Source organism: Pseudarthrobacter defluvii, assembly GCF_030816725.1.
Classification (GTDB): domain Bacteria; phylum Actinomycetota; class Actinomycetes; order Actinomycetales; family Micrococcaceae; genus Arthrobacter; species Arthrobacter defluvii_A.
In genome coordinates this window covers 2685958-2741253 of sequence record NZ_JAUSYG010000001.1, presented here as the reverse complement: position 1 = coordinate 2741253, position 55296 = coordinate 2685958, and the positions used below count along the sequence as shown (strand labels likewise).

The following is a 55296-nucleotide window of genomic DNA, read 5'->3' as shown; positions in this document are numbered from 1 at the left end:
GGGACGTCATCCTGGAAGAAATCGCCATGGACAGCGACGACCCCACCGACGTTGCCCACGAGCACTTTGTCGCCGCGGTCCTTGGCAGCCACCCGCTCGGCCGTCCCATCGGCGGCACGCCGTCGGCGATCAGGGCCGTCGCCAGGGATTCGGTGTGGGAGCACTACCGCAGGTACTACAAGCCGGAGGAACTCGTCATCACTGCCGCGGGCGGCCTTGACCACGACGTCGTGTGCGGACTTGTGGTGGGTGCCCTCGAGGCTGCCGGCTGGTCGTTGCAGTCCAACGCCGCGCCTGTGCAGCGGCGTTCCACCGAACGTGCTCTCATCACTGGTACGGCGGGCCTGCACGTGGTCAAGCGCGCCGTGGAGCAGGCAAACATCATCATGGGATGCCCCACGATCGTCGCCACCGATGAACGCCGGTACGTCATGAGCGTCCTGAATGCAGTCCTGGGCGGCGGCATGTCCTCCAGGCTGTTCCAGGAAATCCGCGAGAAGCGTGGCCTGGTGTACTCCACCTATTCCTTTGCATCGTCCTACGCCGACGCCGGCTACTTCGGGATGTACGCCGGCTGCACGCCGTCCAAGGTGCGGCAGGTGGTGGACCTGCTGGGTGTGGAACTGGACAAGCTCGCTGAGCACGGAATTTCCGAGGATGAACTGCGGAAGGCCGTGGGGCAGCTTGGCGGCGGGATCGTCCTGGCGCTGGAGGACACCGGCTCCCGGATGTCACGGCTGGGCCGGGCCGAGCTGGTCTCCGGTGAATACCAGGACATCGACGAAACGCTGCGCCTGATCAAGGCCGTCACCGCCGAACAGGTCCAGGAACTGGCCGCCGAACTCGCTGCCGCGCCGCGGACCATCACCGTGGTGGGCCCCTTCGATGAGACGGAAAGCTTCGGGCTGTAAGTAACTGGCGGAGCCGCTCTGCAGAGTCCATCCTGAGTGGTAGGTGATCTTCAGCAGGGGGTGGCGTGACGTGGACGGGCAGGCGTTGGAGCACGTCCATCCAGCCTTGTCCGGTCTGCTGGGTCACTGGCGGGGCCGCACGCATGTCGCTGCAGGCCCCTGGGGGCCCGAACGCAGCGTCGATGCCGAGGTGACCTACAGCCAAGTGGCTGGGGGCCTTGGCGTGGTGCAGAGCTACCGCCACATCGAGCCCGACGGCAGCCATTTTGAGGGCCACGGCATCTTCACCGTCGATCCGGCGCGTAACGACGTGCTTTGGTACTATGTGGACAGTACCGGTGTGCCGCCGGGCACCGCTGCGCGCTGCACCTGGCGCAACGGCATCCTTCGCGTGGAACGCCACAGCGATGCCGGGTGGACACGTCACTCCCTTTTGCATGAAGACGGGGTGCTGACCCACATCACCGAGTTGCGTTCCATCGTGAAGGACGACGGCGGCGGGTCGGCAAATACGGAGTACGTCGCGGATGGTGGAAGTCCGGCCTACAGGCCGTTCATGCGCTCGGTCTTCCACCGGGTCTGAGTTGCTTCAACCGGCGCTGCGGCTCAGTAGGCAGCCTCGATGATGCGCGTCTTGGGCGCTTCGGCGAGGGCAGGGGCGTTGGGTTCTTGCCGCGTCCGGCCTGGACCACCAGACCCTCCGGAGGTCTGCGCTCGCAGAGCTCGGCAGGATGTTGCCCTTCGATGCCTTCGTGTGGCCGCTCTGCGACCCCCGCACCACGGTGGGAATGGCACCCCGGGCCAGGATCCCTTGCCCGGAGGAGTTGCCGACTCTCATCCGGCTCAGTATCTCTCCGGGCCCGCGCGCTGGACACAGTTGATGGATTCTTCGCTGCCGGCGCTTAGCCTTCAGCACGCCACCCAGGGCGAGCCCGTACGCAGCCCGGTGTGGCGGGAAGTATTAAGGCGGTACGACGTTCGGGACGTGCTGTCAGTCGTCTTTGCAGACAAGTACGGGTGCTGAGCCTGGCTTGATCTCTGGCGGATGGGGGATGGGGCGGTCGACTTCACCCAGGATGAGTCCAATTGCCTTGGCGAGGTGGCAGCGGAATTGACCCCCGGGTTGCGGCGCTCCGTTGCCGCGCAGTTCCGGACTGGACCAGGTCCGGGCGCCGGCTACCCGGCGGGCGCCGGACAATACGACCTGCCGGAACAGGCCGTCCTGACACTGGACGGGAATCTGTCAGTAGTGGGCAAAACCGCGTCCGTCGCCGGGTGGCTGCGGTTGCTGCAGCCCGGGCCGTATCCGCACGAACACGTGCCTGCTGAGGTGCTGAATGTGGCCGCCCAGTTGCTCGCCCGGGAGGCCGGAGTAGATGAGCATGAAGCGGAATCCGGGTACATATCGGCAGAGGACGCTGGGCCTTCCTCCGAGCCACCCGATTGGACCCCGGGCAGCAGGATGGTGCCCCACCGCTGGCCGTGACCATACAGGCCTGTCCTCCTTCGGACCGGTGGATCAGTTTGCCAGGTCGTATGGTCTGACGCTCCGGCAGCGGGAGTTGCTGCAATTCGCCGCCGCCGGAGCGGACACGGGAACGATGGCGGCCGCACAAGGGGTGACCATCTACACCGTGCAGGACCAGTTCAAGCAGGTCTTCCAGGTCTGCGAAGTCCACAGCCGCCCGTCCCTGCTCGCCCTTGCCTTGGGAACAAGCACGGGCGCCGGATGAAAAGACACGGCTGTAACTCCCAGGCCGTGGGCTACGTCCGAAGCGGGGTGACGGACATGCCCTGCAACTGATCCGGTGGTGGGGCGAATGGCAAAGCGTAGAAGTCTTCCCACAGTGGATCTGACGCGCATGGTCCCGTCGGGTCGATCAAGTACTCGCTGGGGGGTTCTTCGGGTGGTGGGTCGGGCCAGGTGGGCATGTCTGCGAGCAGTTGCTGCCACTGCCCGTCCTCATCGTCAGATTCCGTGGCCTTCAGTTGAGCCGCGGTACCGGAGGAGGCGGCTGTGTTTGGTGGCACGCCGGCGTCAGGGCCGGTAGTACCCGGTGAAGCCGTCGCCTCATTGGCGCCCGCAACAGCTTCCACTGGAAGGATGCGTGGTGGCCAGTGTGTTGGTTCCGGGTCGGGTTGTTCGGGTTTGTAGTGGCGGCCGGTTGGTGAGGTCCAGCCGGGCGGGTCTTTCTGGGTGGCTGGGTCTGGTGTCCATTGGCTGGGTGTTTGAGTCTGTGGTGCTTGGGGCACAGTTGGGCCAGGTTGCTGATCCCTGTGGTTCCTCCGTGTTTCCAGGCGGTGAGGTGGTCGGTTTCGTTGTCGGGGGTCTTGTTGGTGCAGCCGGGGAAGGTGCATTTGCCGTCACGCATCCTGATCCAGCGTTTGATGGTTTCGGTGAGCCGGTAGTTCTTCCGCCCGATTTCCAGTGGCGCCCCGTCCCGGGGATCAACAAGCACCCGGTAGAACGAGTCCGCCCCGTCCGCGACGAGCTTCCGGGCCATGGCCGCCGGGATCGGTCCGAAACCATCCAGGATCGCGGGCTCGTCGGTGACGCCGAAGAGGGCGAACACGGGAACCATCACCAGGACGTCGGCCCGCGGGGTGGGGACTTCGCCGAGTTCAGTGGCATTTCCGGCGCCGAGGAGCAGGGATGCTGCGATGTCGGGGCGGAGTTGGGTGAGGGTGCGGGGCTCGTGGGGGCCTTGGAGTCCGCGGGCGGTTGCGGTGGCGCGGTTCCAGATGGCGCACGCGGTGTCTCCGGGGAGGTAGAGCGAGACCCAGGCCATGCCGTCCTTGTCGGGGGTGTATTCCATCCGCCGGTCCGCCACGCCCTTGGCGTGCCGCTTCTCGAGGGTTTCGGGGTGGTGGCGTTCGCGCCAGGCACGGACCTTGGCCCGGAACCGGGAGGGGATGAGTTCGCCGGCTGATGCGCCGCGGGCGGGGTTGGGGGCGTCGGGGTCGAAGAAGTGCGCCACCAGCCCGGCGGCACCGGCAGCGTCAAGGCCTTCGGTCTCGTCCGCAACAATCCGGGCGTGCTGCCACGACATCGCCCCGGTGGACAGGGCCTCGAACACCGGTGGCAGGGAGCAGATCCGCCGGGACTGGTCCACGAAAGCCCCGGCCGCGGCGGAGCTGATGGTCAGGACCCCGGCGACCTCCTCAACGACGGACATTTCGGTGTAGGTGCGGTCCTGCACGGAGGCGTCCGGCGGGGTCATGGCCTGCTGGAACTGCAAGGCTTCGGTGACGTCCCGTGCCTTCACCGCCGCGAGCTGTGCCTCTAATCGGGAGATAACCTCCAGCCGTTCCAGCCGGATCTCGTACCGCCGCTCCAGCACATCAACACCGGAACCAACACCTGCCCCTGCAACGAGGAAGGAGTCCTCACGGTCCAGCGAGTCAAGGACAGCAAGGGCATCAAGGACAGCAACGCAGGCGTGAACACCCTCCGAAGCCACCACCCCAACACCGCTGCCGATTTCCATAAGAGAATCATCCAACGGGGGTCTGACAATCAAAGCCTGACTGGCGCCAGGGATACCAGGAACCCCGGCGCCAGGCGTAGCAGACCGGGTTCGCAGCCCTAGCCGCCCGCGAACGGAGGCAGCACGTCCACCACGTCGTCGGGACCAAGAACTGATGCCTGGTCCCGCACAGCCACCTCGTTGAGGAGGAAGCTGCTGCGGGAAAGAAGACGGGGCAGGGGCGGCGTCCCGGGCGGAGGCGCGGGCCGGTCAACAGCGGCCACGGCTGCCAGCAGCTCCGCTACCGTGGCGCCTTCCGGCAGGTCGAACTTCTCTTCCTCAGAACCGGCGGCAGCGCGTGCGGCAGCAAAGTAACGTACAAGCATCCCGGTCAGCCCCCGATGGCACTCATGCTGCGGTCCGGCTGGACAAAGTCCGGGGCGTCCAGTCCCACGTGGTCCATGCCGTGGGCCTTTGGCTTAATCCACATGGCGTCCTGCCATCGCTGCGCCAATTCCCCGTCGCTGGCACCTGCACGCAGCAGGCCCAGCAGGTCGAACTCCTCGCGCGAGAACAGGCAGCTCATGATCTTGCCTTCGGCGGTGATCCTGGTGCGCCGGCAGTCGGAACAGAACGGCTCGGTGACAGAAGCGATAATCCCTACGGTTCCCAGCACCGGACCCTCAGCATCCGCGGAAGCCTCCGCCCGCCGTCGTACTTCGAAGCGTTCCGCCGGGGCGCCGTCACGCTCGCGGGGATCGGGGCTGAGGACGAAGTCGCGGGACAGCAGCCCGCGGATCTCGGCGGCGGTGATCATGTTGCGGCGGGTCCAGCCGTGGTCGGCGTCGAGGGGCATCTGCTCGATGAACCGCAGCTCGTAGCCGCGCCCCAGGGCCCAGGCCAACAGTTGGGGGGACTCGGCGTCGTTGATTCCACGCATCAGGACCGCGTTCAGTTTGACCGGGCCCAGACCCGCGGCCCAGGCGGCGTCAACACCGGCCAGGACCTGGTCCAGGAAGGGGCGGCGCGTCAGCTTGGCGAACGTTTCCTCGTGCAGGGAGTCCAGCGAAACATTGATGCGCGTCAGCCCGGCATCCTTGAGCGCCGACGCCTTCTTCGCCAGGCCAACACCGTTGGTGGTCATCGAAATCGGCAAGTCCGGATGGTTGGCACGCAGCGCCGCGATGATGTCCACGAGATCGTGCCGGACCAGCGGCTCGCCGCCGGTCAGCCGCAGTTCCCGGACCCCGAGCAGCTCCACGCCGACCTTGACGATCCGCACGATCTCTTCGGCGGACATCACAGCCTGCTTGGCGAGCCATTCCAGGCCCTCCGCAGGCATGCAATAGGTGCAGCGGAGGTTGCATTTGTCTGTGAGGGACAGCCTCATGTCCGTGGCGCGGCGTCCATACCGGTCCGCCAGCCCGGCCGGTGCATCCGAGGGCCGGCGCCCGGGCACAGCCGGCAGTGCCGATGCTGCTTCCTCCGGCGGCTGGGGCATGCCTAGCTGGACACTCATAAATTCAGGCTACGCCACCTTGAGCCGCGCATCACACCGTGACCGGGGCAGAACGGCCCGGGGTGGCGGTAAACCGGGCCGCACCAGCGCCGGGAACCGCCAACGAACCTATGCTGAAGTTGTGAAGATTTCCCGGCACAGGCAAGGGACGGACGACGACGACGCCGGCCTTGGACAAGGCCCGGAAAGCCCCAGCGGGCAACAGGCAGTCCGGCACGGCCGGAGCAGTTGGGCTGCGGCCGCTGGAATAGTGGCGGCAGCAGGTGGTGTGGCAATGGGGGAGTTGCTGGCGGGGTTTGCCAGTCCCTCCCTTTCACCATTGGCCGCTGTTGGCGGAGCGGTCATCGATGCCGTTCCTCCAGGTGTCAAGGACTGGGCAGTCTCCGCTTTCGGCACGGCTGATAAGGACGCGCTCCTGGCCGGCATGGTACTGGTCATTGCGGGGCTGGCCGCACTGGCTGGAGTCCTCGAGCGCCGCCGGCGGTTCGCCGGGGCCCTGGTGATCGGCATCTTCGGACTCGCCGGAGCGGCAGCCGTCCTGACGCGTTCCCAGGTGACCCCGCTGGCCGTTGTGCTTCCGCTTCTGGCCGCGGTTGTCGCCGTCGTGCTGTTGCGGCTCCTGGTGGGGAGGCTGAAGGCGTGGGACGCCGCTGCGTCAACCCACGGCGCCGAAACGGCGGCTGCCTCCTCCCGCCGCAGTTTCCTCCAAACCCTTGGCGGCACCGGAGCGGCAGTTGCGGCAGGCGGGGTGCTGGCGGGGATCTGGCGCGGGGCCGCCACCGCAGTCAGCGAAGCCAGGGCACGCATCACCCTGCCGGCCGCCGTTTCTCCGGCGCCGCAGGTCCCTGCCGCTGCGGAGGCCGGTGTTGCGGGGGTTTCCCCGCTGGTTACGCCAAACCGGGACTTCTACCGGATCGACACGGCCCTGTCCGTCCCGGCGGTCAACCCGGATACCTGGCAACTCAAAGTTGCGGGGATGGTGGCCCGGGAGGTCCAACTCTCCTTCGCAGACCTGATGGCGAAGCCCCTGACCGAACGGCACATCACCATCGCCTGCGTCTCCAACAGCGTGGGCGGGGACCTGATCGGAAATGCCCGCTGGCTCGGCTGGCCCGTCCGCGACCTGCTGGCCATGGCTGAACCCCAGCCGGGGGCCGACATGGTCCTCTCGCGCAGCGCCGACGGCTGGACCGCCGGGACGCCGCTGGAGGCCCTCACCGACGCCAGGGACGCGCTGCTTGCCGTGGGCATGAACGGTGAACCGCTGCCGCTGGAACACGGCTTCCCGGTCCGGCTGGTTGTCCCCGGACTTTACGGCTATGTCTCGGCGACCAAGTGGCTGACGGAATTGAAGGTCACCACGTTCGCCGCCGACACCGGGTACTGGACTCCGCGGGGCTGGTCAGAGCGCGGCCCCATCAAGACGTCGTCGCGCATCGACGTACCGCGCAGCGGACGTCCGGTGGGTGCAGGAACCGTGATTTTCGCCGGCGTCGCCTGGGCCCAGCACACAGGTATCCGGAAGGTGGAACTGCGGCTCAACCGGGGGCCGTGGCGGGAAGCAGAACTGGCCCAGGGCATCTCCGTGGACACCTGGTACCAGTGGAAACTGGCCATGGACCTCTCCCCGGGACAGTATGAAGTCCAGGTCCGCGCCACCGACCTGGGCGGCCGGCCCCAGGATGAAACATCACGGCCGCCTGCGCCTGACGGAGCCACAGGATTCCACACGGTTAGAGTTGACGTGAAATCCTGACGGCCGAGACCAAAGGCGTATCCATGACCAGCACGCACGGCACCCCTGCCGGCACGGCCCACCACGCCGGCTCCGTTGCCGGGCACCTGGCCGCCGTCACGCATCTTCTCGCCCCGCTCGCAGCAGAATCGCGTGTCGAAATTGTTCCACTTTCTGAAGCCCTTGGCCGCGCATTGGTGCACGGATTCCTGGCGCCGCTCAGCCTTCCCCCTTTCGCCAATTCCCAGATGGACGGCTATGCCGTCCGTTCCGCGGACATTCCCGACGGCGGCGCGGATCTTCGCATCATGCCCCCCGTTCCCGCGGGGTCAAGCCCGCAGCCGCTCCAGCCGGGAACCGCGGCGCCCATCATGACCGGTGCCATGATCCCGGCGGGGGCTGACGCCGTCGTACCCATTGAAAAGGCCGTGCCCAGCCACTTCCTGGAGCCGGGCCAGGATGCCCGGGTGACGCTGCCCGCCACCGCGCCGGGAACCTACGTGCGGGCGGCCGGCAGCGACATCGCAATGGGGGAGCGGGCCCTGGCCGCCGGGACCTGCCTGGGGCCGGCGCAGCTGGGGCTGCTGGCTGCCCTTGGCCTGGCGGAGGTGGAGGTGTACCGGGCTGTGACCGTCCTGCTTGTCACCACGGGGGACGAAGTCGTCGCACCGGGCCGGCCGCTTCCGGAGGGCAAGATCTTCGACTCCAACGGAACCCTCCTGGAGGCGGCCATGAAGCAGGCGGGACTCAGCGTCCGGCGCGCCGGTATCTCCACCGACAACCCGGCAGAACTCCAGGCGCTGCTGCGGACTGAAAGCCCGCATGTCGACCTGATCGTCACCACGGGCGGGGTCAGCAAAGGCGCCTACGAGGTGGTGCGGCAGGCCATGGCGGACCAGCCGGTCGAGTTCCTGCACGTCGCCATGCAGCCGGGCGGCCCGCAGGGGATCGGAACATTCGACGGCGTCCCCTTCCTTGGATTTCCCGGCAATCCGGTCAGCTGCCTGGTGTCCTTCGAGATGTTCCTTCGTCCGGCCCTGTCGGCTTTGCTGGGGGCGCCGGCGCCCAGGCTGCCGCTGCGCGCCCGGCTCGCCAAGCCGCTCACGTCCCCCGGGCAGAAGCACCAGGTCCGGCGGGGGAGCCTGCAGCCGGACGGGACGGTTCGGCTTGAAGGCGGCGAAAGCTCGCACCTCATGCACGCGCTCGCGGGCTCCAACGTCCTGGTCCACGTCCCGGTGGGCGTAACGGAGCTCGCGGCCGGGGACGAGGTGGAAGTATGGATGCTGTGAATGCAGAACAGACCCCCGCGCTGACGCACCTGCGCCAGGACGGCAGCGCCCAGATGGTGGACGTTTCCGCCAAAGCCGAAACCACCCGGGAAGCCACCGCCACCGCCACGGTCCGGACCACCAGTGAAGTCATGCAGTTGCTGGGCACCGGTGGGCTCCCCAAAGGGGATGCGGTGGCCGTTGCCCGCGTCGCCGGGATCATGGCCGCCAAGAAGACCCCGGACCTGATTCCGCTCTGCCATCCGTTGCCCCTTTCCAAGGTCACGGTCGACTTCGACCTTGGTGCGGACGCCGTCACCATCCATTCCACCGTCAAGACCCGGGGTGTCACCGGGGTGGAGATGGAGGCCCTGACGGCGGCTTCCGTGGCCGCCCTGAGCGTCTACGACATGATCAAGGCAGTCGACAAGCACGCGGTGCTGACGGACATCAAGGTGCTGGCCAAGAGCGGCGGCAAGAGCGGAGACTGGGCGCTGTGACCACAACCTCCAGAGAGCCCGAACCCCACCGACACGGCGATGTGCAGGGACGGAAGGCCGGCGTCGTGATTGCCTCCACCCGCGCCGCCGCCGGCATCTACGATGACGAAACCGGTCCCGTGATCACCGACTGGCTCACCGAGCACGGCTTCGACGTGTTTCCCGCCATGGTGGTTCCCGACGGCGAGCCCGTGGGCGGTGCCGTCCGGGCGCTCCTCACCCAGCACCCCGCCGTCGTGATCACCAGCGGCGGCACCGGACTCAGCCCGGACGACCGGACGCCGGATGTCACGTTGCCGCTCCTGGACCGGGAAATCCCGGGGATCATGGAGGCCATCAGGCGGGCCGGGGCAGCCAAGACCCCGCTCGCGGCACTGAGCCGGGGCTACGCCGGCGCCGCGGGAAAGACCTTTATTGTGAACCTGCCCGGGTCACCGAAGGGTGTCATGGACGGGCTCACCGTGCTGGATCCGTTGATCGGGCATCTTTGTGACCAGCTGGAAGGCGGACATGGGCACTGAAGCATTCGAGGTAGTCAGCGCGGTCCTGAGCGCGGACCCCATCTCCGTGGACCGGGCCATCGCCGCGGTGGAAAGCGACACTGCCGGGGCGGTGGTCAGCTTCAGCGGGGTGGTCCGGAACCACGACGGCGGCAAGGCCGTCGAGCGCCTCAGCTACAGTGCGCACCCCACGGCACACCAGGTGATGGCCGACGTCGTCGCGCGCCTGGTTGCCGAACAGGACGCTGCGGGGGTGGCCGGGCCTGGCCAGCCCGTGCGCATCTGGGCAGCGCACCGGATCGGGATGCTGGAGATCGGCGACCCCGCGCTGGTGTGCGCGGTGTCCGCCGCGCACCGGGGGCAGGCGTTCGCCGTTTGCTCCGAACTCGTGGACCGCATCAAGGACCAGGTGCCCATCTGGAAGGAGCAGTTCTTTTCCGACGGCACGGTGGAGTGGGTCGGCGCCGGCGCCTGATGCCCCAAATGAGGTAACGCATCGCGGCCGGTTCCTGCACCCACCACTGGCGCCGGTAGGGTTAATGCCATGACCGAACAACACTCCGTTCCCAAGCTGGTGGCCGTCCTCGGCGCCAACGGACGCATGGGTGCCGAAGCCGTCAAGGCCCTCGACGCCGCGCCCGACCTGAAGCTCGTCGCAGCCCTGGGACGGGGTGACTCGCTGGAGCAGCTGACCACCTCAGGCGCGCAGTACCTGGTGGACCTGACGGTCCCCGAAAGCACTGAAGCGAACGTCCGGTTCGCCGTCGAGCACGGAATCCACGCCGTCGTGGGGACCACCGGCTGGGACGCTGAGCGTCTTTCCGCGCTGGAATCCCTCCTGGCGGAGCACCCTGAAACGGGCGTCCTGATCGCGCCCAACTTTGCCCTCGGCTCGGTGCTGGCCTCCGCGTTCGCCGCAAAGGCGTCCAAGTACTTCGAATCGGTGGAAATCATCGAGCTGCACCATCCGGACAAGGTGGACGCCCCGTCCGGCACCGCCGTCCGCACCGCAGAGCTGATCGCCGCGGAACGCCGCGCCGCGCAGGTGCAGCCAAGCCCGGATGCCACCACCAGTGAGCGTGCCGGCGCCCGCGGCTGCGAGGTGGACGGGGTCCGTGTGCACAGCGTGCGGCTCCGCGGGCTCGTGGCCCACCAGGAAGTGCTCCTGGGCGGTCCCGGTGAGCAGCTGACCCTTCGCCATGACTCCTTTGACCGTGCGTCCTTCATGCCGGGGGTGCTCCTGGGTGTGCGCAGCGTTGCGGACCACCCCGGCCTGACCGTCGGGCTGGACGGTTACCTGGACCTGGGGCTCTAGGCGGTGGACGGGTTCGCGGCGGGCTTCCGGAAGAACCGCACCAAGATCTGGGTGGCGGCGGTGACGCTGCTGCTGGTGTTCTACCTGGTGGTGTCCTTCCAGCGATCCCTCCTCCTCCTCGCGGACAGCAACCTGACCGCCAAGGCCATTGGTGCCGCCTACCTGGTGCTGCCCATTGTTGGCGCCTGGGCCCTGATCCGCGAGCTGATGTTCGGTGCCCGCACGGAGCAGATGGCCAAGGTCCTTGAGGCCGAAGGCGGGCTGCCGGTGGACGAGCTCCCGCGCACGCCAGGCGGCCGGATCGTCCGGGCGGCAGCAGATGCGGAATTCGAAAAGTACCGGGCCGAGGCCGAGGCCGCGCCCGGGGACTGGCGTTCCTGGTTCCGGTTGAGCTGCGCCTACGACGCTGCCGGGGACCGCAAGCGTGCCCGGGCGTCGATGCGCGACGCCGTGAAGCTTTTCACGGCCGCGTCCTAGCTGCAGGCAGGCCCTGGCTGCAGGCGCGTCCTGGTGGCCCGCTCCTGGCTGGTGCCGCATCCTTGCGGATGCGGCATCTGGCTTCCCCGTCGTGACTTGGCGCTGCATCCTCAAGGTGGCGCGCCCCGGCGGGGTTGCGCAGCCGCCAATCCACTGCGATGGGCACCTCTGCCCATCGCAGTGCCGTGGCGTCCACGATAGCTTTAGTCGGTAAACACTCTTTAGCTTCGGGGGAAAGCATGAGGTCGGCACTGTCCACGCCATCGGAGTGGTCCAGCAGCACCTCCGGCGCGGCTCCGCCCCGGTTCAACATGTACAGCCGGAACAGCCCGTACTGCCGCATCCGGCCCCGCACCGTAGGCACCGTCGCTGCGCGCGCCCGGAAGCCGGAGGCCTAATCGCTCCGTGCACCTTGAAAGCTTCACCCGCCTCCCTGGTATCCGTAACCCACCAGCCGCATGTCCATACCCGCACTCCCGCACTCCCGCACTCCCGCACTCCCGCACTCCCGCACAGAAGGACCATTCCATGAGCCACCCGAATTATCCCCACCCGCAGCAGAACGGGCCGTCGGCGCCGCCCATCCCGCCGGCACCCTCGTCTTTCGGCGCGCAGCCCTCCTTCGAAGCCGGGTACGCGGCTGGTCCCCACGGACCCCAGGGGGACTACCAGCCCGGGCCCTACGGCCAGGGCCCCTATTCCGACGCGCCGCGCAAGTCGTTCGTTACAACTTGGATCCTGTCCCTCCTGTTGGGCACCTTTGGCGCGGACCGCTTCTACCTGGGCAAAATCGGCTCCGGGATGGCAAAGCTGCTGACGGCCGGCGGTATGGGCATCTGGTCCATCGTCGACCTGATCATGACCCTGACCGGGAATACCCGGGACAGGGATGGCCGCCCGCTGGAGGGCTACCCCGAAAACAAGAAGAAGGCCTGGATCATCACCGCCGTCGTCTGGCTGGTGAGCATCATTACCGGGATCGTGATGGCCATCGTCTCCGTCGCCATGATTGCTGCTGCCGTTGATAACCGGAAGCTCCCCGCGGTGCCCGGACTTCCGACGGCCTCCCAAACCGCGCCTGCCCCGTCCGGCGGAAGCACTGCCGGCGGGAGCACAGCAGGAGTCAACTCCACGGTGGCCACCGTCTCAGAGGGCAACACCGTGAAGATCGCCGTCCTGGACTCCATCTACACGGCCAAGATTCCCAACATGGACTACATCGAGCCGAAGAACGGCGGTTTCCTCGCCGTTGAAGTTTCCTGGGAGACGATGACCGGCACCAGCTTCTCCAGCCCCTCCAACTTCACGGTTCTGGATGCCGACGGCAAAGAGGGCGAACTGGTTTACCTGGACGAGAAGCTGGGGCCCCTGCCTACTGACGAGGTAGGTGCCGGGGATGCCCGCAAGGGGATTATCGCGTTCGATGTGAACAACGGTCCGGTCCAGGTGGTGGTTTTCGATGACTATGGCGAGAAAGCGGCGACCTTCAACGTCACTGCCCAGTAGCGGGCAAGTTCCCCGCAAGCCGGCAAACGCCTGATCGGTGTTCAGGAGGGAACCCGCGGCACCGTTCCGGGGTGGCCGCGGGTTCCCTGCCTTTAGGCCCACCGGCCGGCAGGCGGCCGGTTCTCTCAGTGCTGCAGGTCAGCAAAGCTTCGGGTCAGCGGAGCGCCTTGAAGCCGCCCCGGCCCACCCGGCTCGCCGCGTGACCCAACCATTCCAAGGGACCCCGCCATCCCAGCACGGCAAACCCCATGCCAACCAGGATGGCGGCTGCGGCGTGGGCAAAGTACATCCCGTCCTCGGTCCAGCCAGCCGGCAGGGGTTTCAGGTAGAAGCCGGAGATGACCCAGACGTGCACCGTGTACAGGGTCAGCGTCATGGCGCCGGCTCCCCGCAGCGGCAGCAGCAGGTCCAGGTCGATCCATTCGGCGAGCCGTCCCAGGAGCAGGCACGCCCCAATGACCGCCGCTGCAACAGCCGAGGTGTGCAGCAGGTCAAGAGGGGTGCCGGAATGCGGTGCGGCCGACGCGAGCCACCACCACGAGCCCTCCTGCGGCAGCCCCGCCAGATTGACCTGCAGCACGCTGCCCAACGGATACCCCGGCGAGTTGAGGGCCTTCTCCAGCGCCGCCAGGCCGCCCCAATCCTCCATGGCGGCCACGCCAAGGGTCTTGGCAACCACGGCTGTCACGGTTCCGCCCACCAACAGCAGGACGGGGACCAGTGCCTTGGTGAGGACCAGGCGGCCGATGGCAAGTCCCACCAGCAGGTAGGACAGCCACTGAACCACCGGGTAGTACCCGGTGAAAAACACGTCCGCGAGCAGCGAGGAAGGCGTTCCCAGGTCCTCCCAGTTTGGGTTGTGGCCCAGCCGCAGGGGCGGCTCGGGGGCAAGGAGCCAGGGCCGCAGCAGGTACGCCAGCACCGGCGACGCCAGGATCCAGCCGGCGGCCCACGCCCAGAGGCGTTTCACATCCAGCCCCAGGAACGGCAGGACGCACAGGAACAGCAGGGCGTAGTGGACCAGGATGATGGCCACGTTCACTTCCAGGCCGCCCAGGGTAAGTCCGACGGCGGCAATCACCAGCGCGCGCAGCGCCACCCCCCGCCGGGCAGCGGAAAGTTCGGCACCCTCCAGGGGCTTGTCCTTGCCGGTGGAGAGGGCCAGTCCCACGCCCGCCAGGACGGCGAAGAGTGCAGCGGCCCGCCCGGAGAAGGTGAGGCCAATCCACGTCGGGGTCAGGGTGGCACTGGATTCGAACGTCGGCAGCAGGTGCGTGGCCATCATGCCCAGCAGTGCCAGGCCGCGGGCGGCATCGATGCCCCGGAGGCGCCCCGCTTGTTGCCGGCCTTGGGTCTTCCGGGACCGGGTGGCCGGGGTTCGGGACGTCATGACCAGATCGTCTCACACGCGGCGGCGGGGCTGCTGTCAGGAAGGGAACGGCAGCGAAGTGGTATGCCGCGCTGGCCCGGCGGGACCTTGTATTCGAATATGTGTTCGAATAGCATGGCTGCATGAAGACGCCATCCTCAGGAGTACCTTCCGCCGTTCCCGGCCCCCAGGAGTCACAGCACCAGGGGAACCTGCAGTCGGTAAATCCGCACGCCCGGAAGATGCCGGCAGGATTTGCCGCAGCCGGGCTGCCGGCCGAGGACCCGGGTGCCGGGGGCGGCCTGCTGAAGGCAATGAGCCCCGGGGTGGTGGACTACCTTTTCCGCCAACTCGTCTCCGGGCGGCCCGCCGAGGATGTGCAGTGGGAACGCGAGGGCGTCAGCCTCGCTGCGCAGCCTGAAGGGGCGGAGTTGGCCCGCCGCCTGGCGGAAACAGACCTCGAGGCCCTGACTCCCACCGAGCTGTTCCACTACGTGCGCGCAGCCCAGCGGCTCGTGTCCTGGGCTGAGGACCTCCGGCAGGCCGCCGTCGGGCGTTACTGCCATGCCGGAACAAATGCACCCGGGCCCGGACACCACGGTATTTGACGCTCGTCACGTCCGTGGCATTGTCCTAACCAGCCGGGGACAGGGTAACGTTTTTTCCATGGCTGACTCTTCCGCGCACATCCCTGCCCTCGGTACCCTCCTGACCGCCATGGTCACGCCGTTCACCACGGACGGCGCAGTGGATTACGACCAGGCGGCAGCGCTGGCCAGCAAGCTGGTCGACGACGGCTGTGACGGGCTGGTGGTCACCGGAACCACCGGCGAAACCTCAACGCTGACGGACGAAGAGAACCTCGGCATGTTCCGCGCCGTGAAGGACGCCGTAGGCGGCCGCGCCGCGATCATCGCCGGCACCGGCACCAACGACACCGCGCACTCGGTCCACCTCTCCCAGCAGGCTGCTGCCCTCGGCGTCGACGGCATCCTCCTGGTGACCCCTTACTACAACAAGCCCAGCCAGGCCGGCGTCCGCGCCCACTTCGAGACCATCGCGTCCGCCGTGGACGTACCCGTCATGCTCTACGACATCCCCGGCCGGTCCTCCATCGCCATCGAACCGGACACCATGATCCGGCTGGCACAGCACCCCAACATCGTCGCAGTCAAGGACGCCAAAGCGGATCTCACCGCCGCCACCCGTGTCATGGCGGAAACCGACCTCCTGTTCTACTCGGGCGATGACGGACTCACCCTTCCCTGGATGGCCCTGGGTGCCGTCGGCCTGGTGGGTGTCACCACCCACGTCGCCACCCGCCGCTTCCGCGAAATGATCGACGCCGTCAATGCCAACGACCTTGGGACCGCCCGGAAGATCAACTTCGAGCTGCAGCCCGTGGTCCGCGCCACCATGACCCGCGTCCAGGGCGCCGTGGCGGCCAAACAGATTCTTAAATGGCAGGGAGTCCTGCCCAACTCGATTGTCCGCTTGCCCCTCGTGGAGCCGGACGAAACCGAGATCGAAACCATCCGCGGGGATTTGGCGGAAGCAGGGCTGGTCTTCTCCTGAGGCTAAGACCGGCAACCTTCCGCCTGGAAAGAAGTGCACTATGACCCAAACTGCCCTTACCGGCCTTGTCACCCCTCCGCGCCTGCCCCAGGGCACGCTGCGGATCGTTCCGCTCGGCGGACTGGGTGAGATTGGCCGGAACATGTCCGTCTTCGAAATCGACGGCAAACTGCTGATCGTGGACTGCGGCGTCCTCTTCCCTGAGGAAACCCAGCCCGGCGTTGACCTGATCCTGCCGGACTTCTCCTACATCGAGGACCGGATGGACGATGTCGTGGCTGTGGTCCTCACTCACGGCCACGAGGACCACATCGGCGCCGTGCCGTACCTGCTGAAGCTGCGCAACGACATCCCGCTGGTCGGATCCCAGCTGACCCTCGCCCTCATCGAGGCCAAGCTGCAGGAGCACCGCATCCGGCCCTATACGCTGACTGTCGAAGAGGGCCAGGTAGAGAAGTTCGGGCCCTTCGAATGCGAGTTCGTGGCTGTTAACCACTCCATCCCGGACGCCCTGGCCGTGTTCATCCGCACCGCGGGCGGCACGGTCCTGCACACCGGCGACTTCAAGATGGACCAGCTGCCCCTGGACGGACGCATCACCGACCTCCGGCACTTCGCCAAGCTGGGCGAAGAGGGCGTGGACCTCTTCATGTCCGACTCCACCAACGCCGATGTCCCCGGATTCACCACCGCCGAGAAGGAAATCGGCCCCACGCTGGAGCGGCTCTTCGGCCAGGCCACCAAGCGCATCATCGTGGCGTCCTTCTCCTCCCACGTCCACCGGGTGCAGCAGGTGCTGGACGCCGCCGCCAAGCACAACCGCAAGGTAGCCTTCGTGGGCCGGTCCATGGTCCGCAACATGGCCATCGCCGAAAAGCTGGGCTACCTGGACGTTCCCGCCGGCCTGATTGTCGACATCAAGAACATCGACAACCTTCCGGACAACCGCGTGGTGCTCATGTCCACCGGTTCCCAGGGCGAGCCCATGGCAGCTCTGTCCCGCATGGCGAACGGCGACCACCGGGTAGTGGTGGGTGACGGCGACACCGTCATCCTGGCCTCCAGCCTCATCCCGGGCAACGAGAATGCGGTGTTCCGGATCATCAACGGCCTGCTCAAGCTCGGCGCCGACGTGATCCACAAGGGCAACGCCAAGGTCCACGTCTCCGGCCACGCCGCCGCGGGCGAGCTGCTGTACTGCTACAACATCCTTGAGCCGCTCAACGCCATGCCTGTTCACGGCGAAACCCGCCACCTGATCGCCAACGGCAAGATCGCCATCGAGTCCGGTGTCCCGGAGGCCAGCGTCATCCTCGCGGACAACGGCACCGTCATTGACCTCCGCGACCACCAGGCAGACATTGTGGGCCAGGTGGAGGTTGGCTTCGTCTACGTGGACGGCTCCAGCGTGGGCGAGATCACGGACGCGGACCTCAAGGACCGCCGCATCCTGGGCGACGAAGGCTTTATCTCCATCATCACGGTGGTCCACCGCGCCACCGGCAAGGTGGTGTCAGGACCCGAAATCCATGCCCGCGGCGTTGCCGAGGACGACTCGGTGTTCGACGACATCATCCCCAAGATCAATGCGGCACTGGAAGAGGCAGTCCAAAACCACGCCGACCACACCAGCCACCAACTCCAGCAGGTGGTGCGCCGGGTTGTGGGCACGTGGGTCAACCGCAAGCTGCGCCGCAAGCCCATGATCATCCCGGTGGTGCTCGAGGCCTGACAGTCCCCGCCGCCGGCTCCGGCCCGTTCTCCCGCTGCAGGCAGGAGTGCGGGCCGGACGCATTTAACCGGGTTGGGGGGATGGTCCCGGCCCTGATATCCCCGGAATCAAAGCATGCTTCCGGTAGCGTGGCTACCATGGCCACACGTACTACTTCCGCGCCCAAAGGTACCGGCAGGGGAAGCTCCGGCAACAAATCCGGGAGCTCCACCGGCCGCGGAACCGGCTCCACCGGCCGCGGAACCGGCTCCACAGCCAGCAAGGCAGGGCGCGGCGGCTCATCCAGCACGGCGCGCACCCGCCAACTTCCTGCCGTCGAACACCACCAGCCCTGGCTGCTGCGCGTGGTGGGCGGAGCCTGGCTGGGTGTGGGCCACCTGGTGGGCGGGGGGGTGCGCCGCATCGGCCACGACGTCAGCGATCTTCCCGCCGAGGAACGCCGCGACGGCGCAGCCCTGTTCAACCTGGCACTGGGCATCTTCATTGCCACGTTCGCCTGGTGGGGCCTGACGGGCTGGTTCCCCGACGCCGTATACGCCGTGGTGAACGGTACCTTCGGCTGGATCTCCCTGCTGCTTCCGCTCATGCTTTTCGTGTGCGCTTTCCGGCTCTTCCGCCAGCCCTCGGACGGCCGCGGGAACAACAGGGTGGGGATCGGCTTCCTGATCATGGCGTTCGCCGGCTGCGGCCTGGCACACGTCCTCGGCGGCCAGCCCACCGTCGCGGACGGGTTTGACGGCCTCCGCAAAGCCGGCGGCATGCTCGGCTTCCTGGGGGCGGCACCGCTGGCCGCCATCCATCCGGCCGTTCCGGTGGTCCTGTATGGCCTGCTGGCGTTCATTTCGCTGCTGATCCTCACGGCCACCCCGTTCACGGCCATCCCGCGGCGCCTTCGCGGCGCCTACGAACACCTCATGGGCATTGACCTGATGGACCAGGAACACCCCGGGGACATCCATGACCGCAGCTACCTGGAACGGGCGGCACCCGCCGCACCGAAGAAAAAGAAGCGCAAGCTCTTCGGGAAGGACCAGGATTCCGAGGCAGGCCTCGAGGGCTACGTGGGGGACGAGGCCTTTGAGCACGCCGTCATCGACGACGACGAGCGGGAACCTTCCCGGCCTGCGCCCGGCGTGCGCCGGCCCACCCAGGCGGAGATCGCCGTCGAAAAAATCAAGGCGGCCCAGGGCCTGGGCGCAGGCTCTCCGACGCCGCCGGCGGAGAACGCCACGGAGGCCATCCCGCTGGTCATTCCCGGCGCCGCTGCTCCCGGCAAGCCTGCCCCCGCGCCGACTGTGCCCTCGAACCCCGTGGCCCCGGCGCCGCCGCCCGTTCCCATTCCGCAGCGCACCGAGCAGCTCTCGCTCGCCGGCGACGTGACGTACACCCTTCCGGCCTCGGACTTCCTGACCCCCGGCTCCATCCCCAAGGAGCGCACCGAAGCCAATGACGCCGTCGTCGCTGCCCTGACCGACACCCTCACGCAGTTCAATGTGGACGCCACCGTGACCGGCTTCAGCCGCGGTCCCACCGTCACCCGGTACGAGATCGAGCTGTCGCCGGGCACCAAGGTGGAGCGGGTGACGGCGCTGTCCAAGAACATTTCCTACGCCGTCGCGTCCAGCGACGTCCGCATCCTCAGCCCCATCCCGGGCAAGTCCGCCATCGGCATCGAAATCCCCAACACGGACCGCGAAACCGTCTCCCTGGGGGATGTCCTCCGCAGCCAGAACGCACGCCGCACGGACCATCCGATGGTCATGGGCGTGGGCAAGGACGTCGAGGGCGGTTACGTGGTGGCCAACCTGGCCAAGATGCCGCACCTTCTGGTGGCCGGTGCCACCGGTGCCGGCAAGTCATCCTTTGTGAACTCGATGATCACCTCGATCCTGATGCGGGCCACGCCGGATGAGGTGCGCATGGTCATGGTGGACCCCAAGCGCGTGGAACTGACCGCGTACGAAGGCGTGCCGCACCTGATCACGCCCATCATCACCAACCCCAAGAAGGCCGCCGAGGCGCTGCAGTGGGTAGTGCGGGAGATGGACGCCCGCTACGACGACCTCGCCAACTACGGCTTCAAGCACATCGACGACTTCAACAAGGCCGTCCGGGCCGGCAAGGTAATCCCGCCTGAGGGTTCCAAGCGCGTCATCCGGCCCTACCCGTACCTGCTGGTCATTGTCGACGAACTCGCGGACCTCATGATGGTGGCCCCGCGCGACGTCGAAGACTCGATCGTCCGCATCACCCAGCTGGCGCGTGCAGCGGGCATCCACCTGGTGCTGGCCACCCAGCGTCCGTCCGTGGACGTGGTCACGGGCCTCATCAAGGCCAACGTGCCCTCCCGCATGGCGTTCGCCACGTCCTCTGTCACCGACTCACGCGTGGTCCTCGACCAGCCCGGCGCCGAGAAGCTTATCGGCCAGGGCGACGCGCTGTTCCTGCCCATGGGTGCCTCCAAGGCGATGCGCGTCCAGGGCGCCTGGGTCACCGAGTCGGAGATTCACAAAGTGGTGGAGCACGTCAAGGGACAGCTCCAGGCCGTCTACCGCGATGACGTGGCACCGGAAGCGGAAAAGAAGCAGATCGACGACGACATCGGGGACGACCTCGAGGTGCTGCTGCAGGCCACCGAACTGGTGGTCACCACGCAGTTCGGCTCCACGTCGATGCTGCAGCGCAAGCTCCGGGTCGGCTTCGCCAAGGCCGGCCGGCTCATGGACCTGCTCGAATCCAGGGGAGTGGTGGGCCCGTCCGAGGGGTCCAAGGCCCGCGATGTGCTGGTCAAGCCGGACGACCTCGCCGCTGTCCTGGCCGCCATGAAGGGGCAGGAAGCACCTGCGGCGCCTGACACGCAGACCGCCGCGCTCAGCGACAATGCCAACGCCAACATCGCCCAGGGCGGCTACGCCGAAGACCTGGTGGCTGCGGACCTGGACAACAGGAAACAGAACGTCGAATATTACGACGGCTCCGATTCCGCGCCGGGCGGGTACGGCGATGATGACGACGGGTCCGAAGACGCATGGTCCCTCACCGGACGCTAGCCCGGTAGCCTAGAAACGTGACTAGCACCGATGCAACCGCAGCCGGCCATGGCCGTGCCGGGGTCTGGAACCTGCCCAATGTCCTGACCATGATCCGTATCGCACTGGTCCCGTTTTTCGTGTGGTTCCTCGTGGCAGACGCCCCCGGGCTGCACAGCGAGTCCGGGCCTTGGCGCTGGGCCGCCGTGGCCGCGTTCGCCGTCGCCATCTACACGGACAAGCTCGACGGCGATATCGCCAGGAGCCGGAACCTTGTCACCGACTTCGGCAAGATCGCCGACCCCATCGCCGACAAGCTCCTGATCGGCTCAGCGCTGGTCATGCTGTCCCTGCTGGGTGAGCTGCCGTGGTGGGCGACCCTCGTGATTCTGGTGCGGGAATGGGGCATCACTGCCCTGCGCTTCTTCGTGATCCGGTACGGCGTCATCCCCGCCTCCCGCGGCGGCAAGCTCAAGACCGTTGTGCAGACCGCGGCGATCTTCCTGTACCTCCTGCCGTTCGCGGCGTTCGCCCCATGGATGTCCTGGGTTGCGTTCGCGGTCATGATGGCCGCCGTGGGGATCACGCTGTGGACCGGAGTCGAGTACGTCGTTGAGGCCCTGCGCCTTCGTGCCAGGGGCAAGCGGCAGGCCGGAACCGCGAAGGGGCAGGAACAGGCATGAGCAACCTCCACCTTTTGGCCGGGCAGGCCGTCCGCCAGGCGATCGAGACCAAGCGCACCGTCGCCACCGCTGAGTCGCTGACGGCGGGCATCGTGTCAGCGGTTCTTGCCGACACGCCCGGAGCCTCCGGCATGCTGCAGGGCGGGGTGGTGGCGTACCAGAACTCCGTGAAGGAAACGGTGCTGCACGTGCCCGCCGACCTGCTGGCGCGCGTCGGGTCGGTCGACCCGGACGTAGCCTGTGCCATGGCAGCCGGCGCGCGCACTGAACTTGGTGCCGACGTCGGACTTTCCACCACCGGGGTGGCGGGTCCTGATGCCCACGACGGCAAGCCCGTGGGCCGGGTTTACATCGGGATTTCCACGGCTGCCGGAACCTCAGCCTTCGAGTATTCCTTTACCGGCAGCAGGCCCGACATCCGCGCCGCTGCGTGCGCCGCCGCCCTGGAAAGGCTCCTGGAGGCCCTGGCCGCCTAAAGCTGCGGGCGACGAAGTTACCGGGCGTAAAGTTTCTGGGAACAAAAGCCGGTACCGATTAGTTATTACATTGTGTCGCTTCCGGAGAGCGGAGGCGCCTAGGATGAAAAGACCACGACGGTCCGCCCTGCGGCGGACCTGACCAATGAGGGAGCAAGGCGATACAGATGGTAAAGCAGCCCGTATCCGTGAACGGCGTTGTCCGCTGGAAGGATGTGGGCCTCGCCGAACAGGCTAAGAGCGAACAGAAGGAGCGCAAGATGGTGGTACTACGTCACGAAATTGGTGATGTCCTGCGCGATGTCCGCCAGCGTCAGGGGCGTACGCTCCGTGAAGTTTCGCACAGCGCCCGCGTCTCCCTGGGATACCTCAGCGAAGTGGAGCGCGGCCAGAAGGAAGCATCGTCAGAGCTCCTGTCCTCGATTTGCTCGGCGCTGGATGTTCCGTTGTCAAGCATGCTCCGCGAGGTCAGCGACCGCGTCGCAGTAGCCGAAGGCGTGGCCGTTCCGGACACCGTTCCGCAGGAATTCTCCCAGCGTTACGGCCGTGACCTGGAGCGCGACCTCAACAATGAACTGAACGACGAACTCTCCACGGGCCTCTTCTCCGGCGCCCGGTAAAGGCAGCCGGCACCCCGCAGCGGGTCCGACGAACAGCAGGAAGCCCCCGGCCATGGCCGGGGGCTTCCTGCTGTGTCCTAGTCTTCCGCCGCAGGGGATGCGTCGGCGGCTTCCCTGGGGAACCCGTCACGCTCATAGGTGGAGTTCAGCTTGGCCATGTACCGGGCGAGCTCCTGCAGGTCCTCCACGGGCCACTCGCGCAGCCGTTCCTGGAAGACCTGGCGCCGGGCGTCCTGGACCTGGTGCATCTTCTCTTCGCCCTTGGGCGTCAGCCGGATCGACTGCGCCCTGCGGTCCAGGGGATCAGCCTCCTTGGCCACCAGCCCCAGGCTTTCCAGGAACGCAATCTGCCGGCTGACAGATGGCTTGCCCACCCCGATGTTCATGGCAAGCTCGGTAAGCCGGATGGGCCCCTCCCGGCGGATCACCGTCAGCAGCCCGTACGCAGCCGGCTCCATGTCGGGGTGGACTTCGCGCGAAAGCTGATTGGAAATCGCCCTGGCCCGCCGCCAAAAGAGGCTGATCTGGTGTTCGACGTTCTGCAGCGCGGTATCGGCGGCATCTTCGCCTGCGTCTTGCCGGGGCGGGACATCCGGGGAGGTGCTCATGGCAACAATTCTATGGTCCGCAATCATGAGAGGATTTACCGATGCGAATCAGCGAGTACTGGCGTCTCATGGATGACGAGTTCGGCGCGGGGTACTCCCGTGTGCTGAGCAGTACCCTGGTCCTTGCCGGCGTGGGCGGGCGCACCGCCGACCAGGCCCTCGCCTCGGGCGTGGAACCCCGGAAGGTCTGGCTCGCAGTCTGCGACGTACAGGATGTTCCGGCAGAACGGCGGCTGGGGCGGGATATTGCCCCACGGCGCGACTAGACAGCCACCCCTCCGGACACGCCGCAGGACCCTGGCTCTTCGAATACCTGTTCGGATAACGCTATGCTTTTTCCATTGGGTTTATCCACATAGCCGTCGTCCTCCGGCCGGAATGTCAGTGGGTCCCCTTAGCGTCAGAGATGACCAATACATCGGCCGCGAAGGCCACCATCGAGAAAGCATTAGAGGTGTCAACCATGGCGGCAGCCCCGGATCGTGCAAAGGCGCTGGAAGCAGCGCTTGCCCAGATTGACAAGCAGTTCGGCAAGGGCTCGGTCATGCGCCTGGGCGACGAAGTCCGTGCCCCGATCGAAGTCATCCCCACCGGCTCCATCGCACTGGACGTCGCCCTTGGCATTGGCGGGCTACCGCGCGGCCGCGTCATCGAGATCTACGGTCCCGAATCCTCGGGTAAGACCACCGTCGCCCTCCACGCTGTGGCAAGTGCCCAGCGTGCCGGCGGCATCGCCGCCTTCATTGACGCCGAACACGCCCTTGACCCGGACTACGCCGCCAAACTGGGCGTCGACACAGATGCCCTTCTCGTCTCCCAGCCGGACACCGGCGAGCAGGCCCTGGAGATCATGGACATGCTGGTGGGCTCCGGCTCGCTGGACATCGTGGTCATCGACTCCGTTGCAGCCCTGGTGCCGCGCGCCGAAATCGAAGGCGACATGGGCGACAGCCACGTGGGCCTGCAGGCGCGGCTCATGAGCCAGGCCCTGCGTAAGATCACCGGCCGCCTTAGCCAGACCAAGACCACCGCAATCTTCATCAACCAGCTCCGTGAAAAGATCGGTGTCTTCTTCGGTTCCCCTGAAACCACCACCGGTGGCAAGGCCCTGAAGTTCTACGCGTCGGTCCGCATCGACGTCCGCCGGATCCAGACCCTCAAGGAGGGCGCCGATTCCGTCGGCAACCGGACCAAGGCCAAGATCGTCAAGAACAAGATGGCCCCGCCGTTCAAGGTCGCCGAGTTCGACATCATCTACGGCCAGGGCATCTCCCGCGAGGGCGGCATCATCGACATGGGCGTGGAGCACGGCATCATCAAGAAGTCCGGCTCCTGGTTCACCTATGACGGGGACCAGTTGGGCCAGGGCATGGAGAACTCCCGCCGGTTCCTCCGCGACAACCCGGAACTTGCCGCCGAGCTGGAGCGCCTCATCAAGGAGAAGCTCGGCGTCGGGGTAAAGGCCGCTGAAGACGACTCCAAGGACGCGCCGAAGCTGAAAGCCGTCGACGGGTTCTAGCTCTTGGCTGGAACACGCTCACGGCGCTCCCAGTCCGGCGGCCCAAGGCCAGGGCCGCCGGACCACGCTGATGTACCGCAGGACCCGCAGTCCATTGACGCCGAGCCGGACCCCTTCTCCGTCGCGCAGGCCATCGTGTACCGGCAGTTGACTGCAGCGCCCAAAAGCAGGCTGCAGCTTGCCCGGAAGCTGGCCGAACGGAACATCCCGGAACACGTTGCCGAAGCGGTACTGGACAAGTTCCAGGAAGTGCGCCTGATCAACGATGCGGAATTCGCTGACATGTGGGTCAGGAGCCGCTCCCAGTCCCGCAAGCTCGCCAAGGGCGCGCTGAGGCGTGAGCTCGCGGAAAAGGGCATCGACCAGGAAACCGCTGCTTCGGCCCTTGAGCAGGTGACCGACGACGACGAGGAAGCCGCGGCCCGTGCCTTGGTTGAGCGCAAGCTGCGGCCAGGGACGGACGTGTCCGGGCCGGGGGAACGGGACAAGGCGGTCCGGCGACTGGCCTCCATGCTTGCGCGAAAAGGCTACCAGCCGTCCCAGGCATTCCGGATCGTCAACGAGGTCCTCGATTCCCGGCAGGAGTCCGACAGCGGTCCGGTCCAAAGCCGGTACCCTTAACGGGTGAGTTTGACCATTCCTTCCCCCCAATCCGGTGCCACCACTTCCGTCGAAGTGGGGGCCGCGCCGCACACCGGCGCCCCGCAGCCGCGCACCTACCAGGTCCGCACCTTCGGCTGCCAGATGAACGTCCACGATTCGGAGCGGATGGCCGGCATGCTCGAGGACGCCGGCTACGTTCCGGCAGCGGGCGAGCAAGCCGACGTCGTGGTGTTCAACACGTGCGCGGTCAGGGAAAACGCCGACAACAAGCTTTACGGAAACCTTGGCATCCTGGCCCCCGTCAAGGCAGCCAACCCCGGCATGCAGATTGCCGTAGGCGGGTGCCTGGCCCAGAAGGACCGCGAAACCATCCTCAAAAAGGCGCCGTGGGTGGATGCAGTCTTCGGCACCCACAACGTCGGCGCCCTGCCCGCCCTGCTGGACCGGGCGCGCCACAACAACGAGGCACAGCTGGAAATCCTCGAATCCTTGGACGTCTTCCCGTCCACACTCCCCACCAAGCGGGACTCCGTGTACTCCGGCTGGGTGTCCATCTCCGTAGGCTGCAACAACACCTGCACCTTCTGCATCGTGCCGGCCCTCCGCGGCAAGGAAAAAGACCGCAGGCCCGGGGACATCCTCGCTGAGATCCAGGCCCTGGTGGACGACGGCGCCATCGAAGTGACCCTGCTCGGCCAGAACGTCAACTCCTACGGGGTTGAGTTCGGAGACCGGCAGGCATTCTCCAAGCTCCTGCGTGCCTGCGGGGAGATCGAAGGCCTGGAACGTGTCCGCTTCACCAGCCCCCACCCGGCGGCCTTCACTGATGACGTCATCGACGCCATGGCGGAGACGCCCAATGTGATGCCGCAGCTGCACATGCCGCTGCAGTCCGGCTCGGACCGCATCCTTCGGGCCATGAAGCGCTCCTACCGGTCCACCAAGTTCCTGGGCATCCTGGACAAGGTCCGGGAACGGATCCCGCACGCCGCCATCTCCACGGACATCATCGTCGGGTTCCCCGGCGAGACCGAAGAGGACTTCCAAGCAACGCTGGACGTCGTGGAAAAGTCCAGCTTCGCCACGGCCTTCACTTTCCAATACTCAAAGCGCCCCGGCACCCCCGCCGCCGACCTGCCCGACCAGTTGCCCAAGGCAGTGGTGCAGGAACGCTTCGAACGTCTCACGGCCCTGCAGGACCGCATCGCGGCGGAGGAAAACCGGAAGCAGCTTGGACGACGACTGGAGGTCATGGTCACGGCGCAGTCCGGGCGGAAGTCGGAGGAGACCCACCGGTTGTCCGGCCGCTCCCAGGACCAGCGGCTGGTGCACTTCTCGGTCCCCGAGGGAGCACCCGCCCCCAGGCCCGGAGACCTCGTCACCGTAACCATCACCGAGGCCGCTGCGTTCCACCTGGTGTCCGATCCGACGCTCGAGGACTACAGCCTGCGCCGCTCACGGGCAGGGGACGCCTGGAACAGGTCACAGGCCGACTCCTGCGGAGCGCCCGCGCCCGGGTCCTCGACGGACCGGAAGGGCGTCTCCCTCGGCATGCCCTCGCTGCCCCTGCGCACCCGCTGACAGGTGGCTGCCCCGCCCGTCATCGCCGTCGTCGGTCCCACCGGCTCCGGCAAGTCTGACCTTGCCGTCAGCCTGGCCCTGGAGCTGGACGGCGAGGTCATCAACGCCGACGCCATGCAGTTTTACCGCGGCATGGACATCGGCACCGCGAAGATCACGCCAGCCGAACGCAAAGGCGTCCCGCACCACCTCCTGGACATTCTGGATGTGACCCAGGAGGCCAGCGTTTCGGACTTCCAGCAGCAGGCCCGGGAAGCCATCGCGGAGATCCACGCCCGCGGAAGGCGCGCCATTTTGGCAGGCGGTTCGGGGCTGTATGTCCGGGCCGCCCTGGACGTCCTCGAGTTCCCCGGCACCGATCCGGCTCTGCGTGCCCGGCTTGAGGCAGAGCACGGCGAGGTCGGCACCGAGGCGCTGCTGGCCAGGCTGAGGAGCGTGGATCCGGTCTCCGCGGGCAGGGTATCGGACGCGCGGCGGATCATCCGTGCGCTGGAGGTCCACGAACTCACGGGACGCCCCTTCAGCGCCTTCATGCCCCGCCGGGAGTACTACCAGCCGGCCATCCAGGTGGGCCTCGCGGTGGACCGGGAGGCGCTCCGCGCGCGCCTGGCGGCACGGGTGCACCGGATGGTGGACGCCGGCCTGCTGGACGAGGTGCGGCGACTCGACCACAGGGGCCTGCGCCAGGGCAAAACTGCTTCCCACGCACTGGGCTATTCACAGTTCCTGCAGGTCCTCGACGGCACCTCGACTGTCGAGGCTGCCGCTGAGGACACCGTTGTGGCCACCCGGCAATTCGCACGGCGCCAGCTGACCTGGTTCCGCGCCGATCCCCGCATCACCTGGCTGGACTGGCAGGATCCGGAGCTCGTGGTCAAGGCAGCAGACCTGGCCAGGTAGGACGCGCCCTGCAGACGGGACAAGCCGCGACACGCCGCGCAAACAGCAGGAGCCGCCCACTGGGGTGACGTGCCGGTTGCTGCAATCCCAGCAAAGATTTTTAGCACGGGGAGGATCCGCCGCTACGCTTGGGACCATGAATGCTACCCCCGCAGAAACCACCGGATCCGCCCTGGGCACACTGAGCGGGCTCCGCTTTTCCAAGGGGCACGGCACCGGCAACGACTTTGTCCTGGTAGCCGATCCGGAGGGCACCTACGCCATCGGCGCCGACCAGTCCGCCGCACTCTGCGACCGGCACCGCGGAATCGGAGCAGACGGCCTGATCAGGGCCGTACCGTCCCGGTTCCTGCCCGAGGGCCGCGAACTGCTGGCCGATACCCCCGACGCGGAATGGTTCATGGACTACCGCAACGCCGACGGCTCGCTGTCCGAAATGTGCGGCAATGGAGTCCGCGTGTTCGTCCACTTCCTGCGGGCTGAGGGCCTGATCGACCTGCCAGACGGCGGATCCCTCACCATCGGCACCCGCGGCGGCGTCAAAACCGTCGTCCGCACCGGCGGGGGTTACGCGGTGGACATGGGGCCGTGGGAGTTCATTTTCCCCGGCGAAGCCAGCGCCAAGGCCATGGATTCCCTGGTCACCGCCGAAGGGCTGGAGGTTGCCCGGCCGGCGCTCTCCGTGAGTATGGGGAATCCGCATACCGTGGTGGCCTTGGCTGAACTTTCGGAACTGTCCGGGACCCGGCTCTTCACCGCGCCCAAAGTCGACCCGGTGCCGCCGAACGGCACCAACGTTGAGTTCGTGGTTCCCGCGGAGCCGCTGGTCCATGACGGCATCGGTTCCGTGACCATGCGGGTGCATGAACGCGGAGTGGGGGAGACCCAGTCCTGCGGAACGGGCGCCTGCGCTGCCGCCGTCGCCATCCGTCACTGGGCCGGAGCAGAGGCTCCCGACGCGTGGCGGGTCCACGTTCCCGGGGGAGTGGTGGGCGTGAAGTTCTTTGCCGGCCCCGGCGGGCACGAGCATGTGGAACTCAGCGGCCCCGCTGTCATTGTGGCGAGCGGGACGCTTTCGTAACTCTCAGGATCCGGAAGGACTTGGACGTTGACTCGCGGGTCACCGTGAACGAATCGTCCAGTTCCGCGGCCAGCCAGCGCTGCAGCGAATCCGAACCCAGGTTCTTCTGCACCACCAGCCATGCCGTCCCGCCGTCCGCTAGGCGTGGCAGCCAGAGCTTGAGCAGGGCGTGCAGTTCCTCCTTGCCGATCCTGATCGGCGGGTTGGACCAGATGGTGTCGAAGCGGACGTTGGGGTCCACCTCCTGGGGGGTGCTGGCGACGACGTTGGACAGTCCCAGCGCGGCCGCATTTTCGTTGGTCAGCGTGATGCAGCGCTCATTGACGTCCACGGCGTAGACCTTGGACTGGGGGGCCAGCAGGGCCATGGTCAGCGCAACCGGGCCCCAGCCGCAGCCGATGTCCAAGAGGTTGCCGTGGGGGTTCGGGTCCGGAACTTCGGCCAGGAGCACCGCGGTGCCTTTGTCGATACCATCGGGGCTGAAGATGCCGGTGGAGGTATGGAGGCGGCGCGGCTTGCCCGCCAATTCCACCGTGAGGGGCTTACGGGTGAAGGGGCCGGCGGGGGACGCGCTGAAATAGTGTGCTGACTCCATAACTCGCCAGAGTAGTTCCCCTTGCAGCGTAATGGGAAACCGCGCAGGAGCCGCTCTGCTAGGCTGGAACGCATGTTCCTGATCTTCGAGTAGCCGCACGGGCCATGCCCGTCCCGCAGGTTGTCCTCCACTGACAACCCGTCCCGCAGCGATGCAGGCTTTGCGCCTTCCGCTTGCGCACCGGCCAGATCATGGAGTCTGCCCGGCCGCCGGACGAACCTCGAACGTCAGCCTCCTGCTGCACGTCCCGCCATTCTCCGGCCCTCCCGCCGTGCCGCCGTTCCAAGGCGGCATTCCCAGCCCGGCATCGCAGCCGGCGCAGACCATCAGGAGAACCATGACCGCAGGCCGTAAGCCCAGCGCGAATACTTTCCAACTTCCACTCAATCAGCACTATTCTGGAATTGCCGAATCTTCAAAGGAGACCATGACCAGCCAGCCCAATACCGGTTCCGATCCAGCCGCCCAGGACATGAGTCCGCAGGAAATCCAGGCTGTTATCGACCGGATCCTCGCCAAGGACGTACCGGCCAAGAATGTCAGCACGCCCCGGGGTGAGGGCAGCGGTGATGGAAAAGCGGTGCTCGGCAGGGCCCAGGCCATTTCCCGCCTTGACGAAGAACATTCCACCTACGACGGCGACCAGCAGGACCTTGAGGAACGGCGCGCGCTGCGCCGCCGGGCGGGCCTGTCCACCGAACTTGAGGACGTCACAGAAGTCGAGTACCGGCAGTTGCGCCTGGAGCGCGTGGTCCTGGCCGGGCTCTGGTCCGAGGGCACGCTTGCGGACGCGGAGAACTCGCTGCGCGAGCTTGCCGCCCTCGCCGAGACTGCGGGTTCGGAAGTCCTCGACGGGCTGGTGCAGCGCCGCGACAAGCCCGACCCCGGAACCTTCCTGGGCTCGGGCAAGGCCCAGGAGCTCAAGGACATCGTCCTGTCAACGGGTGCGGACACAGTGGTGGTGGACGCCGAACTGGCCCCGTCCCAGCGGCGTGCCTTGGAAGACATCGTCAAGGTCAAGGTCATCGACCGTACCGCGCTGATCCTGGACATTTTCGCCCAGCACGCCAAGAGCCGTGAGGGCAAGGCCCAGGTGGAACTGGCGCAGCTGGAATACCTGCTTCCCCGCCTGCGTGGCTGGGGCGAGTCGATGTCCCGCCAGGCCGGTGGCCAGGTGGGTGGCGCTGCAGCCGGCATGGGTTCCCGTGGTCCCGGTGAGACCAAGATCGAACTGGACCGGCGACGGATCCGTACCCGCATGGCCAAGCTGCGGCGCGAAATCGCTGCTATGAAGCCCGCACGCGAGACCAAGCGGGCCAACCGCCGTCGTAATGAAGTGCCTTCCGTGGCCATCGCAGGGTACACCAACGCCGGCAAGTCCTCCCTGCTCAACCGCCTCACCGACGCCGGGGTCCTCGTGGAGAACGCACTGTTTGCCACCCTGGATCCCACCGTCCGCAAGGCCGAAACCGCCGACGGCCTCGGCTACACCCTGGCCGACACCGTGGGGTTCGTCCGTTCGCTGCCCACACAGCTGGTGGAAGCCTTCCGCTCCACGCTCGAGGAAGTGGCGGACGCCGACCTGATCCTGCACGTGGTGGACGTCTCGCACCCCGATCCGGAGGGCCAGATTGCTGCGGTCCGAAAGGTCTTCAGCGAAGTTGACGCCCGGAAGGTGCCCGAGATCGTCGTGCTGAACAAGGCCGATGCTGCGGACCCCTTCGTGGTGGAGCGGCTGAAGCAGCGGGAACCGCGGCATGTGGTGGTCTCGGCCCGCACGGGGGAGGGCATTCCGGAACTGCTGAAGACCATCAGCGAGTCGATTCCCCGGCCGTCGGTCAAGATGGAGCTGCTCATTCCGTACGATCGCGGCGACTTGATCAGCAAGCTGCACGAGTCCGATGCCGAGATCCTCAGCCTGGACCATGTCGAGGTGGGTACCAGGGCCGCTGTGATGGTCCGGGAGGGCCTGGCGTCCGAACTGGAACCATTCGTCGTCAATGACTGACCTGGCGGCCGGAGAAGCCGCGCAGACGGCCGGCGAGCAGTTCGTCATCGAACTGCTCGACCGTGCCGTCGCCGGCATGGGCGGGCAAAGCCGCACCGGACAACACGAAATGGCCCGGCAGGTGGCGCGGTCCATTGAAACGGGCAACCACCTGTTGGTCCAGGCCGGCACCGGCACCGGTAAGTCGCTGGCCTACCTGGTGCCGCTCATCGCGCATGCCCTGGAGAGCAACAAGCCTGCGCTGGTGTCCACCGCCACGCTTGCCCTGCAAACCCAAATTGTCGGCAGGGACCTGCCCCGGCTACTGAAGAACATCACCCCTGGGCTGGAGCGGCCGGTCAAGGTTGCCTTGGTCAAGGGCCGCTCCAATTACGTCTGCCGCCACAAGCTCGAAGGCGGCTTTCCCTCGGAGGAGCCGTCGGAAGGGCAGCTCTTCTCGCTGGGCGAGGACACCAGCGTGCCGCACTTCGCAGCGTCCGTGGGCGGACCCTCCTCGCAGCTTGGCAAGGAAGTGGTCCGGCTCCGCGAGTGGGCGGAGAAGACGGCTACGGGTGATCGGGACGAACTGCTCCCGGGCGTGACCGACCGTGCATGGCGGCAGGTGTCCGTGACGTCCATGGAGTGCCTGGGGGCCCAAAAGTGCCCCATGGCTGCCGAATGCTTCGCTGAACTCGCCCGGCAGGACGCTGCTGAAGCGGACGTTGTGGTGACAAACCATGCCATGCTCGCCGTCAGCGCATTCGAGGGACTTGCCGTCCTGCCCGAATACGACGTCGTGGTGGTGGACGAAGCGCACGAACTGCAGGACCGGGTCACCGGAGCCGTCTCCGGACAGCTGTCCGTCGCGATGGTCCACGCTGCCGCTTCGGGCGCACGGAAGCACACCGCCATCACCGTTGATGCCCTGAACGCGGCCGCTGCGAACCTTGAGCTGGCCCTTGCCGGTGCCCCGAACGGCCTGCTGCCCAATGGCTTGAACGATGAGCAGCTGGACTGCGTGGACCAGCTGCGCGAGGCGTGCCGGGCGGCGCTGTCCGACTCCAAGGGGGACAGCAACACTACGGCCGACGGCGGCAGGCAGCTGGCCAGGTCCCGCCTCATGCTCATCCTGGAACTGTGCGAGCGGCTGGTCGCCGCCCGGGAAAACCGGGAGGTGGTGTGGTTTTCGCGCGCCAGTACATTCGATCCCGGCCAGGGCTACTCGCAGCCCGACGAGAACGCACCGGTGCTCATCAACATCGCCCCGCTGTCCGTGGCCGGGCGGCTGCGGGAGGGCCTATTTGCCGGGCATACCGTGGTGCTGACCTCGGCCACCTTGGCCATCGGGTCCGCGTTTGAACCTGCCGCAGGAGGACTGGGACTTCTCGGCGATGGTGCTCCCAGCTGGACGGGCGTGGACGTGGGCTCGCCCTTTGATTACCCCAGGCAGGGCATCCTCTACGTCGCCGGACACCTGCCCAAGCCCGGGCGCGGCGTGTCCCAGGAGGCGTTGGAGGAACTGGAAGCACTGATCAAGGCCTCCGGCGGGGGAGCACTGTGTCTGTTCTCTTCACGGAGGGCTGCCGAGGAAGCGGCCGACGCCCTGCGGCCCAAACTGGATATGAGCGTCCTCTGCCAAGGGGAATCCACCATGACGGCGCTGGTCAAACAGTTCGCCGATGAACCGGACACCTGCCTTTTCGGGACCATGTCCCTGTGGCAGGGCGTTGACGTTCCGGGAGGCTCCTGCCGCCTGGTGGTCATTGACCGTATCCCGTTCCCGCGGCCGGACGATCCGCTGATGACGGCGCGTTCGCGCGCCGTGGCGCAGGCCGGCGGGAATGGCTTCATGTCCGTGTCAGCCACGCACGCTGCGATCCGGCTGGCCCAGGGCGCTGGGCGGCTGATCAGGTCCACGGGGGACAAAGGCGTGGTGGCCGTGCTGGACTCCCGGCTGGCAACCGAGCGTTACGCCGGATTCCTGCGCGGTGCCCTGCCCCCGTTCTGGGCCACCACGGACCGCAGCAAGGCGCTGGCCGCCCTTACCAGGTTGGGCGGGGAGTCCCGGTAGCTCCGGGAGTCCCCGCAGGGCGTGACCGGCCTCCGGGCTGATTCCCGGAGCGCTGGTCAGGAAGCCCGGCTGGGGAACGCTTCAGAGTGAACGCAGGACTGAGACGACCTTGCCCATGATGGTGGCGTGGTCGCCCAGGATGGGTTCGTACTGTGTGTTCTGCGGAAGCAGCCAAGTGTGGCCGTCGCGCTGGCGGAAGGTCTTGACGGTCGCTTCGTCATCGAGCAGTGCAGCAACGATGTCCCCGTTGGCGGCGTCCGCCTGTCGCCGGACCACCACCCAGTCGCCGTCGCATATGGCGGCGTCCACCATGGAATCGCCGGCCACACGCAGCATGAAGAGTTCGCCCTGGCCCACCAGCTGGCGGGGGAGGGGCATGACATCCTCGACGAGCTGCTCGGCCAGGATGGGACCGCCGGCAGCAATCCGGCCCACCAAGGGAACCATTGCCGTATCCAGTGCGGTGGGCAGTTCAGTCACTGTGGCACCCGGGCCGGGAGGCTGGGGCGCAGGAGAGATGCCCGCGGCTTTGCCGGCACCGCCGTCCAGCGTGAGGGGCATGAGCACTTCCATGGCCCGCGGCCGCTTGGGATCACGGCGCAGGTAACCGAGCTTCTCCAGCTGGGAGAGCTGGTGGGTGACGCTGGACAGGCTTGCCAACCCGACGGTATCGCCGATCTCACGCATGGAGGGCGGGTACCCGTTCTCATTGACTGAGCGCTGGATGGTTTCGAGGATCTTCTTCTGCCGGGGGGTCAGGCCCTTGGTGGTCCTCTTGGTTTGCGGGGCTGTCCTGCCCCCGGCGGCTGCTGCTGCCATATTCGCCAATGCCTTTCGCTTGCCGCCGAATCGTCCGCCCTGGCGCTGGCCTGCGACCGCCGCCGGTAGGACTCCCACTGTCATTGTCAGACCCTGCTGGTCAACTTCAGGGGTGGTTGTTCTTTGGTTCCAAAGTTAGGCCAGCCACAGTGCTTTTTCAAACATTTGTTCTAGCGAGTCTCGACATTGTTCGTTGATAGGTGCTAAAACTTAACCAGCAAAGTTCGAACATGTGTTCTAACCAGCGCGTGCCCTATTCGAAAACGTGGCCGGAGAGAGTTCCGGAGCGGGGTCTGAATGGTCGGGGCGGCCGCCGGCGGACACCCGGGCAGCACGGCAGGTCCAGGAGGGCTCAGTTCATGTCAGCATCAACTCGTCACAACGTTTCACCATCCGCGGCACCCCTGCGCCTTACCCGCCGGGGACGGATCGTCCTGATTGGAGTCCCATTGGTACTCCTCACCGTTCTCCTGCTCTCGCTGTCGGGGTTCTTCAACTCGCCGGCCAAGGCCTCCGACTCCTCGGCGGACCTGGCCGTGACGCCCACGGTCACCGTGACGGTGCAGCCAGGCCAGTCGCTGTGGACCATCGCCGGTGCGGTGGATCCGGACCGCGACGCCCGGGACGTGGTGGCGGACATCGTACAGCTCAACAACCTCAGTGCCGGCTCCGTCCTGCCTGGGCAGCAGCTGTTCGTTCCAACACGCTGATAGCCGCTGCCGGCGCCCGGCGGGTTCCCAGGGCTGCCTGAGGCACGCCGAGGGCGAACAAAACCTGTCACATTTTCCGGTCGTTGCCACGGCAACTAAACTGTTCAGGTGAACGACCAGCTAGAACGTCTGAACCGGCTTCCCCTCCGAAACAACCTTCGCGGGCTCACCCCTTACGGGGCGCCCCAACTGGACGTCCCCATCCTGCTGAACGTCAATGAGAACACCCATGGTGTCCCGGCAGACGTGCGCGCCGCCATCAGCGCCGCGGTGACAGAGGCCGCCGCTGGCCTCAACCGCTACCCTGACCGGGAGTTCACCGAACTTCGGAGAGCCTTGGCGGAGTACCTCGGGCATGGCCTCGACGAAGCCAATGTCTGGGCAGCCAACGGTTCCAATGAGGTCCTGCAGCAGATCCTCCAGGCCTTCGGCGGCCCGGGCCGTACTGCCCTGGGCTTCCCGCCCACGTATTCCATGTACCCGCTGCTGGCCAGCGGAACAGACACGCAGTACATCACCGGGGAACGCGCGGAAGGCTACGACCTGAGCGCCGAGTCCGCCGCCCGCCAGGTCAAGGAACTCGGGCCGAACATTGTGTTCCTTTGCTCGCCCAACAACCCCACTGGAACCGGACTGGGTCTGGACGTCGTGGAAGCTGTCTACGAGGCCGGGGAGGACAGCCAGGCCATCATCATCGTCGACGAGGCCTACCATGAGTTCGCGCATGACGGAACGCCCAGTGCACTGACCCTGCTGCCGGGCCGTGAGCGGTTGATCGTCTCACGCACCATGAGCAAGGCATTTGCCTTGGCCGGCGCCCGGCTTGGCTACATGGCTGCCGCGCCCGAGGTAACCGATGCCCTGCGGTTGGTGCGCCTGCCGTACCACCTTTCTGCCATCACGCAGGCCACGGCGCTTGCCGCCCTCGCACACCGCGAGGCGCTCATGGCCGACGTGCAGGACATCAAGGCCCAGCGGGACCGGATTGTTTCGGAATTGACCAGGATGGGCCTGACGCCTGCCGCCTCCGACTCCAACTACGTCTTCTTCGGCGGACTGGAGAATCCGCACCAGGTCTGGCAGGAGCTGCTGGACGCCGGTGTACTCATCCGCGATGTCGGCATCCCCGGCCACCTCAGGGTCACTGCAGGCACTGAGGCGGAAACCACCGCCTTCCTCACGTCCCTGGAACGCATCATTGCGGGCCGGGCTGCGCTTCCCGCCTAGACTTGTAGTGCGGCGCTGGACGCCTTGAACCACTTCTCCTCCCACTAAGGATCCCTCACCATGAGTCCAACCGGATCGAATACGGCCGCGGCCCGGACCGCCCGCATGGAGCGTGCCACCAGCGAGTCCTCCGTCCTCGTGGAGATCAACCTCGACGGAACCGGAGTGTCGGACATTGACACGTCCGTGCCGTTTTATGACCACATGCTGACCGCCCTGTGCAAGCACTCCCTGATCGATATGACGGTCAAGGCCACCGGCGACACCCACATCGACGTCCACCACACCGTGGAGGACGTCGCCATCACCTTCGGCGAGGTCCTGCGCACTGCCCTCGGCAACAAAGCGGGAATCCGCCGTTTCGGGGAAGCCACCGTGCCGCTGGATGAAGCCCTTGCCAACGCAGTCGTGGACGTCTCCGGCCGCCCCTATCTGGTGCACGGCGGCGAGCCGGCGGGCCAGGAGTACCACCTGATCGGCGGCCACTTCACCGGGTCCCTCACCAGGCACGTCTTCGAAGCCATCACGCTGCACGCCGGGATCTGCCTGCACATGAACGTGCTGGCCGGCCGGGACCCGCACCACATTGTCGAGGCCCAGTTCAAGGCCTTCGCCCGCGCCCTGCGCGCTGCCATCGAACCGGACCCCCGCGTTGAGGGCATCCCCTCCACCAAGGGCGCGCTGTGAGCGGGCAGGTACTGAAGGACGGCGCAATTATCGATCCTTCAGCAGCCCGCAAGCTTGCCTCACCCGAAGGCAAGCCCACGGTCACCGTGCTGGACTATGGTTCCGGAAACGTCCGCTCAGCCGTGCGCGCACTGGAACGCGCCGGTGCGGAAGTCATCCTGAGCTCCAAGCCGGAGGACGTGCTGAACGCAGATGGCCTGGTGGTGCCCGGCGTCGGCGCCTTCGAAACCGTGATGCGCGAACTCAAGGCGGTGGACGGTATCCGCCTCATCGGCAGGCGCGTTGCCGGCGGCCGCCCCGTGCTGGCTATTTGCGTTGGGCTCCAGGTCCTTTTCGAGGCAGGGGTGGAACACGGCACCGAAGCCGAAGGCATCGGTGAATGGCCCGGCAAAGTAGAGGCCCTTCCCGCGGAAGTTGTCCCGCACATGGGCTGGAACACCGTCAAGGTCCCCCAAGGCTCCAAACTCTTTGCCGGCGTCGAAAACGAGCGCTTCTACTTCGTGCACTCGTACGGCGTGCAGGAGTGGAACTTCGACGTGGTCCAGCCGCGGATGGCTCCGCCAATGGTCACGTGGTCCGAGCATGGCGCCCCGTTCATTGCCGCCGTCGAGAACGGCCCACTCTGTGCCACCCAGTTCCACCCCGAGAAGTCCGGTGACGCCGGTGCCCGGCTGCTGCGCAACTGGGTGGAAAGCCTGCGCAAGCCGGCCAGCGGCAGCCCCGGGACCGGTGCAGCACCCGCCGACGCCGGCAGCGGCGCCTAGATGTGGTCGGTACTGCTGATGGGCCTCGCCGGCATCCTGATCGGCGGCGGCATTTCCTTCCGGCAGCAGCGCAAGCCGCTGTGGACCCAGGTGACGTTCTATGTCCTGGCCGCCATGTCGCTGCTCGCCGCCTACCTGCTCACGCTGCCGGCCAGGTAACCACCGGCCGCCCGCCGGCTTGAACGCCGGCAGGCGGTCCGGCAGGCGGTCCGGCCGTCACGCAACGGCATGCCTGAACCCCGCCCCCGCCCCCAATCCAAGAACCAACACCGAGGATGAGTATGACCACCGCACATGACCTTCCGGTCCTTGAACTGCTGCCCGCCGTCGACGTCGTCAATGGCCAGGCCGTGCGGCTGGTCCAGGGCGAGGCCGGCAGCGAGACCAGCTACGGCACCCCTGTCGAAGCAGCCCTCAACTGGCAGCAGCAGGGCGCCGAATGGGTGCACCTGGTGGACCTGGACGCCGCTTTCGGGCGCGGCTCCAACGCCGAACTGCTCCGCGAGGTGGTGGGCCGGCTGGACATCAAGGTGGAGCTTTCGGGCGGCCTCCGCGACGACGAGACCCTTGAGGCGGCCCTCGACCTGGGCGTGGCGCGGGTCAACCTCGGTACCGCAGCGCTGGAGAACCCCGAGTGGACCGCCCGGGCCATCGAGCGCTTCGGCGACAAAATCGCCGTCGGGCTTGACGTCCGCGGAACCACCCTTGCGGGCCGCGGCTGGACCAAGGAAGGCGGGGACCTGTGGGACGTGCTGGGCCGCCTCGAAGAGGCAGGCTGCGCCCGCTATGTGGTAACCGACGTGACCAAGGACGGCACGCTGCAGGGACCGAACGTGGAGCTCCTGCGGCAAATGGTGGAGAAGACCGGCAAGCCGGTGGTGGCCTCCGGCGGAATCTCCAGCCTTGACGACCTCAAGGTCCTCCGCTCGCTGGTACCCCTGGGCGTCGAAGGCGCCATTGTGGGCAAAGCCCTGTACGCCGGTGCCTTCACGCTGCCCGAAGCGCTCGACGTCGCCGGCCGGCGCTAGGCCAAGCGGCAGCCAAGCCATGTCCAACGTCGAAGAACCGGAACGCCCTGCAGCCCGCCGGCTGCCCGGACACATTGCCGCAGCGCTGGCCGGTGCCGGCGGTGCCTCGGACTCCGCGGGCCAACCCTGGGCCGGGCGGAGCCTTGCGGGCGATGACGCCAAAATCCACAATTTCGAGGACGACGACGGCACGGCCGACGCCGGCTACGTCGCCGCGGTTGCCGCACTGCGCGAGGGACGTGGCGGGGAAGCCGGCGTGGTTGCCGCGCTGGCAACCACTCGCGTATTCATACCGATCGTGGCGCAGCTGGCTGAAGAAGCAGAAACCGGCCATGGGCTGCACGCCGACAAGCAGGCGGACATGGCCCTGGTGACGTTGAAGGCAGCCGACGGCAGGACCGCGCTGCCGGCATTCACCTCGGCCGCCGCGCTGTCGGCATGGCACCCGGAAGCCCGCCCGGTAGCCGTTTACGCCGCGCGGGCGGCGCTCTCGGCGGTCGCTGAAGGAGCGGAACTCCTGGTCCTGGACCCGGGCGCCGACGTGACGTTCGTGGTCCGCAGGCCCGGCGTTTGGGCCCTCGCCAAGCAGCATGACTGGGTCCCCTCCTACGATGACCCGGAGCTGGCGGCCGAAATGGGCCACGCCGTGTCCGGCTTCGCCGCCATTCGCCGGCTCGAACTCCTGCCCGGCAGGGGAGTAGCCGCCAGGGCTGCCGACGGCTCGGTAGTTCCAGGCGGCGGTGCCGGGCCGGAACTGCAGGTGGTGTTGTACCTGGAGGACGGCCTGGACGCCGCTGGTGTCCAGGAACTGGTTGCCGGCCTCCAAGCGGAGTGGTCCCGGAATGTATTGTTTGGGGAGCGCGTCGATTCCCTTGAAATCAAACTGAGGCGCGCACCCGACTAGCCAGGCAGCCGATGGGTGATCCCCGCCGGGGCTGCGGCGCACCCTGAAGGACCGCTTTCGTGAATTTCGCTCTCTACCGGGAGTTGCTCGCCATCCGGCCTATCCGCCGGCTGCTGCTGGTGGGCATGATCGCCCGCATCCCGCACTCGGCCGCCGGGGTTCTGCTCACCCTGCACATCGTGCTCACCCTGGGCCAGGGATATGCCGCTGCCGGTGCCGCCGCAGCTGTCATGACCATCGGCATCGCCTTGGGCGCGCCATGGCGTGGCCGGCGCGTAGACACTGTGGGGCTGAGGACTGCGCTCATCCCGTCCGTGATCTCGGAGACGGTGATCTGGTCGGTAGTGCCGCACGTGTCCTACCAATGGCTTCTTCCGCTGGTCTTCGTGGGCGGCCTGCTTACGCTGCCCATCTTCAGCGTGGTCCGGCAATCCCTGGGTGTCCTGGCGGAGGGAGACCAGCGCCGCACCGCATTCGCCCTCGATGCCATCACCACGGAAATGGTGTTCATGATCGGCCCTGCGGCCGGCGCCGTAGTAGCCACGAGCGGCTTCAGCATGGCGGGCCTCACGGTGGTGGGAGTGGCAACCTCCCTCGCTGGCTTGTTCCTCATGTGGTTCAACCCGCCCACCCGCAGCCAGGGCCTCACGGTGGAATGCGCGGAGGATGAGCAGCATGCTGCCGAGGTTGCGGTCGTGTCCACGGCTCCGGCCCATCTGCAGGAAGCCGCCGCGGAACTGGCCCCCGCCGGGGCTGCCACCAGTGCGGCGCAGGGCCTGCGGGGAAGACTGGCAGGCGGCTTCTCGTGGTTCACCGCGACGGTCGCTGCGCTCTTCGCCGTGGCCGCCGGCGCCGGAATGGTCCTCAGCGGCACGGACGTTGGCATCGTCGCCGCTCTTGAAATCGGCGGACACCAAAGCGAAATCGGCATCGTCTTCGTCTTCTGGTGCGCCGCTTCCGTGGTGGGCGGCTTGATCTACGGCGCCATGCACCGGCCCATCCCGCCGATCTTCCTGCTGCTGGGCATGGCCGCACTGACACTGCCGATGGCTTTCGCCCATGACACCTGGACGCTGGCCTTCGTCTCCGTCCTTCCGGGCCTGCTGTGCGCGCCCGTGCTCTCGGCGGCTTCCGAAAAGGTGGCCGACCTGGTGTCGGAGGAGCGGCGTGGAGAGGCCATGGGCTGGTACGGCTCGGCCCTGACCGCCGGTGTTGCCCTCGGTTCGCCGCTGGCCGGCGTCTTTATAGACCTCATGGGGCCGTCCGGCGGCTTTGTGTCCGTCGGCGCCGCGGGTGTGGTGCTGTGCGTGGTGGGCCTGGCGCTCCAGCGGCGCCGCCGGAAGGCTGCCGCCTGACCGGTTGCCCGGTCATCGATTGTTCCCCACCCGCGCCCTCACCTCGCAAGCTCGGCCAGGGAACCCTGCGGGCGTGGGCCCACGTATTTGTCCTTTTGGCCCGGCTAAACGGCAGATACGGAGCAATGGATGGTTAAAGCGCGACGGCGGGACGACCTTCAAAAGGCCGTCCCGCCGTCGGACGTTGCTTGGGGGAGTTCTTCCCTAGTTCACTGCCCCGGTGAACTTTTCACCCGGGCCCTTGCCCGGAGCATCCGGAATCAGCGACTCCTCGCGGAATGCCAGCTGGAGGGAACGCAGTCCGTCGCGCAAGGGACCGGCGTGCTGGGAGCCGATTTCGGGGGCGGCCGCGGTAACCAGGCCAGCCAGTGCCGTGATCAGTTTCCGGGCCTCGTCCAGGTCCTTCAGCTCGGCGGCGTTGTCTTCCTCGGCCAAGCCGAGCTTTACCGCGGCGGCGCTCATCAGGTGGACTGCGGCCGTGGTGATGACCTCGATGGCGGGGACCTCCGAGATGTCCCGGATCTGTTGGGAAACGTCTACGCCTGCGTCACCGGGCTCGAAGACGTACGAATTACTGTCTGAGGTGCTCATACTGGTAAGCTTGACACAGAACAACTGGATGTCGTTATTTCAGGGATTGTCCCAAACAATCAGGTTCCCAACAGCGCTTCACCGCGTTGACGGGAATTTTTTCTGTAGAATGGCATGCAGTTTGCAAGCGGAGTTCTCTCCCACCCGCGTCAGCCGCTGTCCCAGGCGTTCCATTTGGAACCTGCCAGGGACGTAAGGTTGCCGGGTACCTGGTTGGGCACGGACCGGCATTTGACGGCACCGTGTACGTGCGGCCCCCTTCAGGGGTTGCCAGCCAACTTGTTTGAGGCCTTCGATTGCTCCGGCAATTGGGGGCCTTCTCTATTTGCCGGACTCAACAACAACCACAGGAGCTTTAACATTAGCGAGCCAAGAATCAATGAGCGTATCCGCGTCCCCGAGGTGCGGCTGGTCGGACCTGCAGGTGAACAGGTAGGAATCGTCCGTATCGAGGATGCCCTGCGCCTGGCTGCCGAATCCGACCTTGATCTCGTTGAAGTTGCACCTCAGGCGAAGCCTCCGGTGTGCAAGCTGATGGACTTCGGCAAGTACAAGTACGAGGCCGCGGTCAAGGCACGTGAGGCCCGGAAGAACCAGACGAACACGGTTCTGAAGGAAATCCGCTTCCGCCTGAAGATCGACACCCACGACTACGAGACCAAGCGCGGGCACGCCCTCCGCTTCCTCGGTGCCGGGGACAAGGTCAAGGCCATGATCCAGTTCCGTGGCCGTGAGCAGCAGCGTCCGGAGATGGGCATCCGCCTGCTCCAGCGCTTCGCCGACGACGTCGCCGAAGTTGGCGTGGTGGAGTCCAGCCCCCGCATCGACGGCCGCAACATGGTCATGGTGGTTGGCCCGCTGAAGAACAAGGCCGAAGCCAAGGCTGAAGCACGCCGCGCCACGCAGCGTGCCGAGGCCAAGGCGCAGAACGAAGCCAAGGCTTCGGGACGCGTGGACACCTCCGGCGAGGACCAGGCCCCCCTGACGCAGTCACTGGCGGACCTCCTGCCGGAAGGTTTCACCGTGTCCACCGAACCGGAGGCTGCCGCTCCGGAGCAGGAAGCTCCGAAGCAGGAAGCCCCCAAGGTCGACGTTCCGAAGCAGGAAGCCCCCAAGGCTGCCGCTCCAAAGCAGGAGGCGCCGAAGGCTGCCGCTCCAAAGCAGGAGGCGCCGAAGGCTGCCGCTCCAAAGCAGGAGGCGCCGAAGGCTGCCGCTCCGAAGCAGGAAGCCCCCAAGGCGCCTGCGCCCAAGGCCGCCCCGGCTCCCAGGCCTGCGGCTGCCGCCAAGCCGGAAGCGGCCGCACCGGCGGCGCCGAAGCCGGCTGGTGTGCCTGCGCCGCCGAAGCCGGTGGCCAGGCCTGCTGCACCGAAGCCTGCTGCCCGCCCTGCCCCCAAGGCAGTGCCGAAGCCGGCCGGTAAGAAGACCAACTAGTTCACAGCTGCCGGGGCGTGTCCCCGGCAGTCAGCAACCAGCATGCTGCCCGCAGGGGTGGCTGCGCGATAGAACTGCCGGCCCCCGGGTCCGCAGAAACGTAAGGAGATCGGTTCCCATGCCGAAGATGAAGACCCACAGTGGTGCTAAGAAGCGCTTCAAGCTGACCGGCAGCGGCAAGCTGCGCCGCCAGCAGGCCAACCGCCGCCACTACCTGGAGCACAAGTCCAGCCGCCTGACCCGCCGCCTTGCCGGCGACAAGATCGTCTTCAAGGGCGACGCCAAGGTCATCCGGAAGATGCTCGGCATCTAGTTTCCAAGTTTATTGATGGACCGCCTACCGGTGGTCCGTCACCTGCCAAACAGCCTTCTCAGGCCGCCGGAACACCGGCAACAGATGCTTGGGATCAGATTTTCGAAGGAGTACGCACGTGGCACGTGTGAAGAGGGCGGTCAACGCCCACAAGAAGCGCCGGGTTGTTCTTGAACGGGCGAAGGGTTACCGCGGACAGCGTTCGCGCCTGTACCGCAAGGCCAAGGAACAGCTGCTGCACTCGTTTGTGTACAGCTACGGTGACCGCAAGAAGAAGAAGGGCGACTTCCGTCGCCTGTGGATCCAGCGCATCAACGCTGCTTCCCGCGCAAACGGCCTCACCTACAACCGCCTCATCCAGGGCCTGAAGGCCGCTGAGGTCGAGGTTGACCGCCGCATGCTGGCCGAGCTTGCCGTTTCTGACGCCAACGCCTTCGCCGCACTGGTCCAGGTGGCCAAGGACTCTCTGCCGGCAGACACCTCCGCCAAGAAGGTTGCCGCAGCCTAGTCAGCCGCTGCCGCCCCTCGCCTGAGGGGCCAGTTCAGGAACTGGAAGCGTCAGCTACTACAGTTCTTGTATGAACGAAACCGGGCGCCCGCAAGATCTTCCACTGTCCAATCCCCGAGCCGATCGGGTGAGGGACGTGGCAAAGCTTGCAGGGCGCCCGGCCCGTTTAAAGCGCGGCCAGTTCCTGGCTGAAGGGCCGCAAGCAGTCCGGGAGGCACTCAAACTCCACCAGCAGCGGCTTGCGGCAGGTGCTCCCGGGGTGGTCACCGAGGTGTTCGCCAGCGAAAGCTGCCTGGACCGATTTCCGGAGTTTGAAAAACTGGCGCAGGGCACAAACGCCCGGGTGGCCACCGACGACGTCCTGGCCGCCATGGCGGATACCGTCAACCCGCAGGGGATCGTCGCCGTCTGCCGTTTCGTGGATGTATCCCTGGCGGACGTGCTCGACGCCGGCCCCAGGTTGATTGCCGTACTGTGCCAGGTCAGGGACCCGGGCAACGCAGGCACCGTGCTGCGCGCGGCGGACTCCGCCGGCGCCGACGCCGTCGTTTTCACAGCGTCAAGCGTGGACATCTACAACCCCAAGGCGGTGCGCTCCACCGCCGGCTCGCTGTTCCACCTCCCCGTGGTGCTGGCCGCGGACTCCACCGAACTGGCCGCCGCATGCAAGGCCCGCGGCATCGGCGTCCTTGCCGCCGACGGTTACGGGCAACTGGACCTGGACGTCCTGCAGGATGAGAGCGCCCGCCGCAGGCTCACCGGCGCGGGCCCCGAATCCATATACGACCTCGCTCAACCCACCGCCTGGCTTTTCGGGAACGAGGCGCAGGGGCTTTCCGAAGAGGAGCTGGAACTTGCGGACCACCGGGTGGCCGTCCCCGTCTATGGCGCCGCTGAAAGCCTCAACCTCGGGACCGCGGCCACCGTCTGCCTCTACGCCAGCGCCCGGTCCCAGCGCCGGATCCAGGCTGCCGCGGCCACCGGAAGCGCAGGGTAGGACGGCGGCGGTAGGACGGCGCGCGTCCGTTCGTTGCTGTCGAGGGCATCAAGACGAGGGCACAAAGAAAGGCCCCGGAAATCCGGGGCCCCTTGGTTATTGATTGACAGAGTGCTTAGGGTGCGCGGCTGGCTTTTCCGCGTCCGGTGACTGCTCCGTAGATGCCGGCGACAACCAGGCCGCCGACGATTGCGAGGATCCAGGTGCCGAGGTCGAAGAAGGCAAGATCGCCCTTGTTGAACAGGAGGCTGCCAATCCAGCCGCCAACAATGGCTCCGACGACACCCAGGATGAGGCTGGTCACCCAGCCGCCGCCTACCCGTCCGGGCATAACGGCTTTAACGATGGCCCCAACTATCAGGCCCAAAATAATCCAAGCAAGAAAACCCATGTCTCCTCCTCATTGTGACCGGGATTAATAGTCCCGATGAGGCTCAAGCTAACATACGCACCCCCCAAAGTCAGTAGCTCAGGGGGCGGCGTTGCCGCATCGTTAGCCCGCCTTCCCGGTAGGGCATCGGTAAGGGCCACGGCTGCGTAAATCAGGCCTTCAGCGGCCTTTTGCGTTCCATCAGGCCGCTGAAGAGGGCGACGCCGAAACCGAGGAGCGCGAGGACGGCACCGACGAGTGCCGGGGCAACGAAGCCCCAGCCGAGGGCGATGACGAGGCCGCCGAGGAAGGCTCCCAGGGCATTGGCTACATTCAGTGCGGCGTGGTTGAGTGAGGATGCCAGCGAGGGTGCGTCCGGCGAGGCGTCCAGCAGCCGCGTCTGCAGGGCGGGAATCAGCATCGAGCCGGACGCTCCCACTACGAACACCATGACCATGGCACTCCACGGCCAGTGTGCTGCCACAGCGTAAACCACCAGGGCCACGGCAACGGCCGGGAGGACCCAATACAGGGTGCCCATGACGGATCTGTCGGCCAGCCTGCCGCCCACGATGTTCCCGGCCACCATGCCCAGCCCGTACAGCGCCACCACCAGGGGGATCAGTGCGGACGGGATGCCGGCCACCGCGGTCATGGTGTGGGCGATGTAGGTGTAGGTGGCGAAGAACCCGCCGAACCCCACGATCCCCACCAGGAGGGCCAGCCACACCTGGAGCCGCTTGAGGGCGCCGAGTTCACGCCTGATGCTGGCATCGGGGTGCGCAGCCTGGAAGGGTACGTACTTCCACACCATGCCCAACGCCAGCAGGCCAATGGCGCCCACCAGGACAAACAGCAGGCGCCAGCCGAACGTCTGGCCCATCCACGTGGCGAACGGTACCCCCACAACGTTCGAGACGCTCAGCCCGGCCATGACCATGGAAATTGCCCAGCCGCGCCGCGTAGGGGGAACCAGCGACGCGGCGATGACCGCGGCAACTCCAAAGAAGGCCCCGTGAGGGAGGCCGGCGGCAAAGCGGGATATGAGCATCGATCCGTAATCCGGGGCCACGTACGAGCTCAGGTTGGCCAGGGTAAAGAACAGCAGGAGCCTCATTGCCAGCTTCTTGCGGGGGAGCTTGGCGCCGACGGCGGCCAGCACCGGAGCGCCAACCACCACTCCCAGCGCGTAAGCGGAGATCAGGTGCCCGGCCTCGGGAGTGCTGATCCCCAGGCCCTGTTCCACTTCCTTCAGCAGGCCCATCATGGTGAACTCGGTGACGCCGATGCCTACACCGCCCATGGCCAGGGCAAGGATGGCCACTCCGATATTGGGGGCCTTGGTGCCGGCTGCCGTGGTCGGGGAAAGAACGCTGCTCATATGCCTGCTTTTCGAAGGGTGGAACGTGGAAGGGGGCGATGCCACGGCAGTGGGGCAGGAAGGTCCGGTCGGTGGGGCAAACCCAGGGTGGGCAGGACGTATTCCCGTGGCTTCCCTGGGGTGCCGCAGGCTGTTCCGGACATTCCCATTGTGGCCCATAGAATGAGCCGGTGACTGGACTGATACAGGTAGTGGGCGGAGCCGTGGTGGACAACCTGGCCCATCCGGCGGCACTCCTGGTGGCGCGGCGGAGCGCTCCCGAGCACCTGGCAGGGTTGTGGGAGTTTCCAGGGGGCAAGGTGGAACCCGGCGAGGAACCCGAAACGGCACTCGTGCGGGAACTGGCTGAGGAACTCGGCATCGCCGTGCGCCTGGGCCCGGAGCTGCCGGCGGAGGAGCCCCAGGGCTGGCCCCTGAATGAACGGGCCAGCATGCGGGTCTGGTTCGCCGAAGTGACCCGCGGCAACGCCCTGCCCCTTGAAGACCACGACGAACTGCGGTGGGTGGACCTGCAGGACCGGGAAGCGGTGCTTGGCCTCCCCTGGATCCCGGCGGACTATCCAATAGTCCGCAGCCTCCTGGACTCCGTAGCGGTGCCGGTGCAGGAGAGCCTGCGGCATGACTGAGTCCGGGACCTCAGAAGAGGGAGTCCTGCACGCCGGGCCGGGATGCCGATGAAGCAGCGGGGGAGCCTCCCGGAACCGCGGCGGGGATGCTGCCGGCCGGGTACTCCGCCTCCTCGACGCGCGGATCGTCCAGGTCCCGCTTGTCCAGGTCGCCGTCTTTCAGGTCCCTGTGGCTGAAGCCTGACGAATACGAAAAACCGTGGCGTGCCTTGAAGTAGCGGACCCTGCCGGCGAGCCACGTCCGGTATTCCTTGGAGGCGTAGGAGCCCGTTCCGTACAGCAGGCGGTAGCGGCCAGCAAGTTCGGGGTGGTTCGTGGCGATCCATTTCATGAACCATTCCCTGGTGCCTGGCTTCAAATACAGCGCACCCGCGCTGACTCCGGTTGCACCCGCGGCCGCCAGCGAGCCGAACAGCGCGTCCAGTGCTTCGTCGCTGTCGGACAGCCACGGCAGGATGGGCATGGCCATGACTCCGCAGGGCAGTCCCGCTTCACGCAGCCGGGACACCAGCCTGAGCCGGGCCCTCGGCCCGGGGGTGCCGGGTTCGATCGTCTCCGACAGGGCTTCATTGGTCATCGCCAGGGAAATGCCGAGCCCTACGGGAACCTGGGCGGCGGCGCTCTTGAGCAGCGAAATGTCCCGCGCCAGCAGGGTTCCCTTGGTGAGGATGGACAGGGGGGTGCCGGACTCGGCCAGGGCGCTGATGATTCCCGGCATGAGCCGGTACCGGCCCTCGGCCCGCTGGTAGGGGTCGGTGTTGGTGCCCAGCGCCACCTGCTGGCGCGTCCAGGAGGCCTTGTTCAGTTCCTTGCGCAGGACCTCCGCCGCATTGACCTTCACTACCACCTGGCTGTCGAAGTCCATGCCGGCGTCGAAATCCAAATAGGTGTGCGTCTTGCGGGCAAAGCAGTAGACGCAGGCGTGGCTGCAGCCCCGGTAGGGATTCACCGTCCATTCGAAAGGCATCTTCGACCCCGCCGGCACCCTGTTGAGCACCGACTTGGCAGTGACCTCGTGAAACGTGATCCCGGCGAACTCAGGCGTGGTGACGGAGCGGACCAGGCCAGCCAGCGGAAGCAGCGGCGGGGCGGCTGCACCAGCGGGGTTGGGCGTGGGCACCAGTGCTTGCGCTTCCCATCTCATGCCTCCATTCGAAAACATGTTCGAATGGAAGTCAAGGCCGCAACGCCCCGGGTGACCCGGTTCCCATTCAACGTCGCCTCAGTGGCGCAGTTCCCATGTGACGGTAACGGCGGCCTCCACCCGGTTCACGCCCGGTTCAACCGGCGGCCCTTCCGTGGCGGATGCCCGCTGCAGCCCGGCAAGCGGGACCGGTATCGGCGCCGGCCGCCCGTCTGTAACAGACAGCACCTGTCCCAGTGCGGCCGAGGCCAACGCGGCGTACTGCCCGGCGGTGCCGAGCGCGTCCTGCCACGCAGCGTCCCTGGCCTGCACCCGGATTGCCGAATCATCCGAGAGGACCAGCTGCAGGCTGTTCAGGCGGGCAGAGTCCCCAGCTGCGCGCACGGCCTCAGAAACGGTAGCCGATGCGCTGCCGAGGTCCCGCAGCCTCACCATGAGGCTGCCCCCGGCCACATAGCCCAGGAGTTTCTGGCCTTCGCCGTCCCGCCAGGCGAGGTCGGCCCGGACGGTCAGGCCTGCGGTACGGAGATCGGCAGGGGCAACGCCGCGGCCATGGAGGACCGAGCCCACAGCAGTCAGCGCTTCTCCGGCCGCCGCATACGCTTCGTGCACCGATCCGGCGCGGCACTCCACGCCCACTGAAACCAGCATCAGGTCCGGAGCGGCTTCGGCCCACCCCGTTCCCGTCACGGTGACCATTCCCGCTTCCACCCGAACGTCCGGGGTCTGGCCCATCACGCCCGCCTTCCTGTGAGGGGGTAACCGCCCGCGGCCAGCCCTGCCCGCCGTTCAAAAATGTTGGCCGTCCCGGGGTTGCCGGTACGCAGCACGGACCAGCCGGCGGCCGCCAGGTACAACGGGATGAACGGCAGCCCCAGGCACCACGCATACTGGCTGCAGTGCCGTTCCTCGTGCCCCAGGAGCGCCGGGCGGGACACCAGTTCCTCGGCCGTGCTGCGGCAAAGCACCACATTGCCCAGGGTGTAGGCGTGGGCAAAAGGCAACCGCCAGCGGTAGCCGGCTGCAAGGATCAAACCGCGCGGCCCCCGGCTGATGCGTGTCCGGGCGGCGAGGGCGACGGCGAGCCCCGCCAGGGTGCTCCCGTTGAGGAGGTTCGCTGCCCGCCTGAGCCGCTGGGCCGCCGTCGGGCCGTCAAGGGAACCCGCGCGCTGCCGCAAAGTCATGAGGCCATGGTAGCCGGAGGGTTCAACTAGACTGGAGGGCAGTGGCCGCCGGTCCTGCCGGCGAGCCCTGACCTGGTCATTGAATGCCGCTGAGGTTCAGCGCATTCATCCATGACCTGCCAGCGACGGACGCGCCGGGCGGGAAACCGCGCACGGCTGCCCGCCTGCCGGCAGCCACGACTCGTAGCTAAGAACAGTAGATGACTGAAACTTTGCCGGGCGCCGCCATTCCGAATCCCACGGATGAGGCCGCCATCAACGCCGCTGTAGACCAGGCCCTCACCGCCATCGCCGGTGCGGCCACCCTTGACGAGCTTAAGGCGGTGCGACTTGCCCACAGCGGCGAGAAGTCCCCGCTCAGCCTTGCCAACCGCGAGATCGGCCGCCTGCCCAAGGACCAGAAGGCGCTCGCCGGAAAGCTGATGGGTGCCTCCCGCGGAAAGGTCAACAAGGCGCTCGCCGAGCGCGCTGAAGTGCTGGAAGCCGAAAACGACGCCCGGATCCTGGTGGAGGAGACCGTTGACGTCACCGCCGCCCCGCGCCGCCGCCGTGCCGGCGCCCGCCACCCGCTTTCCACCCTGCAGGACCGCGTGGCGGACATCTTCGTGGGGATGGGCTGGGAGATCGCGGAGGGCCCCGAGGTGGAATCCGAGTGGTTCAACTTCGATGCCCTGAACTTCAAGCCGGACCACCCTGCCCGCGAAATGCAGGACACGTTCTTCGTGGAGCCGCCCGAAGCCCATCTGCTGATGCGCACCCACACCTCCCCAGTGCAGGTGCGTTCCATGCTGGAGCGCGAGGTGCCCATCTACGTGCTGTGCCCGGGCAAGGTGTTCCGCACCGACGAACTGGATGCCACGCATACCCCGGTGTTCCACCAGTTCGAAGGCCTCGCCATCGACAAGAACCTGAGCATGGCGGACCTGCGCGGCACCCTGGAGCACTTCGCCCGCCAGATGTTCGGCGATGAAGCCCAGATCCGGTTGCGGCCCAACTACTTCCCGTTCACGGAGCCCTCCGCGGAGCTGGACATCTTCCACCCCGGCGCCAAGGGCGGCCCGGCCTGGATCGAGTGGGGCGGCTGCGGCATGGTCAACCCCAACGTCCTGCGCGCCGCAGGCATCGACCCCGAGGTCTATTCAGGTTTTGCCTTCGGCATGGGCATCGAGCGCACCCTCATGTTCCGCAACGAGGTGGGGGACATGCGCGACATGATCGAAGGCGATGTACGGTTCAGCGAGCACTTCGGGATGGAGATCTAACAGTGCGTATCCCACTTTCCTGGCTGCGTGAATTCGCAGCAGTACCGGCCGGAGCAACGGCCGAAGACGTCATGGAAGAACTGGTCAAGGTCGGCTTTGAAGAAGAAGCCGTCCACCGTCCCACGGACACCCTCCAGGGCCCCGTGGTGGTGGGCCAGGTCCTGAGCCTGGTCAAGGAACCGCAGACCAACGGCAAGACCATCAACTGGTGCCAGGTCCGCGTTGTCCCCGAAGGCAAGGAACAGACCCTCATCGGGGACGGCATCGACCCCTCCGGCGTGCAGGGCATCGTTTGCGGAGCCCACAACTTTGTTGAGGGCGACAAGGTTGTGGTCACCCTCCCGGGCGCAGTGCTGCCCGGCGACTTCCGCATCTCCGCGCGGAAGACCTACGGACACCTCTCTGCCGGCATGATCGCCTCCGTCCGCGAACTGGGCATCGGCGAGGACCACGACGGCATCCTGGTACTGTCCCGCATCGGGCTGGACCCGGAAGTGGGCACTGACGCCATGGAGCTGCTGGGCCTCTACGACCAGGCAGCGGAAATCAACGTCACGCCGGACCGCGGCTACGCCTTCTCCATCCGCGGCGTGGCCCGCGAGTACGCGCACGCCACCGGCACAAGCTTCACGGACCCGGCCAGCAAGGTCCAGGCCCCCGCGGAGCTGTCCGGCGGCTACGGCATCAAGCTCAACGACGACGCCCCCATCTACGGCAAGCCCGGCTGCGACCGCTTCGTGGCGCGGACCGTTCGCGGTGTGGATGCCACCCGTCCCACCCCGCCGTGGATGGTTTCCCGGCTCCGGCTGGCTGGCGTCCGCTCCATCTCGCTGCCCGTGGACATCTCCAACTACGTGATGTTTGAGCTGGGCCAGCCCACGCACTGCTACGACCTGGACAAGCTCTCCGGGGACATCGTTGTGCGCCGCGCGTCCGCCGGTGAAAAGATCACCACCCTGGACGGCAAGGAACGCACCCTTGACGCTGAGGACCTGCTCATCACCGACGACTCCGGCGCCATCGGCATCGCAGGCGTCATGGGCGGAGCGGCAACCGAGGTGGGCAATTCGACGTCGAACATCCTGGTGGAGTCCGCGCACTTCGACGAGGTGTCCATTGGGCGTTCACGCCGCCGGCACAAGCTGCCGTCCGAGGCGTCCAAGCGCTTTGAGCGCGGCGTGGACTGGCAGGTGGCGGCCATCGCCGCCCAGCGCGTGGTGGACCTCCTGGTGGAACTCGCCGGGGGTACCGCCGACGAAGCGGGAACAGATGTTGGGACTGCCCCGGAAACCGTCGCCATCGAGCTGCCGGCCGGCTTCGCCGCCGCCCGCATCGGCGTCGATTTCACTGAGGACCAGATTGTCACCTCCCTTGAGGACCTGGGCGCGGCAGTGGTCAAGAACGACGGCGGCTGGACCGTCACGCCGCCGAGCTGGCGCAGCGACCTGGAGACCAAGGAAGACCTGACGGAGGAAATCGCCCGGCTGGTGGGCTACGACAAGATCCCCGCCACGCTTCCGGTGGCCCCTCCCGGCCGCGGGCTCACCCGGGTCCAGCAGCAGCGCCGGCGCCTGATCCAGGCCCTGGCGGACTTCGGCCTCACCGAGGTGCTGGCCTACCCGTTTGTGTCGAAGGCAGCCAACGACACCTTCGGCGTGGCTGAAGAGGGAGGTTCGCGGACCGCCCTCAAGCTGGCCAATCCGATCAGCGAGGAGCACGGCTACCTGCGCACCTCGATCCTGCCGGGGCTGATCGAGGTGGCCAAGCGCAACCACTCGCGGGGCTTCCGTGACCTGGCGCTCTTCGAGTCGGGCCTGGTGTTCCTGCCCGGCGAAAGCGTGGGCACCGCTTCCATCCCGCCGCTGGGCGCCAAGCCTGCAGACGAGGTTCTTGACGCGCTGTTCGACGGCGTCCCGGACCAGCCGTTCCACCTCGCCGCAGTCCTTACCGGACACGATTCGCCGGCCGCCGCTTCGCACACGCCCCGTGCGTGGGACTGGGCCGACGCACTGGATGTTGCCCGCCTTGCCGGCGATGTCCTCGGCGTGGACCTGGTTGTCAGCCAGGGCCACCACCAGGCGTTCCACCCCGGCCGCACCGCCCGGCTTGCCCTTCGTACCGGCGAGACCGTTGGCTACGCGGGTGAACTGCACCCCAAGCTGCTGGCGGCGTCGGACATGCCCGCCCGTTCGGTGGCTCTTGAAATCAACGCCGACGCCCTGTTCGAGGCAGCTCCGGACGTCATCGTGGCCCGCCACATCTCCACGTTCCCGGTGGCCACCCAGGACGTGGCGCTCGTGGTCCCCGCCGACGTGCCGGCAGACGAGGTCCTTGCCGCCCTGCGTGAAGGCGCCGGAGAGCTGCTGGAAGACGTGGCCCTGTTCGACGTTTACGCGGGCAAGGGCATCGAGGACGGCAAGAAGTCGCTGGCCTTCGGGCTCCGCTTCCGGGCCGCCGACCGGACCCTGACCGCTGACGAGGCCTCGGCGGCGCGTGAAGCCGCAGTTGCCCTGGCCGCCGAACGCTTCGGAGCAGTCCAGCGGTAGCTGGGCGCTTCCGGAAGCCAAGAGTCCCCGCAACCTGGAATGGTTGCGGGGACTTTCTTTGTTGGCTGGCGACCCTGCGTCAGGGAACCAGGAGAACCTTCCCCGTGGTCTTGCGGCCCTCGAGGTCGCGGTGCGCCTGCCCGGCCTGGCTGAGCGGGTAGCGCGCACCGATCCGGACCTTCAGGCTGCCGTCGGACGCGGCGGCGAACACCTCGTCCGAGCGCCAGCGCCGCTCCGCCGCGTCCCGCAGGTAGTGGCCCATGGTGGGGCGCGTCAGGAACAGGGAACCCGCGGCGTTGAGGCGCTGGGGGTCGAACGGCGGAACGGGGCCGGAGGCCGCTCCGAACAGCACCAGCATTCCCCGGATCCGCAACGCTGCGAGGGAGCCGTCGAAGGTGTCCTTCCCCACGCCGTCGTAGGCGACGTCCACGCCGGTGCCGCTGGTAATCTCCCTGACCCGCTCCGCAAAGCCGTCGTAGCGCAGCACGTGGTCCGCGCCGGCGTCGAGCGCGAGCTGTTCCTTCCCGTCAGTGGAGACTGTGGTGATGACTTCAGCGCCTCGTGCCTTGAGCAGCTGGATCAGCAGCAGCCCCACACCGCCGGCCCCGGCATGCAGCAGGACCTTGTGGCCGGGCTCCACCTTGAACGTGGAATTCATCAGGTAGTGGGCGGTGACTCCTTGCAAGGGGAGTGCTGCGGCGGTAAAGATGTCCAGCCCCTTCGGCACCGGCAGCGCTGCATCCTCGTCCACCAGTGCGTAATCCGCGTAGCAGTTGATGCCTTCGGCGGTGGCCACCCGGTCACCCACTGCGAAGCCGGTGACGCCTTCGCCCACTGCCTCGACCGTGCCGGCAGCCTCCGAGCCGGGCGTGAAGGGGTATTGGACTTTGTAGGTGCCGCTGCGCTTGTAGGTATCGATGAAGTTGACGCCCGCCGCCCCGACTTTGAACAGGATCTGCCCGGGGCCTGGAACAGGGGGCTCGACCTCTGCGTACTCAAGGACTTCCGGTCCGCCTGCCTGCCGTGCGACGATTGCGTGCGTCATGGCTCTCCTTTCGCGGGTCCCGGCGTCTCCGGCCCCGGCTGCCGAAACCATCCTAGGGACAGCGTGTGCCAGGAGGGCAAGCACCTGCCATAGGCCGGGAAACGGAATGCATAACTATCGGGACCAGTGCATAACTATTGCTGTATAGTCGGAGCATGACTATTTCTGTTGCGGTTTCGGGAGCCAGCGGCTACGCCGGAGGAGAGGTCCTCCGGCTTCTTGCCGGGCATCCCGGAGTGACCATCGGTGCCATCACGGCCCACAGCAACGCCGGTTCGCGCCTGGGTGAGCTGCAGCCGCACCTGCATGGGCTGGCCAGCCGCATCCTTGAAGACACCACCGTGGAAAACCTCTCGGGTCATGACGTTGTCTTCCTCGCCCTGCCGCATGGTGCTTCCGCTGAAATCGCCGCCCAGCTGCCGGAAGGTACTGTGGTCATCGACGCCGGCGCCGACCACCGCCTCGAAGACCCCGCCGCTTGGGAAAAGTTCTACGGCTCCGCCTACGCGGGCACTTGGCCGTACGGACTTCCGGAGCTGCCCGGCCAGCGCGAGGCCCTCAAGGGCGCCAAGCGCATCGCTGTTCCCGGCTGCTACCCAACCTCAGCCCTCCTGGCGCTGACCCCCGGGTTTGCTGCCCACCTGCTGGAGCCCGACGACGTCGTAATCGTTTCCGCGTCCGGCACCTCCGGCGCGGGCAAGGCCGCCAAGGTCAACCTGATCGGCTCCGAGGTCATGGGCTCCATGAGCCCCTACGGTGTGGGTGGCGGGCACCGGC

Annotated in this window: 58 protein-coding genes (2 of these 58 cut by a window edge); 44 read left to right on the top strand and 14 right to left on the bottom strand. The window is 66.9% G+C overall.

Translation table 11 applies throughout. From position 1 onward, the window contains the following. The 4 genes from QF031_RS12890 to QF031_RS12875 all read left to right on the top strand — a co-directional run. A protein-coding gene (locus QF031_RS12890) for a M16 family metallopeptidase (protein ID WP_307428627.1) crosses the window boundary here: on the top strand, window positions 1-911 show its 3' portion. 433 nt of this gene lie to the left of the window's left edge; only the last 911 of its 1344 coding nucleotides appear in the window; its start codon lies beyond the left edge, outside the window; it ends in the stop codon at window positions 909-911. Between the two features lie 43 nt (window positions 912-954). Continuing rightward, complete coding sequence (locus tag QF031_RS12885) at window positions 955-1494, top strand: DUF1579 family protein (protein ID WP_307428625.1); 540 nt, start codon at window positions 955-957, stop codon at window positions 1492-1494. 462 nt (window positions 1495-1956) lie between these two features. Beyond that, the gene (locus QF031_RS12880) at window positions 1957-2397 is read left to right on the top strand and encodes a hypothetical protein (protein ID WP_307428622.1); all 441 of its coding nucleotides are present in this window, start codon (window positions 1957-1959) and stop codon (window positions 2395-2397) included. A gap of 115 nt (window positions 2398-2512) precedes the next feature. Further along, entirely contained in the window at window positions 2513-2644 is a 132-nt protein-coding gene (locus QF031_RS12875; protein ID WP_307428619.1) for a hypothetical protein, read from the top strand. Between the two features lie 252 nt (window positions 2645-2896). Here the strand turns inward: QF031_RS12875 and QF031_RS12870 are convergent, their stop codons facing one another. The 3 genes from QF031_RS12870 to moaA all read right to left on the bottom strand — a co-directional run bounded on the left by QF031_RS12870 (window position 2897) and on the right by moaA (window position 5897). After that, window positions 2897-4399 (bottom strand): HNH endonuclease signature motif containing protein, encoded by a 1503-nt coding sequence (locus QF031_RS12870; RefSeq protein WP_307428607.1) that lies wholly within the window; start codon window positions 4397-4399, stop codon window positions 2897-2899. Window positions 4400-4497: 98 nt separating this feature from the next. Beyond that, window positions 4498-4764 carry a MoaD/ThiS family protein gene (locus QF031_RS12865; RefSeq protein WP_307428603.1) on the bottom strand — a complete coding sequence of 89 codons (267 nt, stop codon included), beginning with the start codon at window positions 4762-4764 and terminating at the stop codon, window positions 4498-4500. Window positions 4765-4769: 5 nt separating this feature from the next. Beyond that, the gene (gene moaA / locus QF031_RS12860; protein WP_307428600.1) at window positions 4770-5897 is read right to left on the bottom strand and encodes a GTP 3',8-cyclase MoaA; all 1128 of its coding nucleotides are present in this window, start codon (window positions 5895-5897) and stop codon (window positions 4770-4772) included. Window positions 5898-6171: 274 nt separating this feature from the next. Between moaA and QF031_RS12855 the strand changes: the two genes are divergently transcribed. From QF031_RS12855 to QF031_RS12815, 9 genes are all read left to right on the top strand, one after another. After that, window positions 6172-7653: a molybdopterin-dependent oxidoreductase gene (locus tag QF031_RS12855; protein WP_307433334.1), complete on the top strand. Its 1482-nt coding sequence runs from the start codon at window positions 6172-6174 to the stop codon at window positions 7651-7653. A 23-nt stretch (window positions 7654-7676) separates the two neighbouring features. After that, complete coding sequence (locus QF031_RS12850) at window positions 7677-8921, top strand: molybdopterin molybdotransferase MoeA (protein ID WP_307428596.1); 1245 nt, start codon at window positions 7677-7679, stop codon at window positions 8919-8921. Continuing rightward, window positions 8909-9400 (top strand): cyclic pyranopterin monophosphate synthase MoaC, encoded by a 492-nt coding sequence (gene moaC, locus QF031_RS12845; RefSeq protein ID WP_307428593.1) that lies wholly within the window; start codon window positions 8909-8911, stop codon window positions 9398-9400. The genes QF031_RS12850 and moaC overlap by 13 nt, the downstream gene beginning before the upstream one ends. After that, complete coding sequence (locus QF031_RS12840; RefSeq protein WP_307428590.1) at window positions 9397-9921, top strand: MogA/MoaB family molybdenum cofactor biosynthesis protein; 525 nt, start codon at window positions 9397-9399, stop codon at window positions 9919-9921. The genes moaC and QF031_RS12840 overlap by 4 nt, the downstream gene beginning before the upstream one ends. Further along, a complete protein-coding gene (locus QF031_RS12835) occupies window positions 9911-10375 on the top strand; it encodes a molybdenum cofactor biosynthesis protein MoaE (protein WP_307428588.1) in 465 nt (154 codons plus the stop codon). Before QF031_RS12840 ends, QF031_RS12835 begins: the two co-directional genes overlap by 11 nt. 69 nt (window positions 10376-10444) lie before the next feature. After that, the gene (gene dapB / locus QF031_RS12830) at window positions 10445-11215 is read left to right on the top strand and encodes a 4-hydroxy-tetrahydrodipicolinate reductase (RefSeq protein WP_307428584.1); all 771 of its coding nucleotides are present in this window, start codon (window positions 10445-10447) and stop codon (window positions 11213-11215) included. 3 nt (window positions 11216-11218) lie between these two features. Beyond that, window positions 11219-11692: a hypothetical protein gene (locus QF031_RS12825; protein WP_307428581.1), complete on the top strand. Its 474-nt coding sequence runs from the start codon at window positions 11219-11221 to the stop codon at window positions 11690-11692. Window positions 11693-11931: 239 nt separating this feature from the next. Beyond that, the gene (locus QF031_RS12820) at window positions 11932-12090 is read left to right on the top strand and encodes a hypothetical protein (protein ID WP_307428578.1); all 159 of its coding nucleotides are present in this window, start codon (window positions 11932-11934) and stop codon (window positions 12088-12090) included. Window positions 12091-12220: 130 nt separating this feature from the next. Further along, window positions 12221-13198: a TM2 domain-containing protein gene (locus QF031_RS12815; RefSeq protein WP_307428575.1), complete on the top strand. Its 978-nt coding sequence runs from the start codon at window positions 12221-12223 to the stop codon at window positions 13196-13198. A 154-nt stretch (window positions 13199-13352) separates the two neighbouring features. On the opposite strand, the gene QF031_RS12810 is transcribed toward QF031_RS12815, so the two are convergent. Then, on the bottom strand, window positions 13353-14588 hold the full coding sequence (locus tag QF031_RS12810) for a heparan-alpha-glucosaminide N-acetyltransferase domain-containing protein (protein ID WP_307428572.1): 1236 nt from the start codon (window positions 14586-14588) through the stop codon (window positions 13353-13355). 122 nt (window positions 14589-14710) lie between these two features. Here QF031_RS12810 and QF031_RS12805 point away from each other — a divergent pair, with 122 nt between their 5' ends. The 7 genes from QF031_RS12805 to QF031_RS12775 all read left to right on the top strand — a co-directional run bounded on the left by QF031_RS12805 (window position 14711) and on the right by QF031_RS12775 (window position 22682). Beyond that, on the top strand, window positions 14711-15175 hold the full coding sequence (locus QF031_RS12805; protein ID WP_307428569.1) for a hypothetical protein: 465 nt from the start codon (window positions 14711-14713) through the stop codon (window positions 15173-15175). 58 nt (window positions 15176-15233) lie between these two features. Further along, window positions 15234-16142, top strand: a complete 909-nt coding sequence (gene dapA, locus QF031_RS12800; RefSeq protein WP_307428566.1) for a 4-hydroxy-tetrahydrodipicolinate synthase — start codon at window positions 15234-15236, stop codon at window positions 16140-16142. Window positions 16143-16182: 40 nt separating this feature from the next. Next, window positions 16183-17874 carry a ribonuclease J gene (locus QF031_RS12795; RefSeq protein WP_307428563.1) on the top strand — a complete coding sequence of 564 codons (1692 nt, stop codon included), beginning with the start codon at window positions 16183-16185 and terminating at the stop codon, window positions 17872-17874. Window positions 17875-18011: 137 nt separating this feature from the next. Then, entirely contained in the window at window positions 18012-20924 is a 2913-nt protein-coding gene (locus QF031_RS12790; RefSeq protein WP_307428559.1) for an FtsK/SpoIIIE family DNA translocase, read from the top strand. Window positions 20925-20941: 17 nt separating this feature from the next. After that, window positions 20942-21586, top strand: a complete 645-nt coding sequence (pgsA, locus tag QF031_RS12785) for a CDP-diacylglycerol--glycerol-3-phosphate 3-phosphatidyltransferase (protein WP_307428557.1) — start codon at window positions 20942-20944, stop codon at window positions 21584-21586. After that, entirely contained in the window at window positions 21583-22062 is a 480-nt protein-coding gene (locus tag QF031_RS12780) for a CinA family protein (RefSeq protein ID WP_307428554.1), read from the top strand. Before pgsA ends, QF031_RS12780 begins: the two co-directional genes overlap by 4 nt. Window positions 22063-22229: 167 nt before the next feature. Continuing rightward, window positions 22230-22682, top strand: coding sequence for a helix-turn-helix domain-containing protein (locus QF031_RS12775; protein ID WP_307428552.1), 453 nt, complete (start codon window positions 22230-22232; stop codon window positions 22680-22682). Window positions 22683-22759: 77 nt separating this feature from the next. Here the strand turns inward: QF031_RS12775 and QF031_RS12770 are convergent, their stop codons facing one another. Beyond that, window positions 22760-23290 (bottom strand): MarR family winged helix-turn-helix transcriptional regulator, encoded by a 531-nt coding sequence (locus QF031_RS12770; protein ID WP_307428550.1) that lies wholly within the window; start codon window positions 23288-23290, stop codon window positions 22760-22762. 41 nt (window positions 23291-23331) lie between these two features. On the opposite strand from QF031_RS12770, the gene QF031_RS12765 reads away from it, so the two are divergent. The 6 genes from QF031_RS12765 (at window position 23332) to dapF (ending at window position 28974) form a co-directional block, all read left to right on the top strand. After that, window positions 23332-23556, top strand: coding sequence for a DUF3046 domain-containing protein (locus tag QF031_RS12765; RefSeq protein WP_307428547.1), 225 nt, complete (start codon window positions 23332-23334; stop codon window positions 23554-23556). A 197-nt stretch (window positions 23557-23753) separates the two neighbouring features. Next, the gene (recA, locus tag QF031_RS12760) at window positions 23754-24809 is read left to right on the top strand and encodes a recombinase RecA (protein WP_307433332.1); all 1056 of its coding nucleotides are present in this window, start codon (window positions 23754-23756) and stop codon (window positions 24807-24809) included. Window positions 24810-24902: 93 nt separating this feature from the next. After that, entirely contained in the window at window positions 24903-25430 is a 528-nt protein-coding gene (locus tag QF031_RS12755; RefSeq protein WP_307433330.1) for a regulatory protein RecX, read from the top strand. A gap of 3 nt (window positions 25431-25433) precedes the next feature. Continuing rightward, the gene (miaB, locus tag QF031_RS12750) at window positions 25434-26993 is read left to right on the top strand and encodes a tRNA (N6-isopentenyl adenosine(37)-C2)-methylthiotransferase MiaB (RefSeq protein ID WP_307428544.1); all 1560 of its coding nucleotides are present in this window, start codon (window positions 25434-25436) and stop codon (window positions 26991-26993) included. 3 nt (window positions 26994-26996) lie between these two features. Beyond that, the gene (gene miaA / locus QF031_RS12745; protein WP_307428541.1) at window positions 26997-27893 is read left to right on the top strand and encodes a tRNA (adenosine(37)-N6)-dimethylallyltransferase MiaA; all 897 of its coding nucleotides are present in this window, start codon (window positions 26997-26999) and stop codon (window positions 27891-27893) included. A gap of 136 nt (window positions 27894-28029) precedes the next feature. Continuing rightward, window positions 28030-28974: a diaminopimelate epimerase gene (gene dapF / locus QF031_RS12740; RefSeq protein WP_307428538.1), complete on the top strand. Its 945-nt coding sequence runs from the start codon at window positions 28030-28032 to the stop codon at window positions 28972-28974. Here the strand turns inward: dapF and QF031_RS12735 are convergent. Beyond that, a complete protein-coding gene (locus QF031_RS12735; protein WP_307428535.1) occupies window positions 28946-29569 on the bottom strand; it encodes a class I SAM-dependent methyltransferase in 624 nt (207 codons plus the stop codon). The genes dapF and QF031_RS12735 overlap by 29 nt on opposite strands. A gap of 427 nt (window positions 29570-29996) precedes the next feature. Between QF031_RS12735 and hflX the strand changes: the two genes are divergently transcribed. Continuing rightward, window positions 29997-31577, top strand: coding sequence for a GTPase HflX (gene hflX, locus QF031_RS12730; protein ID WP_307428532.1), 1581 nt, complete (start codon window positions 29997-29999; stop codon window positions 31575-31577). Then, the gene (locus QF031_RS12725; protein ID WP_307428529.1) at window positions 31570-33627 is read left to right on the top strand and encodes an ATP-dependent DNA helicase; all 2058 of its coding nucleotides are present in this window, start codon (window positions 31570-31572) and stop codon (window positions 33625-33627) included. The genes hflX and QF031_RS12725 overlap by 8 nt, the downstream gene beginning before the upstream one ends. An 81-nt stretch (window positions 33628-33708) precedes the next feature. On the opposite strand, the gene lexA is transcribed toward QF031_RS12725, so the two are convergent. Beyond that, window positions 33709-34446, bottom strand: a complete 738-nt coding sequence (gene lexA, locus QF031_RS12720) for a transcriptional repressor LexA (protein ID WP_307428525.1) — start codon at window positions 34444-34446, stop codon at window positions 33709-33711. A 359-nt stretch (window positions 34447-34805) separates the two neighbouring features. Here lexA and QF031_RS12715 point away from each other — a divergent pair, with 359 nt between their 5' ends. From QF031_RS12715 to QF031_RS12680, 8 genes are all read left to right on the top strand, one after another. Then, window positions 34806-35156, top strand: coding sequence for a LysM peptidoglycan-binding domain-containing protein (locus tag QF031_RS12715; protein ID WP_307428522.1), 351 nt, complete (start codon window positions 34806-34808; stop codon window positions 35154-35156). A 108-nt stretch (window positions 35157-35264) separates the two neighbouring features. Continuing rightward, window positions 35265-36383 carry a histidinol-phosphate transaminase gene (locus QF031_RS12710; protein WP_307428519.1) on the top strand — a complete coding sequence of 373 codons (1119 nt, stop codon included), beginning with the start codon at window positions 35265-35267 and terminating at the stop codon, window positions 36381-36383. Between the two features lie 60 nt (window positions 36384-36443). Next, window positions 36444-37070 carry an imidazoleglycerol-phosphate dehydratase HisB gene (gene hisB, locus QF031_RS12705; protein ID WP_307428517.1) on the top strand — a complete coding sequence of 209 codons (627 nt, stop codon included), beginning with the start codon at window positions 36444-36446 and terminating at the stop codon, window positions 37068-37070. Further along, window positions 37067-37834 carry an imidazole glycerol phosphate synthase subunit HisH gene (hisH, locus tag QF031_RS12700; RefSeq protein ID WP_307428514.1) on the top strand — a complete coding sequence of 256 codons (768 nt, stop codon included), beginning with the start codon at window positions 37067-37069 and terminating at the stop codon, window positions 37832-37834. Before hisB ends, hisH begins: the two co-directional genes overlap by 4 nt. Further along, a complete protein-coding gene (locus QF031_RS12695) occupies window positions 37835-37993 on the top strand; it encodes a hypothetical protein (protein ID WP_307428511.1) in 159 nt (52 codons plus the stop codon). A gap of 122 nt (window positions 37994-38115) precedes the next feature. After that, entirely contained in the window at window positions 38116-38862 is a 747-nt protein-coding gene (gene priA, locus QF031_RS12690; protein WP_307428506.1) for a bifunctional 1-(5-phosphoribosyl)-5-((5-phosphoribosylamino)methylideneamino)imidazole-4-carboxamide isomerase/phosphoribosylanthranilate isomerase PriA, read from the top strand. 19 nt (window positions 38863-38881) lie between these two features. Continuing rightward, the gene (locus QF031_RS12685; RefSeq protein ID WP_307428503.1) at window positions 38882-39766 is read left to right on the top strand and encodes an SseB family protein; all 885 of its coding nucleotides are present in this window, start codon (window positions 38882-38884) and stop codon (window positions 39764-39766) included. A gap of 59 nt (window positions 39767-39825) precedes the next feature. Continuing rightward, window positions 39826-41121, top strand: coding sequence for an MFS transporter (locus QF031_RS12680; protein WP_307428500.1), 1296 nt, complete (start codon window positions 39826-39828; stop codon window positions 41119-41121). Window positions 41122-41325: 204 nt separating this feature from the next. Here QF031_RS12680 and QF031_RS12675 read toward each other — a convergent pair whose 3' ends face one another. Next, on the bottom strand, window positions 41326-41712 hold the full coding sequence (locus QF031_RS12675) for a DUF1844 domain-containing protein (RefSeq protein ID WP_307428497.1): 387 nt from the start codon (window positions 41710-41712) through the stop codon (window positions 41326-41328). 402 nt (window positions 41713-42114) lie between these two features. Between QF031_RS12675 and infC the strand changes: the two genes are divergently transcribed. The 4 genes from infC to QF031_RS12655 all read left to right on the top strand — a co-directional run bounded on the left by infC (window position 42115) and on the right by QF031_RS12655 (window position 44961). Beyond that, window positions 42115-43143, top strand: a complete 1029-nt coding sequence (gene infC, locus QF031_RS12670; protein WP_370874508.1) for a translation initiation factor IF-3 — start codon at window positions 42115-42117, stop codon at window positions 43141-43143. Window positions 43144-43261: 118 nt separating this feature from the next. After that, the gene (gene rpmI / locus QF031_RS12665; RefSeq protein WP_009358635.1) at window positions 43262-43456 is read left to right on the top strand and encodes a 50S ribosomal protein L35; all 195 of its coding nucleotides are present in this window, start codon (window positions 43262-43264) and stop codon (window positions 43454-43456) included. Between the two features lie 118 nt (window positions 43457-43574). Continuing rightward, window positions 43575-43964: a 50S ribosomal protein L20 gene (gene rplT / locus QF031_RS12660; protein ID WP_018763610.1), complete on the top strand. Its 390-nt coding sequence runs from the start codon at window positions 43575-43577 to the stop codon at window positions 43962-43964. Between the two features lie 70 nt (window positions 43965-44034). Then, on the top strand, window positions 44035-44961 hold the full coding sequence (locus QF031_RS12655) for a TrmH family RNA methyltransferase (RefSeq protein WP_307428495.1): 927 nt from the start codon (window positions 44035-44037) through the stop codon (window positions 44959-44961). Window positions 44962-45076: 115 nt separating this feature from the next. Here the strand turns inward: QF031_RS12655 and QF031_RS12650 are convergent, their stop codons facing one another. Further along, window positions 45077-45352 carry a GlsB/YeaQ/YmgE family stress response membrane protein gene (locus QF031_RS12650; protein ID WP_159632311.1) on the bottom strand — a complete coding sequence of 92 codons (276 nt, stop codon included), beginning with the start codon at window positions 45350-45352 and terminating at the stop codon, window positions 45077-45079. Between the two features lie 151 nt (window positions 45353-45503). Continuing rightward, entirely contained in the window at window positions 45504-46712 is a 1209-nt protein-coding gene (locus tag QF031_RS12645) for an MFS transporter (protein ID WP_307428491.1), read from the bottom strand. Between the two features lie 170 nt (window positions 46713-46882). On the opposite strand from QF031_RS12645, the gene QF031_RS12640 reads away from it, so the two are divergent. Beyond that, window positions 46883-47338 (top strand): (deoxy)nucleoside triphosphate pyrophosphohydrolase, encoded by a 456-nt coding sequence (locus QF031_RS12640; protein ID WP_307428488.1) that lies wholly within the window; start codon window positions 46883-46885, stop codon window positions 47336-47338. Window positions 47339-47348: 10 nt separating this feature from the next. Here QF031_RS12640 and QF031_RS12635 read toward each other — a convergent pair whose 3' ends face one another. From QF031_RS12635 to QF031_RS12625, 3 genes are all read right to left on the bottom strand, one after another. Next, the gene (locus QF031_RS12635; protein WP_307428486.1) at window positions 47349-48482 is read right to left on the bottom strand and encodes an Rv2578c family radical SAM protein; all 1134 of its coding nucleotides are present in this window, start codon (window positions 48480-48482) and stop codon (window positions 47349-47351) included. A 78-nt stretch (window positions 48483-48560) separates the two neighbouring features. Next, a complete protein-coding gene (locus QF031_RS12630; protein WP_307428483.1) occupies window positions 48561-49217 on the bottom strand; it encodes an SIMPL domain-containing protein in 657 nt (218 codons plus the stop codon). Further along, window positions 49217-49666, bottom strand: a complete 450-nt coding sequence (locus tag QF031_RS12625) for a hypothetical protein (protein WP_307428481.1) — start codon at window positions 49664-49666, stop codon at window positions 49217-49219. Before QF031_RS12625 ends, QF031_RS12630 begins: the two co-directional genes overlap by 1 nt. 200 nt (window positions 49667-49866) lie before the next feature. Between QF031_RS12625 and pheS the strand changes: the two genes are divergently transcribed. Together pheS and pheT are read left to right on the top strand one after the other, a co-directional pair. Then, a complete protein-coding gene (gene pheS / locus QF031_RS12620) occupies window positions 49867-50928 on the top strand; it encodes a phenylalanine--tRNA ligase subunit alpha (RefSeq protein ID WP_307428479.1) in 1062 nt (353 codons plus the stop codon). Window positions 50929-50930: 2 nt separating this feature from the next. After that, window positions 50931-53474, top strand: a complete 2544-nt coding sequence (pheT, locus tag QF031_RS12615; protein WP_307428477.1) for a phenylalanine--tRNA ligase subunit beta — start codon at window positions 50931-50933, stop codon at window positions 53472-53474. A gap of 79 nt (window positions 53475-53553) precedes the next feature. On the opposite strand, the gene QF031_RS12610 is transcribed toward pheT, so the two are convergent. Continuing rightward, window positions 53554-54519, bottom strand: coding sequence for a quinone oxidoreductase family protein (locus QF031_RS12610; RefSeq protein WP_307428474.1), 966 nt, complete (start codon window positions 54517-54519; stop codon window positions 53554-53556). 155 nt (window positions 54520-54674) lie between these two features. Between QF031_RS12610 and argC the strand changes: the two genes are divergently transcribed. After that, a protein-coding gene (gene argC / locus QF031_RS12605; protein ID WP_307428469.1) for an N-acetyl-gamma-glutamyl-phosphate reductase crosses the window boundary here: on the top strand, window positions 54675-55296 show its 5' portion. 410 nt of this gene lie beyond the right edge of the window; 622 of the gene's 1032 nt are visible here — the first part of the coding sequence; it begins with the start codon at window positions 54675-54677; the stop codon falls past the right edge of the window.

Excerpts from the sequence above, each read along its gene's own strand:
- QF031_RS12810 (WP_307428572.1), bottom strand. The coding sequence starts at position 14,588 with ATGACGTCCCGAACCCCGGCCACCCGGTCCCGGAAGACCCAAGGCCGG.
- QF031_RS12875 (WP_307428619.1), top strand. The coding sequence starts at position 2,513 with ATGGCGGCCGCACAAGGGGTGACCATCTACACCGTGCAGGACCAGTTC.
- dapF (WP_307428538.1), top strand. The coding sequence starts at position 28,030 with ATGAATGCTACCCCCGCAGAAACCACCGGATCCGCCCTGGGCACACTG.
- QF031_RS12655 (WP_307428495.1), top strand. The coding sequence starts at position 44,035 with ATGAACGAAACCGGGCGCCCGCAAGATCTTCCACTGTCCAATCCCCGA.
- QF031_RS12790 (WP_307428559.1), top strand. The coding sequence starts at position 18,012 with ATGGCCACACGTACTACTTCCGCGCCCAAAGGTACCGGCAGGGGAAGC.
- hisB (WP_307428517.1), top strand. The coding sequence starts at position 36,444 with ATGAGTCCAACCGGATCGAATACGGCCGCGGCCCGGACCGCCCGCATG.
- QF031_RS12630 (WP_307428483.1), bottom strand. The coding sequence starts at position 49,217 with ATGGGCCAGACCCCGGACGTTCGGGTGGAAGCGGGAATGGTCACCGTG.
- QF031_RS12780 (WP_307428554.1), top strand. The coding sequence starts at position 21,583 with ATGAGCAACCTCCACCTTTTGGCCGGGCAGGCCGTCCGCCAGGCGATC.
- lexA (WP_307428525.1), bottom strand. The coding sequence starts at position 34,446 with ATGGCAGCAGCAGCCGCCGGGGGCAGGACAGCCCCGCAAACCAAGAGG.
- dapB (WP_307428584.1), top strand. The coding sequence starts at position 10,445 with ATGACCGAACAACACTCCGTTCCCAAGCTGGTGGCCGTCCTCGGCGCC.
- QF031_RS12855 (WP_307433334.1), top strand. The coding sequence starts at position 6,172 with ATGGGGGAGTTGCTGGCGGGGTTTGCCAGTCCCTCCCTTTCACCATTG.
- QF031_RS12765 (WP_307428547.1), top strand. The coding sequence starts at position 23,332 with ATGCGAATCAGCGAGTACTGGCGTCTCATGGATGACGAGTTCGGCGCG.
- QF031_RS12610 (WP_307428474.1), bottom strand. The coding sequence starts at position 54,519 with ATGACGCACGCAATCGTCGCACGGCAGGCAGGCGGACCGGAAGTCCTT.
- QF031_RS12775 (WP_307428552.1), top strand. The coding sequence starts at position 22,230 with ATGGTAAAGCAGCCCGTATCCGTGAACGGCGTTGTCCGCTGGAAGGAT.
- priA (WP_307428506.1), top strand. The coding sequence starts at position 38,116 with ATGACCACCGCACATGACCTTCCGGTCCTTGAACTGCTGCCCGCCGTC.
- moaC (WP_307428593.1), top strand. The coding sequence starts at position 8,909 with ATGGATGCTGTGAATGCAGAACAGACCCCCGCGCTGACGCACCTGCGC.
- QF031_RS12795 (WP_307428563.1), top strand. The coding sequence starts at position 16,183 with ATGACCCAAACTGCCCTTACCGGCCTTGTCACCCCTCCGCGCCTGCCC.
- QF031_RS12685 (WP_307428503.1), top strand. The coding sequence starts at position 38,882 with ATGTCCAACGTCGAAGAACCGGAACGCCCTGCAGCCCGCCGGCTGCCC.
- QF031_RS12635 (WP_307428486.1), bottom strand. The coding sequence starts at position 48,482 with ATGAGATGGGAAGCGCAAGCACTGGTGCCCACGCCCAACCCCGCTGGT.
- QF031_RS12815 (WP_307428575.1), top strand. The coding sequence starts at position 12,221 with ATGAGCCACCCGAATTATCCCCACCCGCAGCAGAACGGGCCGTCGGCG.
- QF031_RS12735 (WP_307428535.1), bottom strand. The coding sequence starts at position 29,569 with ATGGAGTCAGCACACTATTTCAGCGCGTCCCCCGCCGGCCCCTTCACC.
- moaA (WP_307428600.1), bottom strand. The coding sequence starts at position 5,897 with ATGAGTGTCCAGCTAGGCATGCCCCAGCCGCCGGAGGAAGCAGCATCG.
- recA (WP_307433332.1), top strand. The coding sequence starts at position 23,754 with ATGGCGGCAGCCCCGGATCGTGCAAAGGCGCTGGAAGCAGCGCTTGCC.
- QF031_RS12880 (WP_307428622.1), top strand. The coding sequence starts at position 1,957 with ATGGGGGATGGGGCGGTCGACTTCACCCAGGATGAGTCCAATTGCCTT.
- QF031_RS12850 (WP_307428596.1), top strand. The coding sequence starts at position 7,677 with ATGACCAGCACGCACGGCACCCCTGCCGGCACGGCCCACCACGCCGGC.
- QF031_RS12625 (WP_307428481.1), bottom strand. The coding sequence starts at position 49,666 with ATGACTTTGCGGCAGCGCGCGGGTTCCCTTGACGGCCCGACGGCGGCC.
- pheS (WP_307428479.1), top strand. The coding sequence starts at position 49,867 with ATGACTGAAACTTTGCCGGGCGCCGCCATTCCGAATCCCACGGATGAG.
- QF031_RS12835 (WP_307428588.1), top strand. The coding sequence starts at position 9,911 with ATGGGCACTGAAGCATTCGAGGTAGTCAGCGCGGTCCTGAGCGCGGAC.
- QF031_RS12645 (WP_307428491.1), bottom strand. The coding sequence starts at position 46,712 with ATGAGCAGCGTTCTTTCCCCGACCACGGCAGCCGGCACCAAGGCCCCC.
- hflX (WP_307428532.1), top strand. The coding sequence starts at position 29,997 with ATGACCAGCCAGCCCAATACCGGTTCCGATCCAGCCGCCCAGGACATG.
- QF031_RS12805 (WP_307428569.1), top strand. The coding sequence starts at position 14,711 with ATGAAGACGCCATCCTCAGGAGTACCTTCCGCCGTTCCCGGCCCCCAG.
- QF031_RS12820 (WP_307428578.1), top strand. The coding sequence starts at position 11,932 with ATGAGGTCGGCACTGTCCACGCCATCGGAGTGGTCCAGCAGCACCTCC.
- QF031_RS12695 (WP_307428511.1), top strand. The coding sequence starts at position 37,835 with ATGTGGTCGGTACTGCTGATGGGCCTCGCCGGCATCCTGATCGGCGGC.
- QF031_RS12770 (WP_307428550.1), bottom strand. The coding sequence starts at position 23,290 with ATGAGCACCTCCCCGGATGTCCCGCCCCGGCAAGACGCAGGCGAAGAT.
- QF031_RS12650 (WP_159632311.1), bottom strand. The coding sequence starts at position 45,352 with ATGGGTTTTCTTGCTTGGATTATTTTGGGCCTGATAGTTGGGGCCATC.
- dapA (WP_307428566.1), top strand. The coding sequence starts at position 15,234 with ATGGCTGACTCTTCCGCGCACATCCCTGCCCTCGGTACCCTCCTGACC.
- QF031_RS12870 (WP_307428607.1), bottom strand. The coding sequence starts at position 4,399 with ATGGAAATCGGCAGCGGTGTTGGGGTGGTGGCTTCGGAGGGTGTTCAC.
- QF031_RS12675 (WP_307428497.1), bottom strand. The coding sequence starts at position 41,712 with ATGAGCACCTCAGACAGTAATTCGTACGTCTTCGAGCCCGGTGACGCA.
- QF031_RS12715 (WP_307428522.1), top strand. The coding sequence starts at position 34,806 with ATGTCAGCATCAACTCGTCACAACGTTTCACCATCCGCGGCACCCCTG.
- QF031_RS12725 (WP_307428529.1), top strand. The coding sequence starts at position 31,570 with ATGACTGACCTGGCGGCCGGAGAAGCCGCGCAGACGGCCGGCGAGCAG.
- QF031_RS12865 (WP_307428603.1), bottom strand. The coding sequence starts at position 4,764 with ATGCTTGTACGTTACTTTGCTGCCGCACGCGCTGCCGCCGGTTCTGAG.
- rpmI (WP_009358635.1), top strand. The coding sequence starts at position 43,262 with ATGCCGAAGATGAAGACCCACAGTGGTGCTAAGAAGCGCTTCAAGCTG.